The organism is Devosia nitrariae, from assembly GCF_030160115.1.
Classification (GTDB): domain Bacteria; phylum Pseudomonadota; class Alphaproteobacteria; order Rhizobiales; family Devosiaceae; genus Devosia; species Devosia nitrariae.
The window spans coordinates 684,395-739,463 of record NZ_BSNS01000007.1 but is presented as its reverse complement, the minus strand read 5'-3'; the positions used below and the strand labels follow the sequence as shown (position 1 = coordinate 739,463).

The window sequence follows — 55,069 nt, the reverse complement described above, 5'->3', positions numbered from 1 at the left end:
AACTCGGCGAGCGCCGGGTCGGCGTTGACGAGCTCTTCGGTCAGCGGGTGATCGGGCGAGACCGCGATGAACGAAGCGCCGAATATGGTGTCGGGCCTCGTGGTGAACACATCAATGCTGGTTGCGGCGGTCTTCTCGTTCGGCTGCAAGGCAAAGAGCAACCGCAGGCCTTCCGACTTTCCGATCCAGTTGCGCTGCATGGTGCGCACTTTGTCCGGCCATTCGTTGAGATCATCGAGGGCGGTCAGCAGATCCTCGGCAAAATCGGAGATCTTGAAGAACCACTGGGTCAGCTCGCGCTGCTCGACGGTCGAGCCGGAGCGCCAGCCCCTGCCGTCGATCACCTGCTCGTTGGCGAGCACGGTCATGTCGACCGGGTCCCAGTTGACCTTGCTCTGCTTGCGCGTGACGAGGCCGGCCTCGAGCATGTCGAGGAACAGCGCCTGCTGATGCTTGTAGTACTCGGGATCGCAGGTCGCGACCTCGCGCGTCCAGTCGAGCGAGAGGCCCATGGATTTGAGCTGCGCGCGCATCGCCTCGATGTTCTGCCGGGTCCACACGCCCGGATTGAGACCGCGCTCGATGGCGGCGTTCTCGGCGGGCAGGCCAAAAGCGTCCCAGCCCATGGGATGCAGCACGTTCTTGCCCCTGGCGCGCTGGTAGCGCGCGACCACGTCGCCAAGCGCATAGTTGCGCACATGGCCCATATGGATGCGGCCCGACGGATAGGGGAACATCTCGAGGACGTAGTAGCGCTCGCGCGGATCCTCGTGCCGGACGACAAAGGACTGCCGATCCTCCCACACTTTCTGCCAGTGGGGCTCCATTTCGCGCGGGTTGTAGCGTTCGACGCTCACGTCTCGTCCTCGAAGATTATCTGGAAAGGCGCAAAACAGCCGCCATTCCTTGCGTTCTGTGGGGATTTTGGCTAGCGACCATCATCAGAAAACACCCGATTGGTCAACAGCAACAGGGCGAAAGCGTGGAGCAGGCGGCCGCGAGAGCAAATGAACGGCTCGAGACGATCCGGGCGAGGATCACCAAGGCGCAAAAGCGCTTCGGTCCGCCGCCCGCGGCAGTCACGCTCGTTGCCGTCTCCAAGACCTTTCCTGCCGAAGCGATCGCACCCTACCTGGCTGCGGGACAGCTTGTGTTCGGCGAGAACCGGGTGCAGGAGGCAAAGGGCAAATGGCCGGGATTGCGGGCATCCTATGATGGCATAGAATTGCATCTCATCGGTCCGCTGCAGACCAACAAGGCGCGCGAGGCCGTGGCGCTGTTCGACGTCATCGAGACGGTCGATCGTGACAAGCTCGCCGTCGCCCTCAGGGACGAGATGGAGCGGGCCGGCAGGAACCTGCCTTGCTTCGTGCAGGTCAACATCGGCGGAGAACAGCAAAAGGCCGGAATTGCGCCCGATGAAGCGGTGGCGTTCGTCGAGCGCTGCCGGCAGGTACACAGGCTCGATATCGTCGGGCTGATGTGCATCCCGCCCGAGGCGGAGCCACCGGGACCGTATTTCGCCCATATGGCGGAGCTGGCGCGCGCCGCGGGGGTTGAACAGCTCTCCATGGGCATGAGCGGCGATTTCGAGACAGCAATCGCCATGGGCGCAACACATGTAAGGTTGGGCTCGGTCCTGTTCGGGGCGCGGCCCAAAGCAGGTTAGGGGCGCCAGGTGCGATGCTGACTGCGGCGGAAGCGCGGGACCTGTTGGACCGGCGGCTCGGTGGCACCCGCCTCGTGCGCCATTGCCTCTTCGTCGGCGACCTGATGGCGGCACTCGCCAAGCGTTTAGGCGCGCCTGCCGAACTCTGGCGCGCCACCGGCTATTGCCACGACCTCGACTATTTCGCCGTCGACGGCGACTGGAGCCGGCACGGCCTGATCACGGCCGGCGCGCTCGCCGGCCGGCTGCCGGAGGATGCGCTCGAGGCCATCGCTGCGCACGACCACCGCACCGGCTGCACAGCGGCAACGCCGCTCGCTGACGGCCTCAAGCTCGCCGACGCCCTGGCGGTGGCCGAGGAGGCGCTCGGGCGTTCGGTCTTCGTCACGCGGCTCCTCCAATATGTACCAGGAGACACACTGGTCGCGGGAAGGCCCTGGCTCGATACCATCATCGGGCAGACCACGGCGCGCCTCGGCCTCGAATTGATCGAGATCACAACCATGCTGCCCAATTCTGAGGAACCTGAAAGGGATCGGCGATAAGATCGCTCATGCAGCATTCAGGAAAGACCCCTATATTACAGGCACGGGTGCAACTTAGGCTGTTCCTTGCCCGTTGCTTCATCGCGATAACGGCGAAGTGATGTGGCTGTCCCAAACCGGTCGCAATGCTGTGCGGCAAAGGGCGCGGAACGGAATCGTGCGGAGAAAACAATGAACAAGCGGCGCATTCTCTTGGTGGACGACGATGCGGAGCTACGCGAGACGCTGACCGAGCAACTGGCGCAGCAGCGTGAATTGGACGTGGCCGCAGCCGAAACGGCCAACGATGCGCTCAAGGCCGTGCGCGAGAAAAACTATGACCTGATGATCCTCGACGTCGGTCTGCCGGACATGGATGGGCGAGAGGCCGTCAAGGTCCTGCGCCACGAGGGCTTCAAGAGCCCCATCCTGCTGCTCACGGGCCACGATACCGAGGCCGACGAAATCCTCGGGCTCGAATCGGGCGCAAACGATTATCTGACCAAACCCTTCCGCTTCCCGGTGCTCATGGCGCGCATCAACGCGGCGCTGCGCCAGCACGACCAGAGCGAGGACGTGGTCTTTACCATTGGACCCTACAGTTTCCAGCCTGCCGCCAAGCTCCTCGAATCGAGCGACGGAGGCAAGGTCCGGCTGACCGACAAGGAAACCTCGATCCTCAAATTCCTCTACCGGCAGGGCCCCAAGACCATCACCCGCGACGTCCTGTTGAAGGAAGTCTGGGGCTACAACAACCGGGTGACTACACACACGCTCGAAACCCACATCTACCGGCTGCGCCAGAAGATCGAGCGCGACCCTTCGAACGCGCGTCTGCTCGTTACCGAAGAGGGTGGATACCGCCTGGTTCCGTGAGCCCGATTGCGGCTCCTCCTTCGAAGTTGCCCATCTTTTGCCTCGATCTGCGCGCCGAGCGGCAGCAGGTCGTGAGTGCGCTGTTTTGCGAGCCGGAAAAGTGGTGTCTACTTTTCTTCAATACCTTCTATATGGTACCGGCGGAGGGGTGATCGGGCGGACAATCCGCCCGATACTGCGCTGAGTGGGGCAGAATGCGACTGGACGAGGCGGCCGCGGTTCTCTCGCAGGCCGAATTTTTCGACATCTGCGACAATGAGCAGAAGCGGCTACTGGCCTTTGCCAGCGAGCGGCGGCGCTTTGCTCCTGACGACGTCGTCTGCAAGGGGGATGTCGTCCCGGAAGGGGCGCACGTCCTGATCGACGGGACACTCAAGGCCAAGCCCGAGGGGGCGATCGCGGGCAAGCCCTATACGATCTCGAAACCGGGAGCGGTGGTCTCGGCCATGGCGCTGATCCTTACGAGGCCCAGGCTCATCACCGTCACCGCGGTCGTCGAGACAGACATGCTGTTCGTGCCCCGCGCGGCGTTCCGCAAGCTGATCGAGCAGTCGCCGGAACTCGCGGCGCGGGCCGCCGCGCATATCGAGCGCGATCTTTCCACCTATCTCGGAGCCCTGCAGCCGATCGGGCGCAAGATGCGCGGGCACTAGAGCTGGTGTTTCAACTCCCGTTCAGAACGGGAGATGCCTTAGACCGCCGCGAAGCGCACGATCACCGGCACATGGTCGGAGGGCTTCTCGCTCCAGCCGCGAGCCGGGCGGACGATCTCGGCAGCGGCCGAATGCGTGGCGACGTCCGCGGTCGACCAGATGTGGTCGAGGCGACGTCCGCGGTCGGAGAGCTGCCAGTCCCTGGCACGGTAGCTCCACCAGGAATAGAGCTTGATCTCGTGTGGCACGTGCTTCCTGACGAGGTCCGTCCAGCCGTGGCCACCGACGAGGATGGCATCGAGCGCCTCGGTCTCGACGGGCGTGTGGCTGACGACGTTGAGGAGCTGCTTATGGCTCCAGACGTCATTTTCATGCGGAGCGACGTTGAAGTCGCCGGCGATCAGGTGTCCGCGCGCGAAAACCGGCTCGGTGAACCAGTGCTTCAGTTCGTCGAGGAAATCGAGCTTGTGCCTGAACTTGTAGTTGACCGCCGGATCCGGCTCGTCGCCGCCCGAGGGGATATAGAAATTGTGGAAGGTGACCGGGCCGTGTCCGAAGTCGAGGAGGGCTGCGATGTGGCGCGAATGGTCGATACCGCAGAAGGCGCGGCTCGAGATCTCGGTCAGCGGGAACCTGGAGATGGTGGCAACGCCGTGATAGCCCTTCTGCCCGTGCACGGCCTGGTGCGGGTAGCCGGCGGCAATAAGAGCCTCACGCGGAAACTGGTCGTTGGTGCATTTGATTTCCTGGAGCATCAGCACGTCCGGCTTGTATCGGGCGAGGAAATCGAGCACCAGCGGCAGGCGCAGACGGACGGAGTTGATGTTCCAGGTGGCGACGGAAATGGTCATAGGAGGTCAGGACTGATCGAGCGTCTTTCTAAGACGGCAGGGGGCGCCGGTAAAGTCCGACCTGCGAGAACTTACCGGTTCGCCGGATCGATCGGGGTATAGGTGGCGTCGATATAGAAGAAGGAGCGCGGAATCTCGACGTTCTTTTCGACGTCGTAGAGCGAGAAGGTCAACTCGGTGCCGTTGGGCTCGACGAGGCTCCACTGGGCAAGATCCAGGGTTTCGGTATCGAAGACGAGCGAGACCTCGACCGTCCCGGCCACGGTCTCGTCGATAATGGTAACGGTTAGATAACCGTCGGATTGGGCGATCCCAACCATATTGGCCTGGAAGAGATCGATGGTGTCGCCCAGGAACTGGCGCAGCGGAATGGTGTCCTGCGGGTAGGCGTAATAGGTGCGATCCGCCCGGTTGAGGACGTAGAAGCCGCGTCCGACCGAGACGATCTCTTCGCGGCTTGGCGGGTTATAGCGAAAGCGTACTTTGTCCGGGCGCTCGAGGAAGAAGGTCCCTTCGATCCGCCCGCCATTGGAATCGATCTGCAGGAAACGGCCGGCCATGGTGCGGATGGCGGTATTGTGCGCGCTGATATCCCGGATGAGCTGAGCTTCCTCGGCAGTCAGAGGAACGGTTTGCGCTAGGCCGGGTGCGGCGAGGGCAAATAGAGCGGAGACTCCGAGGAGGAGCGCATCACGGCGAATCATGGGCTTGAAACTTCTTCGATTTTCGGTCCGAGGCGAGCCTAACCTAGAAATCAATTGCGGCAACAGGTGGAAGCTGCCGTTCACGTGGCATTCATCGGTGCCTTGCCTGTCCGACCGCCGGCGCGGGTGTGAGAGCGGCCTCAGCCGTCCCCATCGCGCTTTCGGGACCGCTTGCCCCTCGCCACCTCGGTCGCCAGCGCTTCGAGCTTGTGGGTCCAGAAGATGCGGAAGCGGTCGAGCCAGGCATCGACTTCCTGCAGGGGCGCGGTATCGAGGCTATAGAGGCGGCGGGGGCCGTCGATCCTGACGCTGGCAAAGCCCGAGTCGCGCAGCACCTTGAGGTGCTGCGAGACCGCGGCCTGGGAAATGCCGAACTCGGACTGAATGACCTCGACCACAGAACCGGACGCGTGCTCGCCCTCGGTGAGGAGCTCGAGGATACGGCGGCGGACGGGATCGCCGAGGACGTCGAAGGCGTGCATTACATCTCCGGGGGTGGCGCTTCTCCGGTATAGAACTTGCGGGTCGCTTCGGCGGCGGCCGTTGCCTGCTCCTCGGCTTCGCCGGCGGCAATGGCGGCCCGGCCCCAGTCGGCACTTGCCCTGCCGATAAAATCCTTGGCTTCAGGACTTTCGAGCCAGCCGGCCTCGGCCTCCTGCGGCACGTCAGCCGCGGGATCGGCAAGATGGCGGGCAAGGCCCATGAAGCCCAGGTCCCAGCCAACGCCGACGGCGCCCGGGCCGAAACGCTCCCAGTGCGGATCGATGGGAGCGACGTGCTCGAGCTCGAGCCTTGTGCCGGAGCCTTCCGGTGTCAGGGTTACGGTGACCCAGCTCATGCCGCCGGCGAATTCCCAGGTGGCGGCAACACGCCTTTCGGGCACGCATTCGGTGATGGTGCCGCCGGCATTGCCTTCGAACTGATACCTGCCGCCGAGCTTCAGATCGCCCGAAACCGGCAGGAACCAGCGCTTCAGCCGCTCGGGCGTGGTCAGCGCCTCCCAGAGGTCGGCACTGTCGGTGTCGTAGCTGCGCGAGGCGGTGACGGCCTTGGCAGGCTTGCCGTCACGCTCGAGATTTTCGACCGTGCGGGTCATGGTGCCGAAATGGGCGGCGAGATCGAAGGACATGGGGCGGCTCCATCGGTGCTGCACCCGGATATACCGGCTCTGACTTATATAAGTCAAGCCTTAAATTAGTCGAACATCGGCGCCCTGCGTTGACAGGGATAGCGAGTTCATCGATACTTAAGTGTACACTTAATAATTGGAGGATCCCATGTCGCGCAACCATGCCGTTATGCTTCTCGCCGGCCTGATGTTGGCACTCGCCGGTCCGAGCCTTGCCGAGGAGGAAGCGAGGAAACGGGTCCTCGTCTATGGGGATTCTCATACCTACGGGTCCATAGCCACGCTTGAGATGCCAGTCGAGCGGCACAAGCAGGGTGTGCCATGGCCGCAGGTGCTGCAGGAACTAATGGGCGAGGAGGTGGAGATCGTGGCCGAGGGCCTGAGCGGGCGAACGACCGATGTCGATGCCGCCCTGCCGATGGCGGGAATCGAGTTCAACGGAGCCAAGATGCTGCCGGCGGTGCTCGCTAGCCACACGCCGGTCGACGTGGTGGTGATCATGCTCGGCACCAACGATCTGCTCACCGCGCACAACCGTTCGGCGCTGCGCATAGCCCTCGGCGCGGGAATCCTGGTTGACCAGGCACGCTCGGCGCCCCAGGTCGGCTCGGTCTATCCGGCCCCGGAGGTGCTGCTTGTCGCGCCGCAGCCGACGGGCCCCAAGGCCGAGGAGCCGCCATTCGGCGAATTCTTCGCCGGGAGCGTCGCCAAATCGGCGCAGTTCGGCGAACTCTACAAGGCGGTGGCGGAGATGGCTGGCGTCGAGTTCCTCGATGCCGGGTCGGTGGTGTCGGCCAGTACGGTCGATGGCGTGCATCTCGATGAGGACGGGCATTCGATGCTTGCCGAGGCGGTGGCCGGCAAGCTCGAAGCTATGCTCGCCGACTGACGCGAGCCGGATTCGGCTGATGCCGATGAGCAATTGGGAGGGCGAAGACGTGGACTGACGTCCAGCCCCGTCAATACTGGTCGGCGCCGACGAGGATTTCGCGTTTGCCGGCATGGTTGGCCGGTGAAATGACGCCTTCCTGCTCCATGCGCTCGATGAGCGTCGCGGCCTTGTTGTAGCCGATGGCGAGGCGCCGCTGGATATAGGAGGTGGACGCCTTCTTGTCGGAGAGGACGATGGCAACAGCCTTGTCGTAGAGCTCGTCGCCCGAGCCCGCATAGTCGTCGCCGGTCATTTCGGCGGTGATCTCGCCGTCTTCGTCCTCGGTAATGGAATCGAGATATTCGGGCGTGCCCTGGGCCTTGAGATGGCTGACGATCGCCTCGACCTCACCATCGGAGACGAAGGGGCCGTGCAGGCGCTTGATGCGCCCGCCGCCGGCCATATAGAGCATGTCGCCGTTGCCGAGGAGCTGCTCGGCGCCCTGCTCGCCAAGGATGGTGCGCGAATCGATCTTGCTGGTGACCATGAACGAGATGCGGGTGGGGAAGTTGGCCTTGATGGTGCCGGTGATGACATCGACCGAGGGGCGCTGGGTCGCCGTGATCATATGGATGCCGGCGGCGCGGGCCATCTGGGCGAGGCGCTGGATGGCCCCTTCGATGTCCTTGCCGGCGACCATCATCAGGTCGGCCATTTCGTCGACGATGACGACGATATAGGGCAGCGGCTCGAGGTCGAATTCCTCGGATTCGAAGATCGGCTCGCCCGTCTCCCGGTCGAACCCGGTCTGGACGGTGCGGGTCAGCACCTCGCCTTTCTTTCGAGCCTCGGATACGCGCTGGTTGAAGCCGTCGATGTTCCTGACACCGATCTTGCTCATCTTGCGGTAGCGGTCCTCCATCTCGCGCACGGCCCATTTGAGCGCGACCACGGCCTTGGACGGGTCGGTCACCACCGGGGTCAGCAGATGCGGAATGCCGTCATAGATGGAGAGCTCGAGCATCTTGGGATCGATCATGATCAGCCGGCATTGCTCCGGGGTCATCTGATAGAGCAGCGACAGGATCATGGTGTTGATGCCCACCGACTTACCCGAGCCAGTGGTACCAGCGATCAAAAGGTGCGGCATGCGGGCAAGGTCGGCGATCACCGGCTCGCCACCGATGGTCTTGCCGAGGCAGATGGGGAGCTTGCCCTTCATTTTCTCGAAGTCCGACGAGCCCAGCATCTCGCGCAGATAAACGGTCTCGCGCTGCTTGTTGGGCAGCTCGATGCCGATGGCGTTGCGGCCGGGCACAACCGCGACGCGCGCTGAGATCGCGCTCATCGAGCGGGCGATGTCGTCGGCGAGCGAGATGACGCGGCTCGACTTGATGCCGGGTGCGGGCTCGAGCTCGAAGAGGGTGACGACCGGGCCGGGACGCACGTTGATGATGTCGCCCTTGACGCCGAAATCTTCGAGCACGCCTTCGAGCTGGCGCGCCATGGCCTCGAGATGCTCGGGCCGGTGCTCCTCGGGTACCCCGCTGTGGCGCGGCTCGGAGAGAAGGCTCAGTTCCGGCAGTGCAAAGCCGTCCGATTCGTCGAGGGCGAGGGTCCCCTGCGCCTCGCGCAGGACTCGGGCACCCGGAGCGGGCCGTTGGACGGGTGCGGCGACGCGGGCCGACAGGAAGCGCGAATCGCCCTGACGGGTGTCGGCGGGGGCCGGCTCGTGGCGGGCGGCGTGCTGGCGGAGCGGCGTCTCCGGCGCGACCTCGAAGGGCACGTCGTCATAGTCGGGCTCGTCGGGATAGTCGATTGTCGCGTCGTCCGCATAGCTCGCCGGCCGCGGAGCCGGTTCTGGCGCTACGTGAGGGGCAGCGATGCGGCGGTCGCCGGCAAGTTGCGGCTCCCTGCGGTCCTCGGCAGGCGATGGATTGAAGCCGGGGCCGAAGCCGGGCTCGACAACGTGCTCGTCGAACGTTTCCTCGGCGGCGCGGCGCTCCTGCTGGCGGGCACGGGCGCGGCGAAAGGCGGTGCGCACCGAATAGCCCATATGGACGACGGCGCCGATGGCAATGTCGAGGATGGGGTTTGTTTCGGTTTCCTCGTCCGTTCTCTCGGCCGCCCGGGCCCGGTCGGCCGCAGTTGTCGGCTCGGTCTTGCCGAGACCGAGGGCGACCCAGAAGGCGGCAAACGCCGGCGCGGCGATGATGATGGCAAACAGGGTTGCCGTCACCGGCTGCGGGTTGGCGCCAGCGACAAGGGCGGCAAGGCCGGAGAAGGCCGACCCGACGAGGCCGCCGAGGCCGGTCGGCAGCGGCCAGCTGGCCGGGCTTGGCATGAAGGCGAAGACGCCGGTCGCAAGGAGTGCGGAAAGCACCCAGGCGCCCACTCGCAGGCCGAGGCGCGCGACACGCTGCCGGCGCGCCATAGCCCAGCCCCAGAGGGCGAGCGGCAGCAGCATGACGAGGCTGGCGAGCCCGAAGAGCTGGAACATCAAGTCGGCGATGACGGCGCCAGGAAAGCCCAGCCAGTTCTGCGCGGGCTTGGCCGTTGCGTAGGAGAGGCTCGGATCGTCGACGGACCAGGAGGCGAGGGAGACAACCGCCACAGCGACCACGGCCAAAAGCACGAGACCGGCGAGGCGGAGCGGGATGCGGATGGCGATGGACAGGCCAGGCGCCGCACCGCTGCGAGGCGGGGCCGCGCGGCTGCGGCGCGTCGCGGGAGTGCGGATTTCATCGAGGACGGGAGTTGGATGTGTCGGCATTCTCGTACGCAAAACAATCGCCCGGCCGTGCGGGAATCGCTGGCCCAGAGTGCCGCGATCCTAGGCCGGGTGTGGTTAATCACCAGCTAACCATCCTGGACCGCCAAAAGAAAATGGGGCCCGCCGCGGTGATGCGGCGGGCCCGGAGCGTGGGAGGGGCCGGTATTGGTCCCGAACTGACGGGATCAGTTGTAGGCGCGCTCGCCGTGGGTCGCGAGGTCGAGGCCGTCGGTCTCGGCTGCGTCGGGGACACGCAGACCGCTGAACAGCACACGCACGATGGTGAGCGCGACGGCGGTAACGACTGCCGACCAGACGACGGCAATGACGACCGCGATGATCTGGGTGACGAGCTGGCCGCCCATGGTGTAGCCGTCGAGCGGGTAACCGCCGAAGGCCGGGTTGGCGACGATGGCGGTGCCGATGGCTCCAACGATGCCGCCGACGCCATGGATACCGAAGACGTCGAGGCTGTCGTCGTATTTGAGCATCGGCTTGAGCGTCACGACCGACCAGAGACAGACGAACCCGGCAACGGCGCCCAGAACGATGGCACCGCCCGTGCCAGCGAAGCCGGCAGCCGGGGTGATGGCGACGAGCCCAGCAACGGCGCCCGAGACGATGCCGAGGGCCGAGGCATGGCCGCGGGCGACCCGCTCGCCGATCGCCCAGGCGAGGGCGGCGGCGGCCGGAGCAGTGATGGTGTTAAGGAACGCCTGGGCAGTGAGGCCATTGGCCTCGAGGTTGGAGCCGGCGTTAAAGCCGAACCAGCCGACCCAGAGCAGACAGGCACCGATGAAGGTCAATGACAGGTTGTGCGGGGCGATCGGTTCCTTCATGTAGTCGCGCCTCGCCCCGAGCATCAAGGCGGCAACGAGCCCGGCAACACCCGAATTGATGTGGACGACGGTGCCGCCGGCGAAGTCGTAGGCGCCCATGCCGAAAAGGAGGCCGGGGCCGGCCCAGACCATGTGGGCGATCGGCACGTAGGAGAAGGTGAACCAGATCGCCAGGAACGCCATCAGCGCCCCGAACTTCATGCGCTCGGCAATGGCGCCGACGATAAGCGCGCAGGTGATGGCCGCGAAGGTCAACTGGAAGATGACGAAGACGAGTTCGGGCAGCTCGAATCCGGCCGAGAAGGTCGCGGCGCGCGAGTCCGGGGTGACGCCGACCAGGAAGAACTTGGAGAAATCGCCGACGAACGAGGAAAGTCCGCCTTCGGTGGGGCCGGCGAAGGCCAGGGAATAGCCATAGGCCACCCAGAGCAGGGCGATCATGGCGAAGGCGGCGAAAACCTGGGTGAGGACCGACAGCACGTTCTTGGCCCGTACCAGACCGCCATAAAACAGCGCCAGGCCCGGAAGGGTCATCAGAATGACGACCATGGTGGCCACCAGCATCCAGGCTGTGTCGCCTTTGTCGATGACGGCGGTTACAGCCTCGACCACCTCCTCGGCGGGCGCCTCGGCCTCCTGGGCGATGGCGGGCAGATTGGAGAGAGCCGTGGCGGCCAGGCTTATCGGCAGGAGAGAAAGTCTCTTGATGTTCATGGGGTGAGGACTCCGCGGGAAACTGGTCAGAGAGCGTCCGGGCCGGTCTCGCCGGTGCGGATGCGGGTTGCGGCCAGGAGGTCGAGGACGAAGATCTTGCCGTCGCCGATCTTCTCAGTGGTGGCGGCATCGCGCACCGCGGTGACCACCGCGTCGACCCGATCGTCGGCTACGGCGATCTCGAGCTTGAGCTTGGGCAGGAAATTGACGGTGTACTCGGCACCGCGATAGATCTCGGAATGGCCCTTCTGGCGGCCATAGCCCTTGACCTCGGTCACGGTCATACCGTGTACGTCGAGGGACGAAAGCGCCTCACGCACGTTCTCGATGCGCGACGGCTTGATGATCGCTATCACCAGTTTCATGAAGCTCCTCCTGTGTCCGGCGTACTGCCTTCAGATGCTCAAGGAGACTCAAGTGCCGTGCCAGATGCCGTTACCGGCCGAATCCGTTAAAATTTACAGCTAGTTAAGGAAGGGGCCCGCGCGGTCTGCCTTCGGGCGCAGCAATGGTTTGCCTAAAATGTAGGCGCCATGCGCGTCGCTTGGGCAGTAATGTGGCAGTCTTGTGACGGGCTTGGAGCGCGGTCGATTGGACTTGCAGGACCGGACTGTCGGAGGGCACGCGGCCGCAGAAGCGGTCGGTCTTGCAAGGGGTGTGCAGCCCGTGCGGTTTGCGAGTGGGAAGCCTCTGTGGCGGGCCAAGAGGAACACGGGCTGCACGCCGCTTGCAAGCAGCGGGTGGCGGCCCGGCGGAAGCCGGACCGCCTTTGCGAAAAGTCCGCCTAGACGAACTCGGGATAGGCTTCGACGCCGATCTCGGCTTTGTCGAGTCCGATGGACTCTTCCTCGTCGCTGACGCGCAAGCCCATAACCAGCTTGATGACGAACCAGACGACGAGCGACACGACGAAGGTGAAGGCGCCGTAGGCGAGGATGCCGATAATCTGGGTGCCGTAGCTGGTGCCCGAGTTGGAAAGCGGGACGATCAGAGTGCCCCAGATGCCGCAGACGAGGTGGACCGGAATGGCGCCGACCACGTCATCGATCTTGAACCGGTCGAGGAGCGGCACGACGAAGACCACGATGACGCCGCCGACGCCGCCGACGATCAGCGCCACGAACATCGAGGGGGCGAGCGGCTCGGCGGTGATCGAGACGAGGCCCGCCAGGGCGCCGTTGATGACCATGGTCACGTCGATCTTCTTGTAGACGAGCTGGGTGACGATCAATGCTGCAACGGCACCGGCGGCTGCGGCCATGTTGGTGTTGGCGAAGATACGGCTGACGTCGCCGGCATCGGCAATGGTGCCCATGGCGAGTTGAGAGGCGCCGTTAAAGCCGAACCAGCCGAGCCAGAGGATGAACATGCCCAGCGTTGCCAGCGGCACCGAAGAACCGGGCATGGCATGGACCGTGCCATCGGCGCCGTACTTGCCCTTGCGTGCCCCGAGCAGCAGAACGCCCGCAAGCGCGGCCCAGCCGCCCACCGAGTGGACGAGAGTGGAGCCAGCGAAGTCCGAGAAACCCATTTGCGAGAGCCAGCCGCCGCCCCACTGCCAGGAACCGGCGATCGGATAGATGAACCCCGTCAGCACCACGGTGAAGGCGAGGAACGGCCAGATCCTGATGCGCTCGGCGAGTGTGCCCGAGACAATCGAGGCGGTGGTGGCGCAGAAGACCATCTGGAAGAACCAGTCGGAGGCGACGGAATAGCCGGCCTCGCCGGTGTCGGCACCCCGTTCCGGGAAGGGATAGGGGCCGAAGGAGCCGATAAAGCCGCCGTCGACGCCCGAATACATGAGGTTGTAGCCGGTGATCCAGAACATGATGCCCGCGATCGAATAGAGGGCGATGTTCTTGAGGCACTGCATGGAAACGTTCTTGGAGCGCACGAGGCCCGCTTCCAGCATGGCAAAGCCGGCGGCCATCCACATGACTAGGAAGCCGCCGATGAGGAAGAGGAGCGTGTTGAAGATCACCGCCCATTCCGGGGTGGCCATTTCCTCGACGACCTCTTCGGCGGGGGCGGCGTCCTGACCCAAGGCAGGCAGTGCCAGGAGGAGCGAGGCGAGAACTGCCGCCCCGATGAGCTTTGTCGGTTTGATGATTGTCATTGTCGTTGTCTCCCTCGAGAAAAACGTCAGAGCGCTGCCGCGCCGGTCTCGCCGGTGCGGATGCGGGTGACGGCCAGAAGATCGAGCACGAAGATCTTGCCGTCGCCGATGCGGCCGGTCTGGGCGCTCTCACGAATGGCGCTGGCCACGGCGTCGGCCTGGGCGTCGTCGACGGCGATCTCGACCTTGAGCTTGGGCAGGAAATGCACGGCATACTCGGTGCCGCGATAGATTTCGGAATGACCCTTCTGGCGGCCATAACCCTTGACCTCGGTCACGGTCATGCCGTGCACGTCGAGCGAATTCAAAGCCTGACGCACCTCTTCGAGCCGTGATGGTTTTATGATTGCAACCACCAGTTTCATGGATGCTCCTTTCTCAGCAACGCGTACCCTGCGATGGCCGATACCACTCAAGAGCCGTGCCAAACTGCCGCCACAATCTACAAAACTTTGATTTTGTTACGAAAAATTGTGGGCGGATTGCCTAAACGACTCGCGGCCCGACTGACAGAAACCAAGTTGCCGCCAAAATAGTCAGCGATCGACAGAGATTGAACAAATCTTGAGCAGGTGAAGTCGCGACGCTCTGCCGGCTGGACTTTGGCTGCCGTCAGGTGGATTCTGACGGAGTAACGAGAGGCGGACGGCTATGAGTGAAGAGCGCTACGACATCCTCATCGTCGGCGGCGGTCCCGTGGGACTGACGCTGGCGCTGGCCCTGACCCGGTTCGTTGCCGGGGTGCGGATCGGACTCGTCGAACGGCGCGCGCTTAGCGTGCCCAAGGACAGCCGGGCGAGCGCCATCGCCGCAGGTGTCCGGCGCGTCTTCGAGGCGCTGGGAGTCTGGCCGCAGATGGCGGCGGCGGCCGAGCCGATCCGGGCGATGAAGATCACCGATTCGGGTACGGGAGATATCGCACGCCCGCTCTTCCTCAATTTCGAGGGAGAAGTGGCGCCGGGCGAACCGTTCGCCCACATGGTGCCCAACACGGTGATGGCCGAGGCTTTGCTCGCGGCGGCGGACGCGGGTGTGTCGGTCATCGTGCCGGCTGAGGTTACCGGGTTCGCCGCCGAGGCGGCCACGGCCCGGCTGAGGCTGGCCGACGGGCGGCTGCTCACCGCTCCGCTGGTGGTTGCCGCCGACGGCGCTCAATCGGGCCTGCGGAGGATGGCCGGCATCGGCACCATAGGTCATGACTACGGTCAAGCCGCCATCGTCACCACCATCGGCCATGAACTGGCCCATGAAGGGGTCGCCTACGAGCACTTCCGCCCGGCCGGGCCTTTTGCCAGCCTTCCCCTCCCGGGTAACCGCTCTTCGCTGGTGTGGACCGAGCGTCAGGAAGACGCGGCGCGGCTGGTGACGCTGGAGCCGGAGCCGCTCTCTCGCCAGATCGAGGCGGCGATGGGCTCGACGCTTGGCAGCGTGACCATTGAGGAACGGGTACAGTGCTTTCCGCTGCGCCTGCAGCTCGCCCGCAGCTTCGTTGCGTCGCGGCTGGCGCTCATCGGGGATGCCGCGCACGTCATCCATCCGATTGCCGGCCAGGGCCTCAATCTGGGCCTCAAGGACGTGGCGGCGCTGGCCGAGGTCGCGGTCGAGGCGCTGCGGCTTGGCACGAATCCGGGTGCCGAAGACGTGCTTGCCCGCTACCAGCGCTGGCGCCGGTTCGAGACAGCGCAGATGGCTGTCGTCACCGACGGGATGAACAGGCTGTTTTCCAACGACGTGGCGCCGGTCAGAGCCCTGCGTGACCTGGGATTGGGGATCGTCGACCGCGCCGGGCCGGTCAAGGAGGCGATGATCCGGCTGGCCGCCGGCGTCGAGGCCGGCGGTCCGCGCCTGCTGCGTGGTCAGGCGATCTGACTTTTCGTTGTCGCGGGACTATCGCGAAAATCGGTTTCCATCCCGAATCAAGTCCAGGACAGGTTTCTCGCGTCTCTCGCCAGCGTGGTCTCCCCACGGCTTGACATCCGCCGCCAGATACATAACACTATAGTTATAAAATATCCAGGTTATGAAATGACCGAATCCGAACGTCTCGATGCAACCTTCACGGCTCTCGCCGATCCGACCCGCCGGGCCATCCTGGCGCGGCTGATGGAGAGCGACGCGTCGGTCATGGAGCTGGCCGAGCCGTTCGCAATGAGCCAGCCCGCCATTTCCAAGCACCTGAAGATGCTCGAGCGCGCCGGCCTCATCTCGCGCGGGCGCGATGCGCAACGCCGCCCCTGCCACATCGAGGGCGAGGCGTTGAAGGAAGCGACGGGGTGGCTCGAGCAGTACCGGAACGTCTGGGAGGGCAATTTTCGTCGCCTTGATGCTCTTCTGGAGGATCTACAGTCAACGCGCGGCAGGCCAAAACGCGACAACTGACCGCGACAGCAAGGAGGAACGGTGATGACCAGCAAGCTGGAAGTGCGCGCTGAAGGGGAGAACGCCGTGGTCATCGCGCGCAGTTTCGCAGCGCCGCGTGACCTGGTTTTCGACTGCTGGACAAAGCCGCATTTCGTCAAGCAATGGCTGACGGGGCCGGAGGGCTGGAGCTTTCTCGTCTGCGAAATCGATCTCAAGGTCGGCGGCCAGTACCGCTACGTCTGGCAGAACACCGAAGGCGTCACCATGGGCATGACCGGAACGCTCAAGGAGATCGTCAAGCCGGAAAAGCTCGTCTCCAGCGAGATCTTCGACGAGGACTGGACAGGCGGGGAAGCGCTGGTCACGGCGCTCTTCACCTCCGATGACGGCGGTACTCGGGTGACGCAGACGGTTGTCTACTCTTCGGCCCAGGCGCGCGAGGGGGCGCTGGCGAGCGGCATGACCGAGGGCATGGAGGCTGGCTATCAGCGGCTCGAGCGGGTGCTGGACGAGATGACGGGGCGCAAGGCCTCGTAAACTTCGTAATTGCATCGGATTTCGTCGCATCGCAGGAGGATGCCATGGATCGACTTGTACTGAAGAACGGATGTGCGGTGGCGCTGGCGCTTTGCCTGACCGCCGGCGCCGGTGCGGAAGGAACCCACGATCTTAAGGTCACGCGTGAATTCACGGCGCCGGTCGAGGCGGTGTGGGCCGCGTGGGCGGAAAGCGAAGCGGTCAAAGCCTGGTGGGGGCCGACCGGGTTCACCGCGCCGATTGCCGAAATGGACTTTCGCGAGGGTGGCACCTCGCTCGTCTGCATGCGCCCGCCCCAGGGGCCGAACCTCTGTAACAGCTGGACCTACAGGCGGATCGTGCCCCATGAGCGGATCGAGTTCGACGTCGATTTCGTCGATGTCGAAGGAACGCCGATCGATCCTGCCGCAATCGGCCTGCCGCCCGGTATTCCCGATCTCGTGCCGCATGTCATCACCTTCGAGCCGGGAGCGGACGGAGGCACGCGGATGACGGTGCTCGAACAAGGCTATGCATCGCCGGAGACCGTCGAGATGTCGCGCATGGGCCTCGAACAGGTGCTCGACAAGCTGGCGACGTTCGTCAAGCAGTAGCAAACGTGTGCTTCGGGCAGAGCTTCAGAGCACGGTCTTGATCTCGTTCGGGTCGAAATCGCGTGCTTCGTCGAGGCTCAGCATGGGTACGCCCTGGCGGATCGGAAAGGCGAGGCGGGCGGCGACCGAGATGAGCTCGGTGCCGTCGGACGAGAGTGTCAGCCGCGTCTTGGTCAGCGGGCAGACCAGCATTTCGAGGGTCTTGACGTCGACGACATGGCGCGGCTCTGTCATCGGCCGGTCCCGTCAGTTGAGCGGCACGTTGCCACCGCCGCCGCGGTGCATCTCGTATTCGGTCATGGCGATCAGCGTCTCGGCGCGTTCGGCGAGCGTACCGGCTTCGAGCAGCACCTGCTTTTCGGCCGCACCATAAGGCGAGACCATGCAGCAGAAATTGACGAGGTCAGCGGTGCCGGTACGCTCGATCTCCTCCCAATTGAGGTCGATGTTGGCGAACTCGGCATAGTCGCGCATCATCTTGACGAAGCTATCGCGGTCGACCTCCTCCTCGCCATGTTCGCGCACGAAATCGGCAGCGAAGGGCTCGGTATCGATCACGCATTGCCGGTAGGGGGTTCTCACTGTCAGTTCCGAGACGAGCCGGAAGCGGGTGATGCCCTCGAGGATGATGAAGTAACGTCCCTCCCCGTTCTCCTCGAAATGCGTCAGGCGCCCGAGGCACCCGATCTCCTGGAGCGGGGCGCGGCCCGGCGGGCTCTCGAGCGAAGTATCCTCGGGCTGGATGAGACCGATCAGGCGGTCGCCGCGCAATGCCGCGTCCACCATCTCGACATAGCGCGGCTCGAAGATGTTGAGCGGACGGTGGGAAAAGGGCAGCAGCAGGGCGCCCGAAAGCGGGAACACCGGAACGGCGTTCGGGATGTCGAGGGGAGAAACAGGACGCTTGAGCATGGGCCTTCGATGTGGTCGGGACCGCGCCGCCGGTGGGCGCGGTCCTTGGTGATTAGGAAAAGAGCGCAGCCGAGAGCAGCCGACGGCCTTTGATGGTCGCAGGATCCTTGGGGCCCCAGGCCTCGAAGAGCTCGAGGAGCTTCTTGCGGGCGCCGTCCTCGTTCCAGGACCGATCGCGCTTCATCAACCCCACAAGCGCCTCGGCAGCGCCCACCCGATCACCTTGGGAATTGAGGACCACGGCGAGGTCGAAGCGCGCCTGGTGGTCATCGGGATTGGCGGCGATGCGGGCCTCGAGGCTTTCAGCGCCGGAGAGTCCCGCCGCCTCGGTCAGCAGCTTCAATGATGCGGCAAGGGCGGCGTAGTCGTCGCCGCTGCGGGCGTCTTCCGGGATCATGTCGAAGGTCGCCTGGGCCTGGTCGGTCTCGCCGGCAGCGAGATAAACGCGGGAAAGGCCGATGAGGGCAGGGGCGTGCGTCGGATCCTGCTGGAGCACCATGCCGAAGATCTGAGCGGCACGACCGAGGTCGTTCTCACTGAGAGCTTCATCGGCCGCAGCGAGCGCGGCGGCGATCTGTTCTTCGAGCGATCCCGCGGAGGGCTGGGGCGCGGGTGCGGCGGCGATGACGCGATCGGCAAAGCGCCTCACCTCGCTTTCGGGCAAGGCGCCCATGAACCCGTCGACCGGCCGGCCGCCGGCAAAGGCAAAGACGGCCGGGATCGACTGGATTCCGAGCTGGCCGGCGACCGCCGGATTCTCGTCGATGTTGATCTTGACCAAGCGGATCTTGCCGGCCTTCTCAGCCACGACCTTCTCGAGCGCCGGTGTCAGTTGGCGGCAAGGGCCACACCAAGGCGCCCAGAAATCGACCAGCACGGGCGCTTCGACCGAGGCGTCGATCACGTCGGCCTTGAAGGCCCTGTCGGAAGAGTCCTTGACGAGATCGCCGGGAGGCTGCGTAGCCTGCGAAGGGGAGCCGTTGAGGGTGATGGTCATCGAAAGAGCCTTGGCTTTAGCGTCGTTGGGTTCCTTATAGCCCTTCATGCGCCGCAAATCAGGCGCCTTGCAACCCCCTGGGCGGGGAACGCAGGATAGCGCCAAAATATGGGTTGCAATCGAGCCGTCGATTGGGCATATAGGCGCGCGTCGTGGCGCCAGCAAGGCGTCGGCGGCTCGGAGTGCGGGTGTAGCTCAGGGGTAGAGCACAACCTTGCCAAGGTTGGGGTCGTGGGTTCGAATCCCATCGCCCGCTCCAAATATCAAGGCTTGGCAGAGCCTTGAGACAAAGGGACCGCAAGGTCCTTTTTTGTTGTCCGCGACATCGCAGGTGCTTTCCCACTTCTGCTGGAAGCCCTAAAAGGCCAGCGCAACGCCGTCCTTGCGCGGGTCCGAGCCGGCGTACAGCACGCCGCCCATGGGCATGATCGCCTGTCCGCCGCCCCAGGCCATGTCGGCCATGCGCACGGGATGCCCGCGTTCGAGAAGGCCGGCGAGGGTGGCGTTGGGCAGGGAGCGCTCGGCTTCGAAGCCGACGGACGTGCGCAAGCCGCGTCCCATGTCGAGGGCTTCCTGCACGTTCATGCCGAAATCAACAATGTTCTGCAGCACCTGCACCTGGCCGACGGGCTGGTAGAAGCCGTGCATGACGCCAAAGCTCAGGAACGGCGCGCCGTCTTTGCTGGCAAAGCCCGGGATGATGGTGTGCAGCGAGCGCTTGCGCGGCGCGAGCTGGTTGGGATGCCCGTCGGCGAGGGTGAAGTTGCCACCGCGATTCTGGAACAGCACGCCGGTGCGCGGGCAGGCGATAAAGGCGCCGAAGGCGCCTGCAATGGAGTTGATGAAGGAGCAGAAATTGCCCTCGCTATCCGCGGTGGTCAGATAGATTGTATCGGTCGGGCCGATCGGCTCAGGGACGGGGTCGCTCATGGCGCGGTTGCGGTCGATGCGGGCGCGCATGGCATCGGCATAGACGTCGGAGAGCAGCTCAGCCGTCGGCACGCTGGCGAAATCGGGATCGGCGACATAGGCGTCGCGGGCGGCGGCCGCGAGCCGGTAGGCTTCGATCTGCAGGTGGAAGCGCTCGGTCCCGACCGGATCGAGCGAGGAGTGCTCGAACCCCTTGAGGATATTGAGCATCATGGCGGCGGTGACGCCCTGCCCGTTGGGCGGGATCTGGTGGACGTCAATACCTCGGTAGTCGACTTTGATGGGCTCGACCAGGGCCGGCTGCCAGTCGGCGAAATCGGCGAGCTCATGGCGGCCCCCGAGCTCGTTGAGCGAGGCGACCATGTCAGTGGCAAGCGCACCGCCGTAGAAAGCGCCAGCGCCGTCGGCAGCGATGGTTTGCAGCGTACGGGCCAAAAGGGGGGAGCGCAGAACCATGCCGGTGCCCGGCGCTTTTCCCTCGACCAGATACTGCTCGCGCGTCGCCGGATGTGTGCTGAGCTTGTCGGTGAACCTGTGCCAATCCCAGGCGATGCGTTCGGCGACCGGAAAGCCGTGCTCGGCCGCTTCGATGGCCGGCTCCAGCACTTTCGCCAGTGTGCGCGTGCCGAAGCGTTCGAGGAGCATATCCCAGGCGCGCACCGCGCCCGGTACCGTCACCGAGTGAACTCTGTCGCCGGGAACCTTGCTGAACCCCTGGGCCTTGAGCCAGGCGGGTGAAAGGCCGGCCGGCGCATGGCCCGAACCATTGACTCCATGGAGACGCTTGTCTTTGGCGGTCCAGACGAGGGCGAAGCAGTCGCCGCCGATGCCGGTGCAGTGCGGTTCGATCACGCCGAGCAAAGCCGAGGCTGCAACGGCCGCGTCGACGGCATTGCCGCCATCGCGCAGGACCTCGATAGCGGTCAGCGTTGCTTGCTGATGCGAGGTCGCGGCGGCGCCGCACGTCCCCAGGGCCACGGATCGTCCGGGCAAGTGGAAGTCACGCACTGATAGCTCCGTTCAGTAGCACCTGCGTCAAGGGTCGACGGCAGAGAGCTGCGCCGACAGCAGCTTGATGGCGCGCTTGCGGGTATTGGAAACGCCCGGACCTGGCGAGATGGCCTCGGGAAAATCGAGAGCGATATCGAGGATGCCGGTCCCTCCGAGCGCCTCAACGGGTATCGGGAAAGTGGCGCGGCGGGGTTCGCCAGGTGTCAGGCCGGCCTCTCCGACGAAGATACCATTGGCCGAGACGCGTACGCGCTGGCGCGGCGGTCCGGGCATGTCGACCGCCACCATCTCCAGAGCGAGCTCGAGGGGTGCGTCAGCCGTCCCCACGGCAAAGCGCAGCCGGGAGGTTTCGCCGACCGAATGCGTGCCGTCGCCGACCGGTCCTTCCCATCCGCAGGGCTTGAGCTCACGGGTGAGCGCGGCGCCATCCGAACGGAACGAGACCCGCCGGCCGAGCTCGTAGGCTCCGGTCATCGGCTGCGCCAGGCAGGTGGTTGTTTTGTCGATATAGTAGGCGCGATAGTCGCCTTCAGCGCTCGGGTTGAGGGCGCGCCAGAAGACGACGAGTTCGACGGCAAGGATGATGGCGACGGCGCCGTAGGCCGCCAGGGTCACCGGCGATGGGCGCGGCGCCTCAGACAAGGGCAACGTACTCAGTTATCCAGCCGAAGGCGCCGAAATAGCCGCCGACGAGCAGCACCAGAAGGGCGAGGGCAAAGAGCCACCAGCGGGCGGCAAGCAGCGTCATGGCCATGAGGCAGACGGGGGCGAGGCCTGCGACGAACCGGGGCATGGACGCCATGCCGGCGGACAAGGGGACAAGGATGCACACGAGGCTGAAGAGCGCCTCGGGCAGGCGCCGGCGCCAGGCGAGGACGCCGGTCATGCCTAGCCCGGCAAGGGCGGCGAAGCCTTGCTGCTGGACAATGCTGGGGAAGAAGCCGGAACGGGCAGAGGTCGTCAGCGCCTGGGCGAGATAGCCGAGCGGATTGCCGAGCTCCCGGCCCCAGGCGCGCTGCACGTGCTGGAAGGCGAGCCCGTCGCCGACGAGCCCGTCGAGAAAAGCGATATAGGCAAAGGCGCCGAGGGGCGAGATGACGATGGCCAGCAGCCAGACAGGACGCCTCAACAGCGCCGGCACGAAGCCGGCGAGCGTGCCGCCCTGCCGGCGGTGGTCGAGGAACATCGCCAGCACAATGGCGAAGACGATGAAGACACCGACGATGCGGGTGGCCGAGAGCAGGGCCGCGAGGGCGCCCGCGACGAGATGGTTGGACTGGCGCAGTGCCAGGAAGACGCCAATTGTTAACAGCGTAAACATCACCTCGGTCATGAAGGTGGTGAAATAGACCGAGAAGGGGCCGGCGAGCAGAAAGGCGGCATAGAGCACATAGGCGCGCCGATTGCCGGCGAGCAGCGGCCAGGCGGCCACAGCTGCCGCATAGGCGCAGGCCAGCGACACCAGCGTCGCCGTGACCATCGTCGGAAACGGCAGAAGCTGGCGAACGAGCCCGACGAGACCGGGATAGAGCGGGAAGAACGCCCAATTGCCTGCAACGATCCGGCCGGGTACCGGGAAAGGATCGTAGCCCTCCTCGGCGATGCGCACATACCAGTGGCAGTCCCAGCGGCACAGCGCCTGGGCAAAATTGGTAACAGGTGCCTCCGGCAGGGCGGCGCGAAAGGCAAGAAAGCGCAGAACAAGGCCAACGAGGAGAAAAGTGAGGGGCACCAACGCAACGAAGGCCCAGCTCAACGGCGCGACAACAGCGCGGTCCTGCACAATCTCGTCGGTCGGCACGGCCACGGCAAACTCCGCCGGACGGGCGCGAAATCGCGCTCTATATTCTATAGTCGCACGATTTTGGCGAAAAACCGGTTCCCCATCTGGATCAAGTCCGGACAGGCTCTTTTTCGCATTCCCCTCCAGCATGCCTTGCCGGTGGCCCGGCGGGCAAACGGTGCGGACGTCATTCCATTGTCTCATTTCTGGTGTGCAACCAATGCACGCACTTGGCGTTAGGGGCTGGGGCTCATCACCGTGCCGGCACTCCGCTGGCCCCAGACCACCGAGGTGCGGATGTCGGACATTGTGGGACGCCACCAGAAAACTGCGGCCGCGATCGAGGGGAGCGGCACGGCCGTACCGGATCTGGCGGTGATCGTGCCGAGCTTCAATGAGCGCGGCAATATCGAGTTGCTTTATGAAAAGCTGGCGGTGGCACTCAAGGACATCCCTTTTGAGATGATCGTCGTCGACGACGACAGCCCCGACGGCACCGCTGCACTGACGCGCGAGCTGGCGCAGGTCTATCCCAACATCCGCTGCATCCGACGCTATGGCAGGCGAGGGCTTGCCTCGGCCTGCGTCGAGGGGATGGCCGCAACAGCGGCACCCTTCCTTGCGGTGATCGACGCGGACCTGCAGCACGACGAGCGGATCTTACCGCAGATGCTCGAGCAAGCTAAAGACGGGGCGGATCTCGTCGTCGGCTCGCGCTTTGCCGGCAAGGGCTCGGCGGCGGGAGGCCTTTCACGCACGCGCCAGCGCGGCAGTGAACTGGCGACGCGCCTTGCCGGCCTTGTCGTCGGCCAATCGGTCTGCGACCCCATGAGCGGCTTCTTCCTGATGCCGCGCCGCACATTCGATGCTGTGGCCAGTCAGCTCAACAAGGACGGCTTCAAGATCCTGCTCGACCTCGTCGCCACCTCGCGCCGGCAGGGCCGCAAGCTCTCGATCGCCGAGGTGCCGTATACCTTCCGCCCGCGTCATGCCGGCGAGAGCAAGATGAGCCCGCTGATCGTCGTGCAGTATCTGGGGTTGTGGCTCTCACAGATGACGGGCGGGGTGCTGCCAACGACCTTCCTGCTGTTCGCCATGGTCGGGGCAACCGGCATTTTCGTCCACATGGCGATGCTGGGGTTGGCGACGGGCCCGCTCGGCCTGCCGTTCGTGCCAGCCCAGGTCATCGCGACGCTTGTCGCCATGACGTCCAACTTCTTCCTCAACAACGTCCTGACCTATGCCGACCGGCGCCTGCACGGCGCGAAGTTCTGGCTCGGGCTCATGGGCTTTTACGTCATCTGCTCGCTTGGCGGCATCGCCAATATTTCGGTGGCGAGCATGGTCTACGACCTGCGACACCAGACGTTCGTCAGCGGGCTTGCCGGCGCTGTAATGAGCTCGGTGTTCAACTACGCAGTGACGAGGGTCTTTACCTGGCGTTAGACGGTGTTGCGCAGGCTTCCCTTTCTTCTCAGTGCGTCTGCTTGGTGAGGGCAATCAGCGCGTACCAGGCGAACCGGTTGACATAGGGCAGGCTCAGCACGAATCGCAAAAGCGGTGCCCATCCCGGATCAGGTCGGGGACAGGCTTTCGCTGAAAGCGCTCTCTATGCGACGTTCCCGTCGGCGCCGAACACGTGGCACTTGGCCGGATCGATGTGGGCGGTGACCGTGGAGCCGAGCGCGATGTCGCGCTGGCCTTCGAGAACGATGGTGAGGCCCGAGCCGTCGGGGGCGGTGGTATAGAGCAGGGTCTGGCCACCGAGGTTCTCGACGAGGTCGACCTTGACATTTGCCATGGGTACGCCCGAACCCTCGGTGATGCCGATGTGTTCGGGGCGGACGCCAAAGGTCAGCTTGTCGCCCTTGCCGGCGGAAACGGACCGGTTGAACGCCAGAGTACCGCCGGCGATGCCGAGCTTTGCCCCGGCCGGATCGACAGCGTCGACGGATGCGTCGAAGAAATTCATCTTTGGGCTGCCGATGAAGCCGGCAACGAAGAGGTTGGCCGGCTTGTTGTAGAGGTCGAGCGGTGCGCCGGCCTGCTCGATGTTGCCGGCCGAGAGCACGACGATCTTGTCGGCCATGGTCATGGCCTCCACCTGGTCGTGGGTGACGTAGATCATGGTGTTGCCGAGGTCGTTGTGGAGCTTGGCGATCTCGACGCGCATCTGCACGCGCAGTTCCGCATCGAGGTTGGACAAAGGCTCGTCGAAGAGGAAGATGCGCGGCTCGCGGGTGATGGCGCGCCCGATGGCGACGCGCTGGCGCTGGCCACCCGAGAGTTGCTTGGGCTTGCGGTCGAGCAGCGGCTCGATCCTCAGGATCTGAGCGGCCTTCTGCACCTTGGCCCGGATTTCGGGCTTGGGCATCTTGGCGGTCTCGAGCCCGAAAGCGAGGTTCTGGTAGACGCTCATGTGCGGATAGAGCGCATATGACTGGAAGACCATGGCAATGCCGCGTTTGGCCGCCGGCACCTCATTTATACGCTCGCCTTCGATCAGCAGCTCGCCGCCGGTGATCGGTTCGAGGCCGGCGATCATGCGCAGGAGCGTCGACTTTCCGCAGCCCGAGGGGCCGACGAACACCACGAACTCGCCCGGCTCGATGGTCAGATCGACGCCGTGGACGACCTCGAGATCGCCGTAGCTCTTGACGATCTTCCTCAGTTCCACGCTTGCGGCCATATGGTCTTCTCCCTCAGGGCGCCGTCCTCGCGGCGGCGCCAGTCCTTGTCGTTATACTGCGTGTTCAGAGCGCGAAGCGACTTGATTGCAGCAAATCGCGCGCTCCGTCTTTTGCCGTCGCGGGACTCTTCGCGAAAAACCGGTTCCCACTTTTCGCATCCCGCTCTAAATCGCTGCGAACTCGGCCGGCACCCAGCTCCTGTAGCGCGGATGCTCGGGTCCGATCGGCAGTTGCACATCCTCATGGGTCACCGAGGAGTGGTAGAATGCGGTCACCAGCTCCAGGGCGCGGCGCGAATCGGCGCTGGTGACCGGCAGCGGCGCCCTGCCGGTCAGGGCATTGTGGAACCGGGCCATCTGGGTGGTGAAGCGTGACGGCACGTGCTGCCAGTTCTCGAGGAGCGCGGCGATCTTCTCGGCCGTCTCGGGCGAGCGCGGCAGGATCTTCCACGGCTTGGCGCCGGGATTGTAGGGGGCGTGGTCGCTTTCGAACGAGACGTTCTCGAAGGCAAGGCGGATGCGGGTGATCTCGTCGGCCGAGCCCAGCGTTGCCGTGAAGCTGCCGAGTGCGCCGTTCTCGAGCTCAAGGCTCGCGGTCACGCAGTCCTCGACCTCGATGGCGTTGACGCGGGTCGCCACGCGCCCGAAGAGGCGTTTGATGTCCCCCATGAGGTAGGTGAAGAGGTCGTGCTGGTGGATGGCATGCGTCATCAGCACGCCGCCGAGTTCGGTCTTCCATTTGCCACGCCAAGGCACGGCGTAGTAGTCCGGCCCGCGCGTCCACAGCGTCTCGACCGTGCCGACATAGGGCTTGCCGGCAATTCCGGCGTCAATGATCGCCTTGGCCTGCTCAACACCGTCGCCGAAGCGGTACTGGAAGACGGGCATCAGCATGCCCCTGGAGACCTTCTCCTCTTGCCTGACGGCATCAACCTCGGCCAGCGAGCCCACAAGTGGTTTCTCGCAGACGACGTGCTTGCCGGCCTTGAGAGCTGCCATCACCATCGCGTAGTGCAGGCCCGGCGGGGTGCAGATGTCGATGATGTCGATGTCGTCCATCGTCAAAAGGTCGTCGAAATTGGTTATCCGCCGCTCGACGCCGAACTCGTCGGCAACGGCGGTCATGCGCTCGACATTGAGATCGCAGAGGGCCTTGACCTCGAACTTGTCGGCGTTGGGCTGGTAGCCCTCGACGATGTGGCTGCGCCCGATGCCGCAGCCGACGATGGCGACGGCAAAGCGCCGGCTGGAGGATACCGCGTTCATTGCTGCCACTCCGTGCCGGTCTCGGCCATCTGCTGGGCGGTCAGCGCCAGCTCCATTGCCTTGTAGCAGCGCGCCTGCGGCATTGCCGTCTGCGTGCGGTCGCGCACGTCGGCCAGGAACTGCCGGCCGAAGGGCAGCTCGACGCCGGAGCAATCGATATGGCGGGGCGCGTCCTTGTTGACGAGGAAGAGATGGTCGGTGCCCGGCCGGCCGGCGATGTCGATATATTTGCGCAATTCGATATAGCCCTCGGTGCCGAGGATGAGGAGGCGGCCGTCGCCCCAGGTCGGCAGTCCTTCGGGGGTGAACCAGTCGACACGGATGTAGCCGGTCGTCCTGTCGGTCTTCAGATGCACATCGCCGACATCCTGCAGGCCGGGCCGGTCGGGATTGGCGCGATTGGCAACGCTGGCCGAGAGGATCTCGCCATCGAGCGCGTCGGAAAAGAACAGGAACTGCTCGAACTGGTGGCTGGCGATGTCGCAGAGGATGCCGCCATAGCGGTTGCGGTCGAAGAACCAGTCCGGCCGCTGGTTGTTGCGGATGGCGTGGGGGCCGAGGCCGACGGTCTGGATCACCTCGCCGATGGCACCCTGGGCGATGAGATTGCCGGCCTCGACGGTCGCGGGCACTTCGAAGTGCTCGGAATAAAGCACAGAATAGATGCGGCTCGTCTCGGCCTGTACGCGCTTGATTTCTGCGAGCTCGGCAAGGTTCACCATGCCGGGCTTGTCGGAAAGCACGTCCTTGCCGTGGCGCATGGCGGCCACCGAAATTTCGGCGCGATCGCCGGGGATGGCAGCAGTGGCGACGATGGCGATGGACTCGTCCTCGAGGATCTCGCGCCGATCGGCGACGCGCCGCGCTTCGGGGAATTTGGCCGAGAAAGCGCTGGCCAGGTCGTCCTCAGGCGCGAAGAAGGCTACAAAATCTGCCCCCGCGCGCTTCAGGCACTCCACCTGCCCATAGATATGGCTGTGGTTGATGCCGATGGCGGCGAATTTCAAGTCGGACATATCAGCGTTTCATACCCGTGGTTGCGATGCCTTCGATCAGCAATCGCTGGAAGAAGAGGAAGAAGAGGAAGACCGGGACGATGGTCAACACCGACATGGCCAGCATGCCGCCGAAGTCGGATTCGCCGGTCGAATCGACGAACGTGCGCAGTCCCAGCTGCACGGTATATTGACGCATTTCATTGAGGTAGATGAGGGGTCCGAGAAAATCGTCCCAAGTCCAGATGAAGGTGAAGATCGCCGCCGTCGCCAGCACCGGCAGGGACAGCGGCATCATCACCTTCCAGTAGATGCGCCAGGCTGAGCAGCCGTCCATCATGGCCGCCTCGTCGAGCTCGCGCGGGATGCCGCGGAAGAATTGCACCATCAGGAAGATGAAGAAGGCGTCGGAGGCCAGGAACTTCGGCACGATCAGCGGCAGGAAGGTGTTGACCCATCCAAGGTTGAGGAACAGCACGTATTGGGGGATGAGGGTGACGTGATAGGGCAGCATCAGCGTCATCAGCATCAGCGCGAACCAGAAATTGCGGCCGCGGAACTTGAGTCGTGCGAAGGCGAAGGCGGTCATCGAGCAGGCAAGGACGTTGCCGGCAACGCAAAGGATGGCAATGACGAAGGAATTGAGGAAGAAGGTACCGAAGGAGACGCGCAGACCGTTCCAGCCACGGATATAGGAGTCGATGCTGAACGAGGATGGCCAGAGGCTCGAGGAGGAGAAGATCTCGTTCTCGGGCCGGAAGGTCGAGGCCAGCATCCACAGCAGGGGGTAGAGCATCAGGATCGATGCTCCAACCAGCAGCACGTGCGAGACGACGGAAATGATGTGCCGGCGGGTGCGGGACGTCTCGGTGCCAACGACCGTCAGGGTCTGGACGTCAGTCGTCATAGTGCACCCAGTATTTCGAGGTCAGGAACGAGAAGGCGGTGAAGGCGGCGATCATGACCAGGAGGAACCAGGCCAACGCCGAGGCATAGCCCATGCGGAAGAAGCCGAAGGCCTCTTGGTAGAGATAGAGCGTATAAAAGAGCGTCGAGTTGATCGGTTGGCCGGTACCGCCGGAAATGACGAAGGCCGGGGTGAAGCTCTTGAAGGCCTCGATGGTCTGGACGATGGCGTTGAAGAAGACCACAGGCGTCAGCAACGGCAGGGTGATCTTCCAGAACTGGCGCCATTTGCTGGCGCCGTCGAGAGAGGCAGCCTCGTACATGTCCTGCGGGATCTGACGAAGCCCGGCGAGGAAGATGATCATGGGTGAGCCGAACTGCCAGATCGACAGGATGATCAGCGTCCAGAGCGAGTAGCGCGGATTTGAGATCCAGCTTGGGCCGTCGATGCCGAAATTGGCGAGGAACTGGTTGACGAGGCCGTCGCCGGAAAACAGCTGGCGCCAGAGAATGGCGATGGCGACGCTCGCCCCGATCAGCGAGGGCAGGTAGAAGATCGCGCGATAGAGCGGCAGGCCCTTCAAGCCCCGGTTGAGCAGCATGGCGACGCCCAGCGCGAAGGCGAGCTTCAAGGGCACCGAGAAGAGCACGAAGAAGAAGGTGACGCGCATGGCGGCGGCGAATTTGGGATCGGCCGTGAACATGCGCACATAGTTCGACGCACCGATCCAATCGGGTGTGGTCAAGAGGTCGAAATTGGTGAACGAGAGATAGAGCGAGGTCAGCATCGGCCCGACGGTCAGGCCAAAAAAGCCGATGAACCAGGGCAGAAGAAAGAGGTAGCCGGGCCCATCCTGCTGCCAGATACGGGCCCAGACTCCCTGTGTGCCAACCGCGCGCCCCGCGGCCGAAACTCCGGTCTCCATGGAGCGCGCGGTCATCTTATCAGGCCCCGGTCAGAAGGGCGGTTGCCTCGGTAACGAACGCCTTGCCGCCGTCTTCGGGCGAACGGGCACCGAACGCGACTTCCTGGCCGATGACGCGCAGGACCGAGGCGTCGATCTCGCCGGCCTTCGGGGGCGGGGGCGGGGGCAACGGGCCGAGCAGGTCGCCGAGATTGGCCACGAAATTGAGGGCGATCTGGCTCTTCTCGTCGAGCGTGGGGGCAAGCCCCTCACGCACAGCCGCCGAGCAGGGGATACCGCGCTCGACGCCGAGGACCTGGGCTGCGTCCGGATCGTTGACGAAGAACGAGATGAACTCGGCCGCTGCCTGGGCGTTGGCCTCGTCGCCGCCGACCGAGAAGAACATCGACGGCTTGCGATAATGGCCGCCGCCGGCACCGGGCTCAATGCGCGGATAGTTGGTGATGGTCAGCGAATCCTGGCTCAGCGACTGGTAGGCGACGAGCTGATTGGAGTTCGAGGGCATGGTGGCCGACTTGCCCATGATCACCATGGTCGATTCCATGGCGCCGGTGTCGAGCGCCTGGTCCTCGGCGGAAACGCACACGCCCGCCTCGCGCAGCCCCTGCCACATGCGGAACCATTCGACCATCTCCTCTTCGCCAAAGCCGAGCTGACCGTCGGCGGTATAGAGGGAAAGGCCTTGCTGGCGCAGCCAGTTGTCGAGCATGGGTTCGGTATAGGAGCCGTCGGAAATAGCCTTGATACCGCCGCGGATATTGGCGGAATTGAAGGCCTCGCCCATGGCCATGTAGTCGTCATAGGTCGAGTCGCGATTAGGCGGCGCGACACCGACTTCCTCGAAGGCGGTCTCGTTGACCAACACTGCAACGGAGTTGGCGCCGAGGCTGATGCCGAAGAGCTGACCGCCGACCTTGCCGCCTTCGAGTTGGTCCTGATCGAAGTCACCCAGCTGAAGGGGCCCACCCACGAACTGGTCGAGCGGCCGGATGGCGCCGCGCGTCGCGTATTCGACGATGTAGCGGTAGTCCATCTGGATGATGTTGGGTGCGTTGCCGCCCGCCACCTGGGTGGCAAGCTTCGTCCAGTAGTCGTTCCAAGCGAGGAACTCGCCGTCGATCTGGGCGCCGCCGCCCTCGGCATAGAGGTCGGCGACCTTGTAGGTGCGGTCGGCGCGGTCCTGCCCGCCCCAGAAGATCAGGCGCAGGTTGTTGCCCTGCGCGAAGGCCGGGCGCAGGCCTGCGGCGCCTGCCGCGATGAGGGCCGAAGAGCCCATGAGAAAATGACGTCGGTCGAGACGAATGGTCATGTGTATCCTCCCAATGTCAGGTCCTGCGGGCACATGCCGGCCCGGGGAACCGTGTCGGCGACCTCCCTGTCGCCAAAATAACCAACCAGTTACTCAGTAGGCCTAGTGCGGCACGCCGCTCTGCCCAGCCTAAATAACCAGCTGGTTACAAATCTGTTGCAGCGGTGGGTTGCTGTCAAGCCTTTCTTGTATGGAAGACTGCAGGAGCCGGACGCTGCTTCCACATTCTTGTCAACCTATCCCTTGCAGCGCAACAGGCCTTGGCCAACGAGGTCGTGAATGCTGTGCTCGGGATTTCACCGTGCACGGTCGAGGGTATCAACTACCTCCTCAAATGGCGACCGCGTGTGCGGCGCTCGGAACGCGGCCACGGCGGAGCGCGACGCAATGATCATGCACAATCTTCCATACATGACAAAATACGAAATTGCGCCGATACTATAGATGTCATCTATAGGAGGTACGGCGATGGACAAGCTGCTGCAGCAATTCCTGGCGATCGCGGAGGCGGGCAGCATCAGCGCGGCGACGGGGGCGCTGCACGTCACGCAGCCGACGCTGACCTTCAACATGCGCAAGCTGGAGGAGAATCTGGGCGTGCCGCTGTTTGCGCGCTCCTCTCGCGGCATGCGGCTGACGCCCTATGGTGAAACGCTCTACGAGAATGCACGACTGATGCAGCGCCTCTACGACAACACGCTGACGGCCATCGAGGACCAAAGGCTGCGCAATGAGCGCGGCATCAGCCTCGGCTGCGGATACTCGTGGTGGACGCTGTTCATCCGCGACCTGGTGATCGACTATCAGAAAGAGTACCCGAACGCGCCGATACAGGTCAGCCTCGGCAACCAGCTGCGGTGCATGGACCAGCTGCTGTCCGGCGACATTTCGCTATTCATCGCCCATGAGATCGAGGGGCTGAGTAGCGGAGTTGGTACGGATTTCATTCCTCTCAGCCAGGTGCACAACGCCTATTTCGTGCGCGCGGAGCATCCACTGCTCGGAAGACCCTGCACGCTCAAGGAGATCGAGGCCTATCCGGCGGTGACCAGCTCTCCGCCCGAAAGTCGGCACCAGCGCTTCTTCGACGTGTCGCGGCGAAGGCAGCGGGTGGAGACGGTGTTCGACAGGGTGGGCTTCGGCTTCGGCTCGAATTCGATGGCTGCTTGCATCGATTATGTATGCGCGACCGACGCGGTGCTGCGGCATACGCATCTGATGGGCCCGGCCTTTACCGAACATGGTCTGCGCGAGGTCGAGCAGAGGGAGACTCCGCGCAATGTGACCATGGGCGTTTATGTTCTGGCCGAACGGCGGCGGGAGGAGCGTGTCGCCGATCTTCTCGCGCGTGTGGTCGAGGCAGGCCGCGCAGCGTTGCCGCCACTCGCCTAGAGCACGTCCCGTTCCGATTGAATCGGAACGGGAGCTCTAACTTATTGAATTGGTGCGTTTTCGAACCGCAAAAGTGGTATCCATCCCGGATCAAGTCCGGGACAGGCTTTTTGGTGAAAACGCTCTAGCGCGGCTTAGTGCGTAGATAGTCGAGAACCATGGCGACAGCCTGGGCCTCCCGCTCCTGGACCATTGAGACGCTGGCGAGGTCCTTCTCGAAGATGACCGAGAGGGTCGCCATGTTGGAGACGTAGAAATAGCCGAGGCCCGCGATGGAGATGTAGAGCTGGATGGGATCGACATCACGGCGGAAGACGCCGGCCTCGTGCCCGCGCTCGAGGATGGTGCGGATCTGGCCGACGAGCGGGGAATGCAGCGCCGGGATGTCGGGCAGCATCTTGAGGAAGCGGGCGTTCTCGACATTCTCGGTCGACAACAGCTTGGTGAACCAGGGGTTGGCGAGGAAATGCCGGAAGGTGAAGCGCACCAGCCGGTCCATGGCCTCGATAGGGTCGAACTGATCCAAACTCAGTGCCCGCTCGCCGCGGCGGATTTCCTGATAGGCGTCGAGGAGCACGGCGGAGTAGAGCTCCTCCTTGTTGCCGAAATAGTGGTAGAGCAGGCGCTTGTTGGCACCGGCCCGCTCGGCGATGGCGTCGACCCGCGCCCCCTCGAATCCGCGATCGGCAAACTCAACCCGCCCGGCCGCGAGGATCGCCGCCTTGGTTTTCGCCGAGTTACGCGCGCGCTTGGGCGCCGCCTGAGCGGCGCTACGCGGGGCTGCCGCCCGCTCTATCGCGGGTGAAGAGGGCTCTGACACGCTTTGATACCGCCGGAATGGACATGAGGATGGTCGAAACGATGATCAGGCAGATAACAGCGCTGATCGGACGGGTAAAGAACGGGGTCGGATCGCCGTTGGTCAGCAGCAGGCCGCGCCGCAGGTTGAGATCGAGCAGGTCGCCGAGGATGATACCGAGGACCAGGGGCGCCATGGGATACTTCATCTCGCGCAGGATGAAGCCAACCATGCCGAAGGTGAGCATCACATAGACGTCGAACATGCGCTGGGTAATGGCGAAGGATCCAACGACGCAGAGCACATAGACCACGGCCATCAGCCGTTCGCGCGGCACCGCCAGCACGGTCAGGAGCGGGCGCGTCAGCGACAGGCCGAAGACCAGGATGGCGAGCGTCGAAAAGAGCAGGATGGCGACGATCTGGTAGAGGAACTGAGGGTTCTCGACCATGAGCAAGGGCCCCGGCCGGATGCCGTGAATGAACATGGCGGCGATCAGCACCGCGGCGGCGGCGGAACCGGGCAGGGCCAGGGTCAGGGTTGGTATCATGGCGCCAGGCACCACCGCCGAATTGCCTGTTTCGGCAGCGATCAGGCCTTCCTGGCTGCCCTTGCCGAACTGGTCGGCCTCTTTGCTCGAGCGCTTGGCGGCGGCATAGGAGGCCCAGGCGCCGACGTCTTCCCCGACGCCCGGTACGATGCCGACGAAGGTGCCGATGATGCCGGAGCGCAGGGTCGTCCGCCAGTATTTGACCACTTCTCCGAGACGCGGGACGACGCGGTCCGCCGAGGAAACGATGCGGGCGTGGACGGTGCGCTTCATGACGCCGAGGATCTCGGCAAGCCCGAAGGCGCCGACCATGGCCGGGATGAGGTCGACGCCGCCGCCGAGGGCCGAAATGCCGAAGGTGAAGCGTTGGTAGGCGTGGAGCGTTTCCATACCCACCATGGCCACGAGCAGCCCAACGATACCGGCAATGTAGCCCTTGAGCGGATCGTCCATGGCGGTCAACTGCCCGGAGATGACGACACCGAAGAGCGCCAGCCAGAAGAACTCGTAAGAGCCGAACTTGAGCGCGGCTTCGGCAAGCAGCGGGGCGATGAGCGCCAGCGCGACGATGCCGACGATGGTGCCGAGCGTCGATGAGGTGGTGGCGAGGCCCATGGCAAGTCCGGCCTTGCCCTGGAGCGCAAGGGGGTGGCCATCGAGAGTGGTTGCCGCGCTCGCGGGCGTGCCGGGAATGGCCAGAAGGATTGCCGTGCGGCTACCGCCATAGATGGCGCCGGAATAGAGGCACATCAGGCAGAGGATCGCCTGGTCGGGCGGCATCTTATAGGTGAGGGTGACGAGGAGCGCCACGCCCATGGTGGCGGTCAACCCCGGCAGAGCTCCGATCACGATGCCCAGAAGTGTCGCCCAGGCAATGTTGAAGAGCGAGACCGGGGTGAGGAAGTGGGCGATGCCGCCGGCGAGGAGGCCGAGACCTTCGAACATAGGATAGGCTCTCCGATCAGGGCAGGCGCACGAGGAAGGCGCGCTCGAACACGAGGGTGACGGCAGCAGCCGTGACAACCGCCAGGCCCATGGCCCAAGGCAGGCTCGTGCGCCACGATTTCCTCGGCTCGGCGAGCCAGACCTCGAAGACGAGGACGAACGCGAAGACGAAAACTGCGGTCGCTGCCCAGAAGGGCAGGGTCCCAACGAGACCGAGGGTATACACAAGGGCAAGTGCCGCAACGACCAGCGCACGCACGGCCTCGCGCGAGAGGACCGCCTCGCGCAGGCTCTGCCAGCCGCCGGGTGCGGGGGCGCGGACCGACCGCCAGGCGAGGATGCCGCCGCAGACCACGAGCGCAAAACTCAACAGTCCCGGCACCAGTCCGGGCACGGTCATCGGGTGGATGCGCCGCACCTCGAGCCGCGGCATCGTCCAGGACGCGTAGAGGATGGCGGCGCCGAGGACGATGAAGACGATGGCGGCAACGAGGTCGGCGCGCACCATGGCGCCTGCCGCCCGGTCGTCGCCGGGTTGCGGCAACGCAGCATCGGCTCCGCCGGTCTCTTGGCTCATGGAAGTTTCCGATATCCTGGTCGGGCGCTGCCGAGGCGAATGCGCCGGCAGCGTCCGAAATGTTAGTTGCCGCCGGTTTCGGTGCGGGTCTCGCAGTCGATGCCGATGGTCGATGGATCGTTGACCGCCTCGCCGCGCTCGAGAGCCGAGCAGGCTTCGAGGATCACGACGGGCATGGCAAGTGCGCGGGCCTCCTCGCCATAGGACGGGGCGAAGACCGCGCCGAAGTTCTCGGCGTAAGCCTTGAGCTCGGGGGCGTTCATCACCTTCTCTTCCCAAATCCTGTCGACGGTTGCCAGCACTTCGGGCGGCGCGTCGGCCGGAATGAAGATGCCGAAATAGTCGGGCGCCAGCGGCATGTCGGGCAGCCATTGCGTGATCGGTGGGATCGGGTCGACGCCTTCGAGCACCAGCGGCTCGTCGGAGAGAACTGCCAACGGCCGCAGCCGCCCGCCACGGATCAGTTCCGTCTGCTCCACGGCCAGCTGGGTGGTGACCATCGCCTCGCCCGAGGCCGTGGCGATGGCGGCAGGCCCACCGCCGTCATAGGTGACCATGTTGTATTCAAAGCCCCCACCCGCGTCGCTCAGCGCCGCGATGGCCGTGCCGCCCGAGGAGGTGATGCCGGCCGTCGCCACAGCGATGCCGCGCCCGCCTTCGGACTGGAAGGCTTCGAGAAGCTGGCCGAAATCGGTGAACTGGCTATCGGCCGGCACGCTCACCACAGGCACGTTGGCGACGGACAGGTAGATATGCCAGTCGTCGATGTCGGTGCCCTCAAGCAGGCCCGTTACCGAATAAGTGGCGTTGTTGGCGATGGCGTTGGCCGTCCAGGTGTAGCCATCATGTGGGGCATTGAGCACTTCCTGGGTGCCGATGGCGCCCGAGGCGCCGGGCTGGTTGACGACGACGATCTCGACACCGAGCTCCTCGGCGATGAGCGGCGCGGTGACGCGGGTCACCTGATCGGTCGAGCCGCCCGCGCCCCAGGGCACGATGAGGTTGATCGGCCGGTCGGGCTGCCACTCCTGGGCGGTGGCGCCCAAAGTTGCGACCAACAGCGCCGGCGCGGCAGCGGACAGCATCCATCGCGATGAACGGAACATTGTTTCCTCCCAAGCATCTTTATTCGGGCCGATCCTAGCCAGGCCCTTGCCGGCAGACTGATCCGCAAGGGCAACGCTGTCAACAGGCAAGTAACCAGATGGTGCAGAGCTGAGGGTGGGAAATTGCGAGCAGTTGCAGCGGAGGGGACGGTCGCGCGACGCGTAAAGAACCGCTCGGGTAACCGGCCGGCGCAGTATATAAGCTTGCCGGCACTGGCTTCGGAGCGATCGCGCGAATGGATATTTCGAGCTATTTCATCATGGGTTTGGCGCTGGCGGCGGGCGCTGTGGTCAAAGGCGCGACGGGTATGGGGCTGCCGCTGGTCGCGCTCCCCGTACTGACGGCGGTATTCGGGCTGACGCATGCGGTGGGGCTGATGGTCATTCCGCTCATTGTCACCAATGCCTGGCAGACGTGGCGTTTCCGCAGCGAGGCCCGCTCGGATCGGATGACGTTCCTGCCGCTGTTTCTCGTTGCGGGCGTCGGCGGCATCCTCGTCGGGGTGTGGCTGCTGACGACCCTGCCCGAGCGCGTGCTGGTCACGAGCCTCGGCGGCATCCTCATCGCCTACGTGATGCTGCGGCTGTTCAAACCGCACCTGTCGCTGTCATTGGCGACGGCGAGGCGCTTCGGGCCGCTAGCGGGGGCCGGCGGCGGCGTATTGCAAGGCGCGACAGGCATTTCGGCGCCCATCGGCGTCACCTTCATCCATTCGATGAGCCTCGAGCGCGATGCCCATGTGTTCGCGGTCTCGGCGATGTTCCTCACCTATTCAGCCGCACAGTTGCCGTCCATGTGGCTGGCCGGCGCCATGCGGCCGGAATGGCTGCTGCAGGGCGTGCTGGCGCTGGTGCCGATCCTCATCTTCATGCCCATCGGCCAGGCGATCGCAGGTAAGCTCAGCCGGAAAGCCTTTGACCGGCTTATCCTCACCTTCCTCGGCGTGATCGGTCTCAAGATGGTAGTGGGGCTTTAAGCGGGGAAATCGGGCTGGCTTTCGGGCGCGGCGCGACGAAAGGGCACGAGATCCCGGCATTGGCCATCCAGCTCCCGCAGCAGCGGATAAGGCGAGAGGTCGCAGTCGAAGCGGCGGGCGTTGCGCATGGCGGGCACGAGGCAGGCTTCCGCCAAACCCGGGGTGTCGGAATAGGCGAACCGCGTTGCGTGGTCGCGCCGTTTCAGCAGCGCTTCGAGCGTCTCCAAAGCCAACTTCGCCCAATGCCGATACCATTCGGCAAGAACCGCATCGCCTGCCCCCAGCTCCTCAGCAAGGTAACGCCGCACGCGATTGACCGTAACCGGGTGCAGGTCGGCCGCGATGACAGCGGCAAAGGCGCGGGCGCCGGCGCGTGCGAAGGGCGCGGCGGGGAGGATTGACGGATCGGGATAGAGCTCCTCGAGGAGCTCGATGATCGCGAGCGATTGGGTCACGACGTGCCCGTCGATCTCGAGCGCCGGCATCAGAAGCTGCGGATTGATGCACCGATAGTCGGCGCCCGAGAGGGAAGGAATGGCGACGTAGTCGTAGGCGAGACTCTTGAGTTCAAGGACGATGCGCACGCGCTCGCCGGCTGAGTTCTGGTAGCGGGTGTGCAGGCGCATGGCACTTCTCCTCGTAGATGCTGCCAACATCGGCGGTCTGAAGCCAAATATGCAAGTGAGACCACGCCAGCCCGCTTGACGCCGCCCGCCGCCTTCGGCTACGTAAGTAACCAATCAGTTACACCGCAAGCGGCTTGGGAGGATTTGTCTGATGGCGGAACAACGGCTCGGCCTCATCATGCACGGGGTCACCGGGCGTATGGGTTACAACCAGCACCTGGTGCGCTCGATCCTGGCGATCCGCGACCAGGGCGGTATCGCGCTTGCCAATGGCGACAGGCTGGTGGTCGATCCGATCATCGTCGGGCGGGACGCCGACAAGATCGAGCGTCTGGCCAAGAAGCACGACATCAAGCGCTGGACGACCGATCTCGACAAGGCGCTCGCCAATGCGGACGACACGGTGTTCTTCGATGCCGGCACCACCCTGATGCGCGCTTCGCTCATCGAGAAGGCGATCGACGCCGGCAAGGCCGTCTACTGCGAAAAGCCGATCTCGGACGATCTCGACGTCGCCGTCGCGCTCGCAAGGAAGGCCAAGGCTTCGGGCGTCAAGCACGGTGTGGTGCAGGACAAGTTGTTCCTGCCCGGGCTCATGAAGCTCAAGATGCTGCGGGACTCAGGCTTCTTCGGCAAGATGCTTTCGGTCAGGGGCGAGTTCGGCTACTGGGTGTTCGAGGGCGACTGGCAGAAGGCGCAGCGTCCCTCCTGGAACTACCGCAAGGGCGACGGCGGCGGCATCATCCTCGACATGCTCTGTCACTGGCGCTACGTGCTCGACAACCTTTTCGGCGAGGTCAAGGCGGTCTCCTGCCTCGGGGCGACGCATATTCCCGAGCGTGTCGATGAACAGGGCAACCGCTTCACGGCCGACACGGACGATGCGGCCTATGCCACCTTCGAGCTCGAAGGCGGGGTGGTCGCCCAGATCAATTCGAGCTGGACGACGCGGGTGCGCCGTGACGATCTCGTCACCTTCCATGTCGACGGCACGCATGGCTCGGCTGTCGCGGGCCTGCACAAATGCTTCACCCAGCATCGGGTCAACACGCCCAAGCCCGTGTGGAACCCCGACCAGCCGCAGACGATGAACTTCTTTGCCGATTGGGAAGAGGTTCCGGATAACTGGCCGGCCGAGAACGGCTTCAAGGCGCAGTGGGAAATGTTCCTTCGCCACGTCGCCGAGGACGCGCCGTGGAACTATGGTCTCGACGCCGGGGCCAAGGGTGTGCAGCTCGCCGAACTCGGCCTCAAGAGCTGGGCCGAGCGGCGCTGGCTCGACGTGCCCAAACTGGAGATCTGAGCGGGGGCCGGAAGGCCCCTCACCTAGGCCTATTGGGGCCGACCGCTCCCCACAGGGAGAGGTGACCAAGACAAGTCATTGTGCCCACTTCACCTCTCCCGTGGGGGAGAGGTCGGCGCGCAGCGCCGGGTGAGGGGGCCTTCTGGAGGCGCACCATGCCGACCATCAACCTGCCCAATCCCGACCGCACCGTGACGCCCTATGCCCTGGCCGGTGAGCCGATCCCCTTCGTCCGGTTCAAGGCGAGCGATTTTCCGCGCATCGCCTATGCGGCGGCCCATGTCGTTGCCGATCCGCTGGCCAACAACGATCCGTGGCTGACCCCGGCCATCGACTGGGACAAGACCCTGGCCTTCCGCCACCGGCTCTGGGACCTCGGGCTCGGCGTTGCCGAAGCCATGGACACCGCACAGCGGGGTATGGGGCTGACCTGGCTCGAGGCCAAGGAGCTGATCCGCCAAGCGCAGGCGGAGGCGAAGACCCGTGACGACGCCCTCATCGCCTATGGTGCGGGCACCGACCACCTGATGCCTGGGCCGGACGTCACGCTCGAGGCGATCATCAAGGCCTATGAGGAGCAGGTTGGCTTCGTCGAGGGCGAGGGCGGGCGCGTCATCCTGATGGCGAGCCGGGCGCTGGCGGCCGCCGCCAACAGCCCCGACGATTACGCGACGGTCTATCACCGCATCCTTTCCCAGGTCAGGGAGCCGGTCATCATCCACTGGCTTGGCGAGATGTTCGATCCGGCGCTCGCGGGCTATTGGGGTCGCGAAACGCACGAGGCGGCCATGGATGTCTGCCTCGACGTCATCGAAGCACATGCCGACAAGGTCGACGGCATCAAGATTTCGCTCTTGTCCAAGGAGAAGGAGATCTCGATGCGCCGGCGGCTGCCGCAGAGCGTCAAGATGTATACCGGCGACGACTTCAACTATGCCGAGCTCATCGCCGGCGACGAGGCCGGCTACTCGCATGCGCTGCTCGGCATCTTCGATGCCATCGCGCCGGCCGCTTCGGCCGGGCTCGCGGCGCTCGGAAAGGGCAACAACAACGAGTTCTTCGATCTTCTCGAGCCGACCGTGCCCTTGAGTCGCCATATCTTTGCGGCGCCGACCCGGTTCTACAAGACAGGGGTGGTATTCCTTGCCTATCTCAATGGGCTGCAGGACCACTTCGCCATGATCGGTGGGCAGCAGTCGACCCGGTCGCTCCAGCACCTCAGCGAACTTTTCCGGCTGGCCGACAAGGCGCGGGTGCTGGCCGACCCGGAGCTGGCGGTTACGCGGATGAGGGATGTCCTCGCTGTACACGGGGTTGCCGCATGAGCGCCGACACCGTGATCTCGCTCAACCTTGCCACCACCCGCGAAGTCTGGGGGTTTGCCGAAGCGGTCGACGGGTGCCTCAAGGCCGGCATCACCGCCATCTCGCCCTGGCGAGACCAGATCGCCGCCATCGGCCTCGATGAGGCGGCGCGGATCGTCAAGGAGAACAAGCTGCAGGTCACGGGCGTGTGCCGCGGTGGCATGTTCCCGGCCGAAACGGCCGAGGGTCGGCAGAAAGCCATCGACGACAACCACCGCGCCATCGACGAAGCAGCGGCACTCAATGCCGATTGCTTGGTGCTGGTCGTCGGCGGCCTGCCGGGGTCATCGAAAGACATCGCCGGTGCGCGCCAGATGGTCACCGAAGGCATCGCCGCAATGCTGCCGCACGCCAAGGCCTCGGGCGTCAAAATCGCCATCGAGCCGCTGCACCCGATGTACGCGGCGGACCGGGCGTGTGTGAACACCATCGACCAGGCGCTCGACATCTGCGAAACGCTGGGCGAAACGGTTGGCGTTGCCATCGACGTCTATCACGTCTGGTGGGACCCTTACCTTGCCCGCGCCATCGCCCGCGCCGGCCGCATGAAGCGGATCTTTGCCCACCACATCTGCGACTGGCTGGTGCCGACCACCGACATGCTGCTCGACCGCGGCATGATGGGCGACGGGGTCATCGACCTCAAGGGCATCCGCGCCATGATCGAGGCCGCCGGCTTCGATGGGCCGCAGGAAGTCGAGATCTTCTCCAAGGACAATTGGTGGAAGCGGCCGGGCGACGAGGTGCTGGCCGTCATCAAAGAGCGGGTGGCAACCGTCTGCTAGGTGCGCCGATATTCAGGTGATGCCGGTCTGCAAATGGTCATTTCCTGCGCTTCCGATGCTCACGTACCCAAGATACGCTGCGCTTCGGTTCTCGGAAACGACCATTTTCGCCTCGGCCTGACCTGAATCTCGACACACCTAGACTAGTCCACGCGCCCGCGGGCAGCGACTGGCACCGTCTCCACCACGTCCTCGCCCTGCGTCAGGTTCACCACGTCGAAGAGGTTGGAGACCACGCAGCAGTGGTTGGGGACTATCCGCAGCTTCTCGCCGATCGCGGGCTTCCTGGTCGAAACCGAGAGGTCGATGGTGCCGTGCTCTTCACTCAGTGAAGTGATGACTGCTTCCGGATAGCCGAGGACGCGGCCGTAGCCGGTCAGCCCCAGCGTGTCGCTGGTCAGGGCCTTGGAGCCGGCATCAATGATGGCGCGATTTTCGGTTGGACGTGAAACGACGGTCGTGACGACCGTCAGCGCGCAATCGTCGAACGTCGCGACGCCCTTCTCCACCTGGTAGCGGTCCATATAGATATAGGTGCCGGGCCGGTGCTCGGTAGCCACCACGGCCTCATGGGCGTGCCAGAGGTCGGGCGTTCCGCCGTTGGAAATGATGCGTGGCGATAGGCCCGCTGCAGTCAGCAGCGCCTTGCCCTGCGCCAGCCATCGCGCCGCTTCGGCGTATTGGCCGGCTGCCGGATAGGTCATCAGGCCGGCGAATGACAGGCCTGGCGAGCCGTCGATGAGCTTTGCCAGCTCCAGCGCCGCCTGCGGGCTCTGCACCCCGCAGCGGCCCATGCCGGTGTCGCATTCGACCATCACCTCGAGAGGCTTTTGCGCACCGGCAAAAGTCGCCGAAAGGCCGGCAACCGTCTCGGGGCTGTCAGCGGTCGCGCGGATGGTGACGCGTCGGTGGAGCGCCGCGAGGCGCTTGAGCTTGGCTTCGCCGAGGATGTTGTAAGGCAGGAAGATGTCGGTGATACCGGCATCGGCCATCACCTCGGCCTCGCCCAGCTTTTGCACGGTGATGCCGACCGCGCCGAGTTCGATCTGGCGCCTGGCAAAGCGCGGGAGCTTGTGGGTCTTGATATGGGGCCTCAGCTTCACCCCGTGCGCATCCGCATAGTCCTGCGTCCGCTTGAGATTGGCCTCGACCTTGTCGAGATCGATGAGCACGGCCGGTGTCTCGATGTCGGAAATGTTCACAGCGTTAACATCCATAGCGTTCAGTTCTCTTGCGTCAGCAAGTCGCTGACGAACCGCATATATCCGGCGGTCAAGCCGGCATCGACCGCAAGCGTCGTGCCGGTGATGCCCGAGGAGGCGTCCGAAGCAAAGAAGATCACGGCGTTGGCCACTTCCTGCGGGCTGACCAGGCGTCCGAGCGGATAGTGCGGCAGGACCTTGTCGAGGAGCGTCGGGTTCTTTTCGAGGCGGTGGTCCCACGCTGGGGTTCTGACCGAGCCCGGGCAGACGACATTGGCGCGCACCCCACGGTGGCCGCGCTCGAGGGCGATGGCCCGGGCATAGGCGATGAGCCCGGCTTTGGCGGCCGAATAGGCCGGATTGCCGAAGTGAGCGAGGCCGTTGACCGAGGCGATGAAGACGACGCTTCCCGCCCCGCGCGCGGCCATGGCCTCGATGATCGGGGCGGCGACCGCATAGGCCCCGTTGAGGTTGATGGCGAGTTCGGACTCCCAGACCGCCATATCGACCTGTTCAATAGTCTCGGCGCGAGTGAAGCCGGCGTTGGAAACGAGGATGTCGGGAGCGCCGTGGGCGGCGAGGTGGTCGCGGACGGCCATCTGGGTCGCGGCGGTATCGGACAGGTCGCAGACGACCCGGCTGGCAAGATCGAGCCCATCGAGCATCGCCGCTTCCCGATCGGCGCCGACGACCGCTGCGCCCGCCTCCCGGCAGGCCGAGACGAGGGCCCGCCCGATGCCGCCGCCCGCGCCGGTGATCAGCGCCGTCTTGCCCTCTAGGCTGAACGGGGCCGCGGTCATTGGCCGTCCGGGGCCTTATAGGCGACGCACTCGATCTCGACCTTGCAGTCCACCATCATGTGGCTCTGCACGCAGGCGCGCGCCGGTGGATGCTCGCCGAAATAGCTCTTGTAGACGCCGTTGAAGCTCCAGAAGTCGCGTGGATCGTCGAGCCAGACGCCGCAGCGCACCACATGCTCGAGCCCGTAGCCGGCTTCCTCGAGGATGGCGATGACGTTCTTTATAGTGAGGTGCGTCTCCTCGACGATCGAGCCCTTGACGATCTCGCCGTCCTTCATCGCCACCTGTCCCGAGACATAAAGCCAGCCGTCGGCCTGAACGGCGCGGGCGAAGGGTAGGGACTGGCCACCGGCACCGGCCTTCTCGGCGCCATAGCGAATGATCGACATCTCGCGACTCCCGATTGAAAATGTAAGCGAATTTCTTGCACGTAGCAGTTTAGGGGATTTTGACGGCGTGACCTCGGCGAAAATGCCCATTTTCTGTAAATTTCTTACGTGAAAGCGCCGGTGCGACCATGCTAGGTTGCCCGGACGCCGTGTGCTGTCCTCTCCCACGCCGCGGCCCGGCCACCTCTTAGGGATTGCCTGCCTTGCGTCTTTTTACCGCCGCCCTTGCCACCGAGACCAATACCTTTTCGCCCATCTGCATCGACCGCAAGGCATTCGAGGCGTCCCTCTATGCCCCGCCCGGCATGCATCCGGCAACGCCGACTCTTTGTTCGGCGCCGATCACCGTAGGGCGGAAAGTGGCAGCCGAGAAGGGCTGGACGCTGATCGAGGGTACGGCGGCCTGGGCCGATCCCGCCGGCCTCGTGAACCGGCAGACTTATGAGGAGCTGCGCGACGAGATCCTCGGCCAGCTGAGGCAAGCGCTGCCGGTCGACGGCGTGGTGCTCGGTCTCCATGGCGCGATGGTTGCTGCCGGCTACGACGATGCAGAAGGCGACTTTCTTTCGCGCGTACGCGAGATGGTGGGGCCCGACGTGCTCGTCTGCGCCGAGCTCGATCCGCACAGCCACATGACGGCCAAACGCGCGGCAGCGGCAGACTTTTTCACCGTCTTCAAGGAATTCCCCCATACCGACTTCGTCGAGCGCGCCGAGGACCTCTGGCGCATCGCCGCCATGCATCTCGAGGGGCGGGCAAGGCCGGTAATGAGCATCTTCGATTGCCGCATGATCGATGTCTTCCCGACCTCGCGCGATCCAATGCGCGCCTTCGTCGACCGGCTCTATGCCCTCGAGAAATCGGAGCCCGGCGTACTGTCGATCTCGGTCATCCACGGCTTCATGGCCGGCGACGTGCCGGAAATGGGGACCAAGGTGGTGGTGGTCACCGACAACGACGCGCACAAGGGCGAGGCTCTCGCCGAGACGTTGGGGCGCGAGCTGTTTTCTTTGCGCGGCACCTTCATGATGCCGCAACTCGACGAGAAGCAGGCCGTGGCCAGGGCGCTCTCGGCCGAGAAGGGGCCGGTGGTCATCACCGACATGTGGGATAATCCGGGGGGCGGCACGGCGGGCGATGCGACAGTCGTCCTCGGCGAGCTCATCGCCCAAGGCGCTGAAGGCGTCGCCGTCGGTACCATCTGGGATCCGGTGGCCGTGCAGATCTGCTTTTCGGCCGGTGAGGGCGCTGAGATCCCCTTGCGCTTCGGCGCCAAGTCAGCCCCGTTCACCGGCGACCCGATCGACAAGCAGGTGCGGGTTGAAAAGCTTGAACGCAACGCCGAGCAGCGCTTCGGGGACGCGCGGGTGCCGATGGGCGATTGCGCGCTCATCAGCTTCGACGGGATCGAAGTGATCCTCAACTCGACCCGTGCGCAGACCTGGGACCATTCGGTGTTCGGCGCGATGGGGATCGATCCGCGAGACAAGAAGATCCTGCTCATCAAGTCGACCAACCACTTCTACGATTCCTTTATCAGGATCGCCTCCGAGATCGTCTACTGCTCGGCCGGCCGGCCCTATCCCAACGATCCCAAGACCACGCCCTATCGCAAGGCGCGGCGCGATATCTGGCCGATGGTCGAGGATCCGTGGAAGGGTAGTGAATAGCGAATAGGGAGTAGCGAATAGAGGAAGTTCGAGACAGGACGTGCTATTGGGGCCTTCCCCTATTCGCTATTCGCTTCTTCCCCATGCCCCTGACCACCACCATCACCGGCCTTGGCCACAAGGGCGAAGGCATTGCCGAGATCGACGGCCGGCGCGTGTTCGTGCCGTTTGCGCTCGCGGGCGAGAGGGTCGCCATCGCCATCGAGGGCGAGCGGGCAGTGCTTGTCGAGGTGGTCGAAGCAAGTACCGACCGGGGTGAACCGTTCTGTGCGCATTTCGGCACATGCGGCGGCTGCCAGCTTCAGCACCTCGCCCGGCCAGCTTATGAGGCGTTCAAGATCGGTCTCATCGAGACGCCCCTTCGCCATCAGGGCCTCGATGCGGTAGTTCATCGTTTCATCGATGCAGTGGGAGCGGGCCGCCGCCGGGCGACGCTGCATGCGCGGCGCGAGGGCGCCGGGTACATGCGCATGCGCAGCCACGAGGTCGCCGACATCGAACGCTGTCCGATCCTGGTGCCGGCCCTCGCCCGGGCGCCGGAGATCGCGCGGGCCGTCGAGGCAGGGGTGGGGGAGGCGGATGTGGCGTTCACTGCGACGCTGGCCGGGATCGACGTTGGCGTGCGCACCGAGCGGCGACGAGCCGCTGGCGACAAGCTCATCCCGCTGCTGGGTCGGTTCGGCCTAGCCCGGCTTTCGCTCAACAGCGAGCTCGTGGTGCAGGCCGCGCCGCCGCGCGTTGCGATGGGCCGCGCCGATGTCGAGCTGCCGATCGGCAGCTTCCTGCAGGCGACGGAGGCGGCCGAGAGGGCGCTCGCCGATTACGTTTGCGCGGCGGTCGGCAAGGCGAAAATCGTCGCCGATCTCTTCTGCGGCGTCGGCCCCTTCACACTGCGGCTTGCCGAAACGGCGCGGGTTCTGGCCCACGACAGCGACCGGGCGGGCATCGCTGCGCTCGACAAGTCCGCCCGCCATGCCTCAGGCCTCAAGCAGGTCACGGCCAAGGCGCGCGACCTCTTCCGCGATCCGCTGACCCGCTTCGAGCTCGCCGGCTTCGACTGTGTCGTCCTAGATCCGCCGCGGGCCGGCGCCGAGGCGCAGGTGCGCGAGATTGCAGCCTCGAAGCTCAGGAATGTGGTGATGGTCTCGTGCGATCCGCGCACCTTCGCCCGGGATGCGAGGCTTCTCGCCGATTCTGGCTTTGCGCTGGAAGACCTCGTGGCCGTCGATCAGTTCGCCTGGTCGACCCATGTCGAGATCGCCGCCACGTTCCGGCGCTAGGGCGCAGTGCGATTCGATAGAATCAAAATTGCGCTCTAGCTTCTCGTTGTCGCGGGATTGTCGCGAAAGACCGGTTCCCACTATTTCGCATCCCGCTTAGCGGTCGCGTAAGCCTCTGGACACCCCGCACCCCTTACGGCAGGTTCGGCGGAATTTTTCCGACTGACCAGGAGCGCCCATGACCCCGCACAACCAAGCCCAGCCGGGCGACTATGCCGAAGCCGTGCTGCTGCCGGGTGATCCCCTACGCGCCAAATGGATCGCCGAGACATTCCTCGCCGACGCAAGACAGGTCAATGGCGTGCGCAACTGCCTCGGCTTTACCGGCAGCTACAAGGGCAAGCGGGTTTCGGTGCAGGCGACCGGCATGGGCCAGCCCTCGCTCTCGATCTATGTGCACGAGCTCATCAACAGTTATGGGGTCAAGACCCTGCTCCGCGTCGGTACCTGCGGAGGCCTCAACGCCAAGGTCAAGGTGCGCGATGTGATCCTCGCCCAGGCGGCGTCCACGGACAGCGCCATCGTCAAGGATAGGTTCGGACCCTACAACTTCGCGCCGATTGCCGATTTCGGCCTGCTGCGCAAGGCGGCCGAGAAGGCCGAAGCGGCCGGGCTCAAGGTGCATGCGGGCAACATGCTCTCGTCCGACATCTTCTATCACCGCGAGCCCGGTCTTGAAGGCTACGGTCTGTTGCCCGACCATGGCGTCATCGGGGTCGAGATGGAAGCGGCCGCACTCTATACGCTGGCGGCCCGCTTCGGCGTTCGGGCGCTCGCCGTCTGCACCATGACCGACTGCCTCATCACCGGCGAACAGATCGATGCCGATGCCCGGCAGACATCCCTGAAGGACATGGTGACGCTGGCGCTCGAGGTTGCCATCGAAGGGTAGGACGCCTATCTCAGCCGCACCCGCAGCCTTCCAGCAGGACCAGTTTGCCATGACCGTTCTCGACCGTCTTGCCGGTGCCCTCGAGCGACGCGATGAGGGTCCGAACCTGGCGCTTGCCGAAGAGGTGGCGGCCAAGGAGGACAAGGCGGCGATCACGGAACTGGTGGGTGTGCTGCGCACCGGCGACAAGCGACAGCGTAGCGATGCCCTCAAGGTCCTCTACGAGGTCGGCGAGAGAAAGCCCAACCTCATCGCGCCCTATACGCAGGTCTTCCTCGACCTCCTTGCCAGCCACACCAACCGCCAGGTGTGGGGGGCCATGCAGGCGCTTGAGGCAATCACCGAGCAGCGGCCTGAGACGATCCTCAAGGAACTGCCCAGGATCATCGCGGCAGCCGATAAGGGCTCGGTCATCGCCAACGACAGCTGCACGGCTATCCTTGTCAAGCTGGCGGCCAAGGGCCATGCCGACGAGACAGTGCCGATCCTGGTCGAACGACTGAAGAAGGCAGCGCCCAACCAGTTCCCCACCTATGCCGAGGAAACGGCAAGCGTGCTCACCGAGGAGGCCAAGCCAGGATTCCTCGCCGTTCTCAAGTCGCGGATCGGCGCGGTTACGCAGCGCGCCAAACGCGAGCGCATTGAACGGTTGATGCGCAAGATGGGCGGGTAAAGCGCGTGTTGGTCTGACGGAATCGGAGCGACGGTCGTTCCAGTTTCTGGATCTGTTGGGTTTTCGAACCGCAAAAGTGGTGTCCAACTTTTGCTAAAGACGCTGCAGCTGCTTCACGCAAACGTCAGAACGGCCCTGCCTGCCCGGCTTTGCTCCGCCTATTTCTTGCCGGCTTCGCCATGTTAACCTCCCGGCAAGGTCCAATCCGGGGGCAGATCTCGCCATGAACCTGCGCAACAATGCCGTTCGTCTTGCCGATACCATGAGGGGCGTCGAGACGATGTCCCGCTTTGCGCTCGCCGTGCTGGCGCTCGCCTCCGGCGTCTACACCTATCTCGGGGTCAGGGGGCTGCTCGACGGATCGGCATCCTTCGTCTTCTTTGCCGCCATCATCTATTCGGCTGCGGTGTCGGTCGCCATCTACGCCTTCTGGACGTTCATGCTGCGCTTCGTGCCGCTGGTCGTCTCCGGCTTCCAGCGCATCGCGCTCTTCGCCATCATGGCGGTCGGGTGCGCCATGATCATCGCCATGAGCTCCTGGCTCAATGCAGCCGCGCTCGCAGGCTCGGCTGCGCTCGAGCAGCATATGGCGGTGACCCTCGAGGGCTACGCCGAGGACCTCGACCGGGCTCATGCCAATGCGCTGTCGGCCCAAAGCCTGTTGCCGGACGTGCTGCGCGCCTCGGACCGGTTCGAGCGGCTGGCGCTCAACGAGCGCGAGAGCGGGGCGCTGACCGGCACGCAGGGCTCCGGCAGTGTCGTGCAGCTGCTGACGCAAATGAGCGCACAGATGGACGAACTCGCCGCCAGCATCACCGGATCGCGGGGTGAGGTGCAGGAACTCTTCGATCAAGGCAGCGCCCGGCTCGCCACCATGCGCGAACTTGTCTCGACGCCCGGCAATATCGGGCCGCGCTCGGACCAGTTCTCGGCGGAAGCCGTGCAGTTGACGGCTGTGGTCGCGGCGCTGGAGCAGACAGGCGTTGCCCCCTCGGTCAAGCGCGCGGCGGCCGATCTTTCGGCCGGCTTCATCGCGCCGGTCGCCGACGGCGGGACGGCCGACCTCGTCTCGCGCCAGGACCAGGTGATGGAGACCGTGCGCGCCTCGGTTGCCGCGCAATCGGCGGCACTCACCGCGGCGGCCGACGAAATCCTCGCCCAGGCGCCGGCCGAGCAGCGGCGGTTCGTGCCGCTCTCGAACGCCGAAGCGGTCATCCACTATTGGTCCGACTTCATCCCCTCCTGGGCAGGCGCTATCTCCATCGACCTGTTGCCGGTGGTGTTGGTCCTCGTACTGATGGTGGTCAACGACGCGATGCGCAGGGACGCAGAGGCCATGGACGAGGCGGAATCGGTCACGGCCGCCGAGATGATCCGCGCGCTCGCGCTCTATCGCCAGATCAATGCGGAGGAAGCATCTCCGGCGCCGACAACGAGCACCGAACCGATCGTGGTGGAGGACCCTCCGGCTGTGGACACCCCGGCGGTTCCCGCCAGTTCGAGTGCCGATGCGGTGGACGGGACTGTCACCCCGATCGATGCGGCTCAGCGCAAGCGCAATGACGGGCCGGTGCGGCCATGACCACCAGGGGCGTCGGCGGCCGGACGTCCGCGTGGCTTGCAGGCCTTGATGACGGCACCATCATGCGGGCGGCCTTCTTCTCACTTCTGGCCGGAACGCTTGGTGTTCTCTATGTCGATTACAGCGAGCTGACGGCGGGAGACGCGGCCGCATTCGCCGCGCCGCTTGAGCCCATCCTGCCGCCGGCAAATCCCGAGGCCGCCGGCGGCGGAGCGATGCCGGCGATCGTGTCGGACCGGGACGCGCTGGACGCGCCGCTTTCCATCGAGCTCTCGACCGGCGGCGAATTGCGGCTGACCGGCACGTTCGATCCGGGCTCGGCCGAACGCTTTGCCGCCGAGGTCGCGGCACGCGGCGAATATGTCGAGACGGTGGTACTCGAATCCCCCGGCGGATCCGTCGTAGATGCGCTCGCCATCGGCTCGCTGATCCATGAGAAACGCTTTGCCACTCGTGTCGATGCCGGACGGCTGTGCGCCTCGTCTTGCCCCATCGTCTTTGCCTCCGGTGCCGAGCGGATCGCAGGGCCAGACGCGGCGGTGGGTGTGCACCAGGTCTATGCCAGCGCGGTTGCCGGTGACGTACGCGCCATGCCCCAGGCGGGCGAAGCAATGTCGCGGGCGCAGACGATGACCGCCGAGATCACGCGGCACCTGACCAGAACCGGGGTCGACCCGGCGCTGTGGCTGCATGCATTGGAGACGACACCCGATCGGCTCTATTATTTCAGCAGCCAAGAGATGGAAGCGTTCAACCTCGTCACACGGTTGCCGTCATGAGGCCATAAGTTCGGCCAGCTTGGAACCGTAAGAGGGCCGGTTCGTTGAGCACAAAACATTGCGGAAGGGAGGCCACAATGCACGATACCCACACACTGATCCGACATCGCGACATCCAGACCTGGGTGAGCGAGCGCCGTGGCATTCCGGCCATTGCGCGCGTGCGCAATAATTTCGGCGACCTGCGGGCCAGACTATGCCTCAGTTTCGAGCGGCAGCGGCGCTCGAACGAGAACAGGGCCAAGGCTGACGACGGCATGAGCCCGGTCTCGTGGACGGCATGGCTCGCCGAGCTCGACCGGCAGAACCTCGCCCTCAAGGTCTCGGGCAGCGATAAGCCGGAGTTCGAGTTCGTCGCCCGGCATCAGAGGTCCTGACGGGAACCTCCATGCCGGCGCCGTTGTGGCGGAGTCCTCCAACCTCTTGTTGTGGCGGGATTTTTCGTGAGCCCGTTCACGCGTTTTTGCGTGTGCTCTAGCGGGAGGCGAGACGTTCCATCGGGTGCTCGGGCATGACGTCGTCACTATAAGACGCGACCTGCACCCGATTGCGGCCTTCGCGCTTGGCCTGGTAGAGGGCACCGTCCGCCCTCCGCAGCGCGTCCGAGTGGCTGTCGCCGGGCTCGATCTGCGAGACGCCCATGCTGACAGTCGTGCGCAGGCTGGCTGAAAACGGAAAGACGAGAGCAGCAAAGCGCGTGCGGACGTTTTCGGCAAGCAGACGGGCGCCCGAGGCCTCGACGCCGGGCATGAACACGCCGAACTCCTCGCCGCCCAGGCGCCCGACGATAAAGTGCTCTCCGGCCGATTCTTTCAAAAGCCGCGCAAAGGCGACGATCACAGCGTCGCCACATTCGTGGCCGTGGGTGTCGTTGATGGCCTTGAAGTTGTCGAGGTCGGCGATGATCATGGTGCCGGGCATGCCCGTGCGGCGCAGCGTTGCGATGCCTGGTCCGACCCGGTCGTCGAATCCGCGCCGGTTGAAGAGGCCCGAGAGCTTGTCGGTCTCGGAGCGGGCTGTCATCTCCTCCATCAGGTTGCGCACGAGGATGAGGAGGATGAGCAGGCCGTTGGCGATAAGGAGGAACGCGCCGGCGGTCTGCGAGATCGCTGCGTAGGTCGAGTTGATATAGTCCTGCGGGCTGGCGCCCGAGCCGATGGCGGCCGCGAGCAGGGGCTTGGCCAAGAACTGCAGGGCACTCAATATGAAGAGCCCGCCAAGGATCAGGTCGAGGGCGCGCTTGGCCTTGTGGCGCAGGATCACCCAGGCGCCGACCGTCATGACCGCCGCATAGGGCGCCTGATAGAGCACCATGCGCGCAAAGCTCCCGCGCGGCCAGTCGATGATAACGAGGATAGTCACAGTCGAGACGGCGAGGATGCCGCCGAGCACGCGCCAGGGTACCGGCTGGCGATAGTGGCGGGCGAGCCCGACGACGATGAGGAGGGTTGCCAGCAGGAAATCGAGGAAGATGGCGATGCCGACGAGCCGGGGATCCTCCTGGAAGGGCAGGATGAATTCGAGGACGACGTTGAAAACGCCCAGCCCGTAGGCGGCGCTTTGCCAGCGCGCCGCGTCCGAAGTCTTCTGATAGGCGGCCACAACGCCGAACGAGACCGCGAAGATGGCGGCGATGAAGAGGTTGATGGTGAGAACGAAGGTGGCGGCGCTCATGACGGTCTCGAAGTCTTACCCATGCTAGCCACTGGCGGCCAATAAGCCGTTAACGGTTTCCGCTGTCCGATTCGGGCAACAGTACAATGACGTCATGAAAGGACTCGAGGAGCGGTGACGGCAGCTCGAGAACATAGCTGTCGCCGTCGGGGCTGACCTTGTAGAGGCAGCCGACCTGGTCGCGCTCGCTCGCGCCGTCATAGGCGAAAGGACCTTCGTCGGCATAATGGAGTGCGCCGCGATAGAAATAGCCGTCGCCGGATGCGGTCAGGTTGCCGGCAAAGCGCTGCGAGCCGGTTCCCTTCACGATGGCGTAACCGCCTTCGGTTGCCTCGAGCGTGCAGTCGAAGAACTGATAGACGACGAGGGGCGAGATGTCGCCGAGCTTGATCGTGCGGCAGTGGTAGTCGCCCTCGGGCAGATCGCCGGCGGGCGCGAGGCCGTTGGCATAGAGCCCGGCCACGGTTTGCCGCGCCTCGCCGTCGGCTTCGGTAAGAGCCGCAGCCAGGCCACGCAGGCGCGACCATTCAAGACCGGCAAGCCTTGACGCGTCGCGCTCGGAAAGGGTGCCTTCAGGCGCCGTGCAGGGCGCCACACCCTGAGCCAGGGCCGGCGCCGGCAGGGCGAGCGCAAGGATGAGACCCAGGCGGGCGAGGGCGGGCATGAGGCGTCTCCGGGGGTTGAATGCGGAGCGGCACGGGCGCAGCATGGATGCAGGCGGGCGACGACGAAACTCTTCGCACGGTCAACAGTTGAGTCAATAAGCAAAATCCCGGGAGGTGCCTATGGCCAAGATCCTGACGAATCGCGACGACATCCGCCAGTGGGCGATCGCGCGCGGCGGTAATCCGGTGCTGATGGAAGTGCCGGCGGGCTCGTCGAGCCGCACCATCCTGCAGATCACCTTCGGTCAGGACGCACTCAACGCCTCGAGCAACCAGGGACCGGACCGGGTCGGTGGCTTTCAGCTGGTGAGCTGGGAGGAGTGGTTCTCGGCGCTCGACGAAAACGGACTGGCGCTGCGGGTTTCGGACGATCCGTCGGGCGGCAACGAGATCGAGTACGAATTCGTGGCGCGGGACGAGGCCCAGCGCGAGTCCACCGATGCTGCCCAGAAGCCTGCGGCGGTCACCGTGCAGCCGCCGGGACGGCCGTTGCCGGACGAGTAGGTCGAGACGGGTGACATTCTGCCGAGGTTCCGCACCCGCGCCCACGCAGGTGAATTGTCGCGTTTTCGAACCGCAAAAATGGTGCCACTTTGCTAAGAACGCGCTATTCCCCTCGCTCAGCCGCTTCCTCCAGGGCTTCCATGTCTTCGTCGGAAAAGCCGAAATGGTGGCCGATCTCGTGGATGAGGACGTGGGTGACGATCTCGCCGAGCGTATCCTCGTTCTCGGACCAATAGTCGAGGATGGGGCGGCGGTAGAGCCAGACGCGGTTGGGCATCTGACCGGACTGCGGCACGTCACCGTCATGGGCCCGCCCTACCCCCTCGAAAAGCCCCAGCAGGTCGAAGGGGCTTTCCAGTCCCATCTCCTCGACAACGTCCTCGTCGGGGAAGTCGGCCACGCGGCAGGTCACGTCCGCGGCCAACCCGCGGAACTCGGCAGGCAGGCCTTCGAGAGCGGCCAGGGCCAATTGCTCGAAATCATCGAGCGAGGGCGCCAGGCGCTCCGCCCATTCGTTCACCTTCACCGCCACTGGCGGATGTCGACGAAATGGCCGGCGATGGCCGCGGCGGCGGCCATCGTGGGCGAGACGAGGTGCGTGCGGCCCTTGAAGCCCTGACGGCCTTCGAAATTACGGTTCGAGGTCGAGGCGCAGCGCTCCTGCGGCCTCAGCTTGTCGGCGTTCATGGCCAGGCACATGGAGCAGCCGGGCTCGCGCCAGTCAAAGCCGGCTTCCTTGAAGACCTTGTCGAGACCCTCGGCTTCGGCCTGCGCCTTCACCAGCCCGGAGCCGGGCACGACCATGGCCGAGACGCCCTCCTTGACCTTGTGGCCGGCCAGCACCTTGGCGGCTGCGCGCAGGTCCTCGATGCGCCCGTTGGTGCACGAGCCAAGGAACACCCGATCGATGGCAATGTCGGTAATTTTGGTGCCCGGCTTCAGGCCCATGTAATCGAGCGCTCGCCGCTTGGAGGCCCGCTTGTTCTCGTCGGCAATGTCGTCGGGGTTGGGCACGACGCCCGTGACCGACACCACGTCCTCGGGCGAGGAGCCCCAGGAGACGATGGGCGGCAGGTTTGCCGCATCGAGAACCACAGTGCGGTCGAAATGCGCGCCCTCGTCGGAATAGAGGCTCTTCCAATAGTCGAGCGCCATGTCGAAAGCCGTGCCCTTGGGTGCGCGCGGCTTGTCCTTGACATAGGCGAAGGTCGTCTCGTCCGGTGCGATGAGGCCGGCACGCGCGCCGCCCTCGATGGACATATTGCAGATGGTCATGCGGCCTTCCATCGAAAGCGAGCGGATCGCCTCACCCGCATATTCGATGACATGGCCGGTGCCGCCAGCGGTGCCGATCTCGCCGATGATGGCAAGGATGATGTCCTTGGCGGTCACGCCCGGAGGCAGTTGCCCGTCGACGCGCACCAGCATGTTCCTGGCCTTCTGCTGGATCAGCGTCTGCGTTGCCAGCACGTGCTCGACCTCCGAGGTGCCGATGCCGTGGGCGAGCGCGCCGAAGGCGCCGTGAGTCGAGGTGTGGCTGTCGCCGCAAACGATGGTCATGCCGGGCAGGGTGAAGCCCTGCTCGGGGCCGACGATGTGGA

At 64.7% G+C, this 55,069-nt stretch carries 56 protein-coding genes, 1 tRNA gene and 1 pseudogene (2 of these 58 cut by a window edge); 24 read left to right on the top strand and 34 right to left on the bottom strand.

Annotated features, from left to right (window positions below; translation table 11 throughout):
• A protein-coding gene (gene leuS / locus QQK18_RS08940; RefSeq protein WP_284339963.1) for a leucine--tRNA ligase crosses the window boundary here: on the bottom strand, positions 1-857 show its start. It extends 1,765 nt beyond the left edge of the window; 857 of the gene's 2,622 nt are visible here — the first part of the coding sequence; its start codon is at positions 855-857; its stop codon lies beyond the left edge, outside the window.
• Between the two features lie 125 nt (positions 858-982).
• On the opposite strand from leuS, the gene QQK18_RS08935 reads away from it, so the two are divergent.
• The 4 genes from QQK18_RS08935 to QQK18_RS08920 all read left to right on the top strand — a co-directional run bounded on the left by QQK18_RS08935 (position 983) and on the right by QQK18_RS08920 (position 3,722).
• Positions 983-1,669, top strand: coding sequence for a YggS family pyridoxal phosphate-dependent enzyme (locus QQK18_RS08935; RefSeq protein ID WP_284339962.1), 687 nt, complete (start codon positions 983-985; stop codon positions 1,667-1,669).
• A 14-nt stretch (positions 1,670-1,683) separates the two neighbouring features.
• Complete coding sequence (locus QQK18_RS08930) at positions 1,684-2,214, top strand: HD domain-containing protein (protein WP_284339961.1); 531 nt, start codon at positions 1,684-1,686, stop codon at positions 2,212-2,214.
• A 171-nt stretch (positions 2,215-2,385) separates the two neighbouring features.
• Entirely contained in the window at positions 2,386-3,069 is a 684-nt protein-coding gene (locus QQK18_RS08925) for a response regulator transcription factor (protein WP_284339960.1), read from the top strand.
• Between the two features lie 194 nt (positions 3,070-3,263).
• Positions 3,264-3,722, top strand: a complete 459-nt coding sequence (locus QQK18_RS08920; protein ID WP_284339959.1) for a cyclic nucleotide-binding domain-containing protein — start codon at positions 3,264-3,266, stop codon at positions 3,720-3,722.
• Positions 3,723-3,760: 38 nt separating this feature from the next.
• On the opposite strand, the gene QQK18_RS08915 is transcribed toward QQK18_RS08920, so the two are convergent.
• The 4 genes from QQK18_RS08915 to QQK18_RS08900 all read right to left on the bottom strand — a co-directional run bounded on the left by QQK18_RS08915 (position 3,761) and on the right by QQK18_RS08900 (position 6,406).
• On the bottom strand, positions 3,761-4,573 hold the full coding sequence (locus tag QQK18_RS08915) for an exodeoxyribonuclease III (protein ID WP_284339958.1): 813 nt from the start codon (positions 4,571-4,573) through the stop codon (positions 3,761-3,763).
• A 71-nt stretch (positions 4,574-4,644) separates the two neighbouring features.
• Complete coding sequence (locus QQK18_RS08910; RefSeq protein WP_284339957.1) at positions 4,645-5,277, bottom strand: LolA family protein; 633 nt, start codon at positions 5,275-5,277, stop codon at positions 4,645-4,647.
• A 140-nt stretch (positions 5,278-5,417) separates the two neighbouring features.
• The gene (locus tag QQK18_RS08905; RefSeq protein WP_284339956.1) at positions 5,418-5,759 is read right to left on the bottom strand and encodes an ArsR/SmtB family transcription factor; all 342 of its coding nucleotides are present in this window, start codon (positions 5,757-5,759) and stop codon (positions 5,418-5,420) included.
• Positions 5,759-6,406, bottom strand: a complete 648-nt coding sequence (locus tag QQK18_RS08900) for an SRPBCC family protein (RefSeq protein WP_284339955.1) — start codon at positions 6,404-6,406, stop codon at positions 5,759-5,761. The genes QQK18_RS08905 and QQK18_RS08900 overlap by 1 nt, the downstream gene beginning before the upstream one ends.
• A 148-nt stretch (positions 6,407-6,554) precedes the next feature.
• Here QQK18_RS08900 and QQK18_RS08895 point away from each other — a divergent pair, with 148 nt between their 5' ends.
• Positions 6,555-7,295 (top strand): SGNH/GDSL hydrolase family protein, encoded by a 741-nt coding sequence (locus tag QQK18_RS08895; RefSeq protein WP_284339954.1) that lies wholly within the window; start codon positions 6,555-6,557, stop codon positions 7,293-7,295.
• Between the two features lie 70 nt (positions 7,296-7,365).
• Here the strand turns inward: QQK18_RS08895 and QQK18_RS08890 are convergent, their stop codons facing one another.
• The 5 genes from QQK18_RS08890 to QQK18_RS08870 form a co-directional block, all read right to left on the bottom strand.
• Positions 7,366-10,050 carry a DNA translocase FtsK gene (locus QQK18_RS08890; protein WP_284339953.1) on the bottom strand — a complete coding sequence of 895 codons (2,685 nt, stop codon included), beginning with the start codon at positions 10,048-10,050 and terminating at the stop codon, positions 7,366-7,368.
• 185 nt (positions 10,051-10,235) lie between these two features.
• Positions 10,236-11,603 carry an ammonium transporter gene (locus QQK18_RS08885; RefSeq protein WP_284339952.1) on the bottom strand — a complete coding sequence of 456 codons (1,368 nt, stop codon included), beginning with the start codon at positions 11,601-11,603 and terminating at the stop codon, positions 10,236-10,238.
• 26 nt (positions 11,604-11,629) lie between these two features.
• Positions 11,630-11,968 carry a P-II family nitrogen regulator gene (locus QQK18_RS08880; RefSeq protein ID WP_284339951.1) on the bottom strand — a complete coding sequence of 113 codons (339 nt, stop codon included), beginning with the start codon at positions 11,966-11,968 and terminating at the stop codon, positions 11,630-11,632.
• 419 nt (positions 11,969-12,387) lie between these two features.
• Positions 12,388-13,719: an ammonium transporter gene (locus tag QQK18_RS08875; protein WP_284339950.1), complete on the bottom strand. Its 1,332-nt coding sequence runs from the start codon at positions 13,717-13,719 to the stop codon at positions 12,388-12,390.
• 26 nt (positions 13,720-13,745) lie between these two features.
• Positions 13,746-14,084, bottom strand: a complete 339-nt coding sequence (locus QQK18_RS08870) for a P-II family nitrogen regulator (protein WP_284339949.1) — start codon at positions 14,082-14,084, stop codon at positions 13,746-13,748.
• A gap of 286 nt (positions 14,085-14,370) precedes the next feature.
• Between QQK18_RS08870 and QQK18_RS08865 the strand changes: the two genes are divergently transcribed.
• The 4 genes from QQK18_RS08865 to QQK18_RS08850 all read left to right on the top strand — a co-directional run bounded on the left by QQK18_RS08865 (position 14,371) and on the right by QQK18_RS08850 (position 17,210).
• Positions 14,371-15,588: an FAD-dependent monooxygenase gene (locus tag QQK18_RS08865; protein ID WP_284339948.1), complete on the top strand. Its 1,218-nt coding sequence runs from the start codon at positions 14,371-14,373 to the stop codon at positions 15,586-15,588.
• A gap of 156 nt (positions 15,589-15,744) precedes the next feature.
• Positions 15,745-16,098, top strand: a complete 354-nt coding sequence (locus QQK18_RS08860) for an ArsR/SmtB family transcription factor (protein ID WP_284339947.1) — start codon at positions 15,745-15,747, stop codon at positions 16,096-16,098.
• A 24-nt stretch (positions 16,099-16,122) separates the two neighbouring features.
• Positions 16,123-16,617 carry an SRPBCC family protein gene (locus QQK18_RS08855; RefSeq protein WP_284339946.1) on the top strand — a complete coding sequence of 165 codons (495 nt, stop codon included), beginning with the start codon at positions 16,123-16,125 and terminating at the stop codon, positions 16,615-16,617.
• Positions 16,618-16,661: 44 nt separating this feature from the next.
• The gene (locus QQK18_RS08850) at positions 16,662-17,210 is read left to right on the top strand and encodes an SRPBCC family protein (protein WP_284339945.1); all 549 of its coding nucleotides are present in this window, start codon (positions 16,662-16,664) and stop codon (positions 17,208-17,210) included.
• Positions 17,211-17,234: 24 nt separating this feature from the next.
• Here the strand turns inward: QQK18_RS08850 and QQK18_RS08845 are convergent, their stop codons facing one another.
• From QQK18_RS08845 to QQK18_RS08835, 3 genes are read right to left on the bottom strand one after another with little or no spacing between them, the layout of a single operon-like run.
• Positions 17,235-17,444: a Trm112 family protein gene (locus QQK18_RS08845; protein WP_284339944.1), complete on the bottom strand. Its 210-nt coding sequence runs from the start codon at positions 17,442-17,444 to the stop codon at positions 17,235-17,237.
• A 12-nt stretch (positions 17,445-17,456) separates the two neighbouring features.
• A complete protein-coding gene (locus QQK18_RS08840) occupies positions 17,457-18,122 on the bottom strand; it encodes an LON peptidase substrate-binding domain-containing protein (RefSeq protein WP_284339943.1) in 666 nt (221 codons plus the stop codon).
• Positions 18,123-18,174: 52 nt separating this feature from the next.
• Entirely contained in the window at positions 18,175-19,167 is a 993-nt protein-coding gene (locus tag QQK18_RS08835; protein ID WP_284339942.1) for a thioredoxin family protein, read from the bottom strand.
• 136 nt (positions 19,168-19,303) lie between these two features.
• Here QQK18_RS08835 and QQK18_RS08830 point away from each other — a divergent pair.
• A tRNA-Gly gene (locus tag QQK18_RS08830) sits at positions 19,304-19,378 on the top strand.
• Positions 19,379-19,476: 98 nt separating this feature from the next.
• Here QQK18_RS08830 and QQK18_RS08825 read toward each other — a convergent pair.
• The 3 genes from QQK18_RS08825 to QQK18_RS08815 are packed head-to-tail and all read right to left on the bottom strand — an operon-like array spanning position 19,477 to position 22,867.
• Entirely contained in the window at positions 19,477-21,057 is a 1,581-nt protein-coding gene (locus QQK18_RS08825) for a gamma-glutamyltransferase family protein (protein ID WP_284339941.1), read from the bottom strand.
• 27 nt (positions 21,058-21,084) lie between these two features.
• Positions 21,085-21,702 carry a hypothetical protein gene (locus QQK18_RS08820; RefSeq protein ID WP_284339940.1) on the bottom strand — a complete coding sequence of 206 codons (618 nt, stop codon included), beginning with the start codon at positions 21,700-21,702 and terminating at the stop codon, positions 21,085-21,087.
• Positions 21,695-22,867, bottom strand: coding sequence for a hypothetical protein (locus QQK18_RS08815; RefSeq protein ID WP_284339939.1), 1,173 nt, complete (start codon positions 22,865-22,867; stop codon positions 21,695-21,697). Before QQK18_RS08815 ends, QQK18_RS08820 begins: the two co-directional genes overlap by 8 nt.
• A 273-nt stretch (positions 22,868-23,140) precedes the next feature.
• Here QQK18_RS08815 and QQK18_RS08810 point away from each other — a divergent pair, with 273 nt between their 5' ends.
• Positions 23,141-24,289, top strand: a complete 1,149-nt coding sequence (locus tag QQK18_RS08810) for a glycosyltransferase (protein WP_284339938.1) — start codon at positions 23,141-23,143, stop codon at positions 24,287-24,289.
• A gap of 163 nt (positions 24,290-24,452) precedes the next feature.
• Here QQK18_RS08810 and QQK18_RS08805 read toward each other — a convergent pair whose 3' ends face one another.
• The 6 genes and pseudogenes from QQK18_RS08805 to QQK18_RS08780 form a co-directional block, all read right to left on the bottom strand.
• Positions 24,453-25,532, bottom strand: coding sequence for an ABC transporter ATP-binding protein (locus QQK18_RS08805; RefSeq protein WP_284339937.1), 1,080 nt, complete (start codon positions 25,530-25,532; stop codon positions 24,453-24,455).
• Positions 25,533-25,697: 165 nt separating this feature from the next.
• Entirely contained in the window at positions 25,698-26,798 is a 1,101-nt protein-coding gene (locus QQK18_RS08800; protein ID WP_284339936.1) for a Gfo/Idh/MocA family protein, read from the bottom strand.
• Positions 26,795-27,814 carry a Gfo/Idh/MocA family protein gene (locus tag QQK18_RS08795; protein WP_284339935.1) on the bottom strand — a complete coding sequence of 340 codons (1,020 nt, stop codon included), beginning with the start codon at positions 27,812-27,814 and terminating at the stop codon, positions 26,795-26,797. The genes QQK18_RS08800 and QQK18_RS08795 overlap by 4 nt, the downstream gene beginning before the upstream one ends.
• 1 nt (position 27,815) lies before the next feature.
• Positions 27,816-28,589, bottom strand: a complete 774-nt coding sequence (locus QQK18_RS08790) for a carbohydrate ABC transporter permease (protein ID WP_284340005.1) — start codon at positions 28,587-28,589, stop codon at positions 27,816-27,818.
• Between the two features lie 100 nt (positions 28,590-28,689).
• Positions 28,690-29,553 (bottom strand): annotated as a pseudogene (locus QQK18_RS08785) (carbohydrate ABC transporter permease); the annotation flags it as partial.
• Positions 29,554-29,644: 91 nt separating this feature from the next.
• Entirely contained in the window at positions 29,645-30,934 is a 1,290-nt protein-coding gene (locus tag QQK18_RS08780; protein ID WP_284339934.1) for an ABC transporter substrate-binding protein, read from the bottom strand.
• Between the two features lie 468 nt (positions 30,935-31,402).
• On the opposite strand from QQK18_RS08780, the gene QQK18_RS08775 reads away from it, so the two are divergent.
• Entirely contained in the window at positions 31,403-32,326 is a 924-nt protein-coding gene (locus tag QQK18_RS08775) for a LysR family transcriptional regulator (RefSeq protein WP_284339933.1), read from the top strand.
• Between the two features lie 124 nt (positions 32,327-32,450).
• Here the strand turns inward: QQK18_RS08775 and QQK18_RS08770 are convergent, their stop codons facing one another.
• From QQK18_RS08770 to QQK18_RS08755, 4 genes are all read right to left on the bottom strand, one after another.
• Entirely contained in the window at positions 32,451-33,146 is a 696-nt protein-coding gene (locus QQK18_RS08770; protein ID WP_284339932.1) for a TetR/AcrR family transcriptional regulator, read from the bottom strand.
• Positions 33,097-34,620, bottom strand: a complete 1,524-nt coding sequence (locus QQK18_RS08765; protein WP_284339931.1) for a tripartite tricarboxylate transporter permease — start codon at positions 34,618-34,620, stop codon at positions 33,097-33,099. Before QQK18_RS08765 ends, QQK18_RS08770 begins: the two co-directional genes overlap by 50 nt.
• Before the next feature lie 16 nt (positions 34,621-34,636).
• A complete protein-coding gene (locus QQK18_RS08760; RefSeq protein ID WP_284339930.1) occupies positions 34,637-35,197 on the bottom strand; it encodes a tripartite tricarboxylate transporter TctB family protein in 561 nt (186 codons plus the stop codon).
• A 62-nt stretch (positions 35,198-35,259) separates the two neighbouring features.
• Positions 35,260-36,303: a Bug family tripartite tricarboxylate transporter substrate binding protein gene (locus tag QQK18_RS08755; protein ID WP_284339929.1), complete on the bottom strand. Its 1,044-nt coding sequence runs from the start codon at positions 36,301-36,303 to the stop codon at positions 35,260-35,262.
• 236 nt (positions 36,304-36,539) lie between these two features.
• Here QQK18_RS08755 and QQK18_RS08750 point away from each other — a divergent pair, with 236 nt between their 5' ends.
• On the top strand, positions 36,540-37,280 hold the full coding sequence (locus tag QQK18_RS08750; RefSeq protein ID WP_284339928.1) for a sulfite exporter TauE/SafE family protein: 741 nt from the start codon (positions 36,540-36,542) through the stop codon (positions 37,278-37,280).
• Here the strand turns inward: QQK18_RS08750 and maiA are convergent.
• Positions 37,277-37,906 (bottom strand): maleylacetoacetate isomerase, encoded by a 630-nt coding sequence (maiA, locus tag QQK18_RS08745; RefSeq protein ID WP_284339927.1) that lies wholly within the window; start codon positions 37,904-37,906, stop codon positions 37,277-37,279. The genes QQK18_RS08750 and maiA overlap by 4 nt on opposite strands.
• Positions 37,907-38,057: 151 nt before the next feature.
• On the opposite strand from maiA, the gene QQK18_RS08740 reads away from it, so the two are divergent.
• From QQK18_RS08740 to QQK18_RS08730, 3 genes are all read left to right on the top strand, one after another.
• A complete protein-coding gene (locus QQK18_RS08740) occupies positions 38,058-39,209 on the top strand; it encodes a Gfo/Idh/MocA family protein (protein WP_284339926.1) in 1,152 nt (383 codons plus the stop codon).
• Positions 39,210-39,364: 155 nt separating this feature from the next.
• Positions 39,365-40,534, top strand: coding sequence for a dihydrodipicolinate synthase family protein (locus tag QQK18_RS08735; protein WP_284339925.1), 1,170 nt, complete (start codon positions 39,365-39,367; stop codon positions 40,532-40,534).
• Entirely contained in the window at positions 40,531-41,358 is an 828-nt protein-coding gene (locus tag QQK18_RS08730) for a sugar phosphate isomerase/epimerase family protein (protein ID WP_284339924.1), read from the top strand. Before QQK18_RS08735 ends, QQK18_RS08730 begins: the two co-directional genes overlap by 4 nt.
• 143 nt (positions 41,359-41,501) lie before the next feature.
• On the opposite strand, the gene QQK18_RS08725 is transcribed toward QQK18_RS08730, so the two are convergent.
• From QQK18_RS08725 to QQK18_RS08715, 3 genes are read right to left on the bottom strand one after another with little or no spacing between them, the layout of a single operon-like run.
• Positions 41,502-42,575 carry a D-TA family PLP-dependent enzyme gene (locus QQK18_RS08725; RefSeq protein ID WP_284339922.1) on the bottom strand — a complete coding sequence of 358 codons (1,074 nt, stop codon included), beginning with the start codon at positions 42,573-42,575 and terminating at the stop codon, positions 41,502-41,504.
• Between the two features lie 5 nt (positions 42,576-42,580).
• Positions 42,581-43,360 carry an SDR family oxidoreductase gene (locus QQK18_RS08720; protein ID WP_284339921.1) on the bottom strand — a complete coding sequence of 260 codons (780 nt, stop codon included), beginning with the start codon at positions 43,358-43,360 and terminating at the stop codon, positions 42,581-42,583.
• Positions 43,357-43,749: a RidA family protein gene (locus QQK18_RS08715; protein ID WP_284339920.1), complete on the bottom strand. Its 393-nt coding sequence runs from the start codon at positions 43,747-43,749 to the stop codon at positions 43,357-43,359. Before QQK18_RS08715 ends, QQK18_RS08720 begins: the two co-directional genes overlap by 4 nt.
• Before the next feature lie 203 nt (positions 43,750-43,952).
• On the opposite strand from QQK18_RS08715, the gene QQK18_RS08710 reads away from it, so the two are divergent.
• The 7 genes from QQK18_RS08710 to QQK18_RS08680 all read left to right on the top strand — a co-directional run bounded on the left by QQK18_RS08710 (position 43,953) and on the right by QQK18_RS08680 (position 51,002).
• Positions 43,953-45,419, top strand: coding sequence for a M81 family metallopeptidase (locus tag QQK18_RS08710; protein WP_284339919.1), 1,467 nt, complete (start codon positions 43,953-43,955; stop codon positions 45,417-45,419).
• 83 nt (positions 45,420-45,502) lie between these two features.
• Positions 45,503-46,699, top strand: coding sequence for a class I SAM-dependent RNA methyltransferase (locus tag QQK18_RS08705; RefSeq protein WP_284339918.1), 1,197 nt, complete (start codon positions 45,503-45,505; stop codon positions 46,697-46,699).
• A gap of 178 nt (positions 46,700-46,877) precedes the next feature.
• On the top strand, positions 46,878-47,591 hold the full coding sequence (deoD, locus tag QQK18_RS08700; RefSeq protein WP_284339917.1) for a purine-nucleoside phosphorylase: 714 nt from the start codon (positions 46,878-46,880) through the stop codon (positions 47,589-47,591).
• Between the two features lie 49 nt (positions 47,592-47,640).
• On the top strand, positions 47,641-48,264 hold the full coding sequence (locus QQK18_RS08695; protein WP_284339916.1) for a hypothetical protein: 624 nt from the start codon (positions 47,641-47,643) through the stop codon (positions 48,262-48,264).
• A gap of 223 nt (positions 48,265-48,487) precedes the next feature.
• Complete coding sequence (locus QQK18_RS08690; RefSeq protein WP_284339915.1) at positions 48,488-49,846, top strand: hypothetical protein; 1,359 nt, start codon at positions 48,488-48,490, stop codon at positions 49,844-49,846.
• Entirely contained in the window at positions 49,843-50,625 is a 783-nt protein-coding gene (locus QQK18_RS08685; RefSeq protein ID WP_284339914.1) for a COG3904 family protein, read from the top strand. Before QQK18_RS08690 ends, QQK18_RS08685 begins: the two co-directional genes overlap by 4 nt.
• A 77-nt stretch (positions 50,626-50,702) precedes the next feature.
• A complete protein-coding gene (locus tag QQK18_RS08680) occupies positions 50,703-51,002 on the top strand; it encodes a hypothetical protein (protein ID WP_284339913.1) in 300 nt (99 codons plus the stop codon).
• 97 nt (positions 51,003-51,099) lie between these two features.
• On the opposite strand, the gene QQK18_RS08675 is transcribed toward QQK18_RS08680, so the two are convergent.
• Both QQK18_RS08675 and QQK18_RS08670 read right to left on the bottom strand, forming a co-directional pair.
• Entirely contained in the window at positions 51,100-52,299 is a 1,200-nt protein-coding gene (locus tag QQK18_RS08675; RefSeq protein WP_284339912.1) for a GGDEF domain-containing protein, read from the bottom strand.
• A gap of 49 nt (positions 52,300-52,348) precedes the next feature.
• Positions 52,349-52,963 (bottom strand): DUF4893 domain-containing protein, encoded by a 615-nt coding sequence (locus tag QQK18_RS08670; protein WP_284339911.1) that lies wholly within the window; start codon positions 52,961-52,963, stop codon positions 52,349-52,351.
• Between the two features lie 121 nt (positions 52,964-53,084).
• On the opposite strand from QQK18_RS08670, the gene QQK18_RS08665 reads away from it, so the two are divergent.
• Positions 53,085-53,468 carry a hypothetical protein gene (locus tag QQK18_RS08665; protein WP_284339910.1) on the top strand — a complete coding sequence of 128 codons (384 nt, stop codon included), beginning with the start codon at positions 53,085-53,087 and terminating at the stop codon, positions 53,466-53,468.
• Positions 53,469-53,571: 103 nt separating this feature from the next.
• Here the strand turns inward: QQK18_RS08665 and QQK18_RS08660 are convergent, their stop codons facing one another.
• On the bottom strand, positions 53,572-53,988 hold the full coding sequence (locus QQK18_RS08660) for a metallopeptidase family protein (protein ID WP_284339909.1): 417 nt from the start codon (positions 53,986-53,988) through the stop codon (positions 53,572-53,574).
• 2 nt (positions 53,989-53,990) lie between these two features.
• On the bottom strand, positions 53,991-55,069 hold the 3' portion of the coding sequence (leuC, locus tag QQK18_RS08655) for a 3-isopropylmalate dehydratase large subunit (RefSeq protein ID WP_284339908.1). It continues 328 nt past the right edge of the window; 1,079 of the gene's 1,407 nt are visible here — the last part of the coding sequence; its start codon lies beyond the right edge, outside the window — the gene reads right to left on this strand; it ends in the stop codon at positions 53,991-53,993.

Bases quoted from the DNA above. Each gene is read 5' to 3' on its own strand.
- QQK18_RS08860 (WP_284339947.1), top strand. From the start codon at position 15,745: ATGACCGAATCCGAACGTCTCGATGCAACCTTCACGGCTCTCGCCGAT.
- QQK18_RS08705 (WP_284339918.1), top strand. From the start codon at position 45,503: ATGCCCCTGACCACCACCATCACCGGCCTTGGCCACAAGGGCGAAGGC.
- QQK18_RS08880 (WP_284339951.1), bottom strand. From the start codon at position 11,968: ATGAAACTGGTGATAGCGATCATCAAGCCGTCGCGCATCGAGAACGTG.
- QQK18_RS08735 (WP_284339925.1), top strand. From the start codon at position 39,365: ATGCCGACCATCAACCTGCCCAATCCCGACCGCACCGTGACGCCCTAT.
- QQK18_RS08760 (WP_284339930.1), bottom strand. From the start codon at position 35,197: ATGAGCCAAGAGACCGGCGGAGCCGATGCTGCGTTGCCGCAACCCGGC.
- QQK18_RS08720 (WP_284339921.1), bottom strand. From the start codon at position 43,360: ATGACCGCGGCCCCGTTCAGCCTAGAGGGCAAGACGGCGCTGATCACC.
- QQK18_RS08930 (WP_284339961.1), top strand. From the start codon at position 1,684: ATGCTGACTGCGGCGGAAGCGCGGGACCTGTTGGACCGGCGGCTCGGT.
- QQK18_RS08750 (WP_284339928.1), top strand. From the start codon at position 36,540: ATGGATATTTCGAGCTATTTCATCATGGGTTTGGCGCTGGCGGCGGGC.
- QQK18_RS08665 (WP_284339910.1), top strand. From the start codon at position 53,085: ATGGCCAAGATCCTGACGAATCGCGACGACATCCGCCAGTGGGCGATC.
- QQK18_RS08715 (WP_284339920.1), bottom strand. From the start codon at position 43,749: ATGTCGATCATTCGCTATGGCGCCGAGAAGGCCGGTGCCGGTGGCCAG.
- QQK18_RS08885 (WP_284339952.1), bottom strand. From the start codon at position 11,603: ATGAACATCAAGAGACTTTCTCTCCTGCCGATAAGCCTGGCCGCCACG.
- QQK18_RS08865 (WP_284339948.1), top strand. From the start codon at position 14,371: ATGAGTGAAGAGCGCTACGACATCCTCATCGTCGGCGGCGGTCCCGTG.
- QQK18_RS08765 (WP_284339931.1), bottom strand. From the start codon at position 34,620: ATGTTCGAAGGTCTCGGCCTCCTCGCCGGCGGCATCGCCCACTTCCTC.
- QQK18_RS08870 (WP_284339949.1), bottom strand. From the start codon at position 14,084: ATGAAACTGGTGGTTGCAATCATAAAACCATCACGGCTCGAAGAGGTG.
- QQK18_RS08685 (WP_284339914.1), top strand. From the start codon at position 49,843: ATGACCACCAGGGGCGTCGGCGGCCGGACGTCCGCGTGGCTTGCAGGC.
- maiA (WP_284339927.1), bottom strand. From the start codon at position 37,906: ATGCGCCTGCACACCCGCTACCAGAACTCAGCCGGCGAGCGCGTGCGC.
- QQK18_RS08690 (WP_284339915.1), top strand. From the start codon at position 48,488: ATGAACCTGCGCAACAATGCCGTTCGTCTTGCCGATACCATGAGGGGC.
- QQK18_RS08795 (WP_284339935.1), bottom strand. From the start codon at position 27,814: ATGTCCGACTTGAAATTCGCCGCCATCGGCATCAACCACAGCCATATC.
- QQK18_RS08900 (WP_284339955.1), bottom strand. From the start codon at position 6,406: ATGTCCTTCGATCTCGCCGCCCATTTCGGCACCATGACCCGCACGGTC.
- QQK18_RS08845 (WP_284339944.1), bottom strand. From the start codon at position 17,444: ATGACAGAGCCGCGCCATGTCGTCGACGTCAAGACCCTCGAAATGCTG.
- QQK18_RS08905 (WP_284339956.1), bottom strand. From the start codon at position 5,759: ATGCACGCCTTCGACGTCCTCGGCGATCCCGTCCGCCGCCGTATCCTC.
- QQK18_RS08855 (WP_284339946.1), top strand. From the start codon at position 16,123: ATGACCAGCAAGCTGGAAGTGCGCGCTGAAGGGGAGAACGCCGTGGTC.
- QQK18_RS08910 (WP_284339957.1), bottom strand. From the start codon at position 5,277: ATGATTCGCCGTGATGCGCTCCTCCTCGGAGTCTCCGCTCTATTTGCC.
- QQK18_RS08775 (WP_284339933.1), top strand. From the start codon at position 31,403: ATGGACAAGCTGCTGCAGCAATTCCTGGCGATCGCGGAGGCGGGCAGC.
- QQK18_RS08810 (WP_284339938.1), top strand. From the start codon at position 23,141: ATGTCGGACATTGTGGGACGCCACCAGAAAACTGCGGCCGCGATCGAG.
- QQK18_RS08780 (WP_284339934.1), bottom strand. From the start codon at position 30,934: ATGACCATTCGTCTCGACCGACGTCATTTTCTCATGGGCTCTTCGGCC.
- QQK18_RS08755 (WP_284339929.1), bottom strand. From the start codon at position 36,303: ATGTTCCGTTCATCGCGATGGATGCTGTCCGCTGCCGCGCCGGCGCTG.
- QQK18_RS08740 (WP_284339926.1), top strand. From the start codon at position 38,058: ATGGCGGAACAACGGCTCGGCCTCATCATGCACGGGGTCACCGGGCGT.
- QQK18_RS08835 (WP_284339942.1), bottom strand. From the start codon at position 19,167: ATGAAGGGCTATAAGGAACCCAACGACGCTAAAGCCAAGGCTCTTTCG.
- QQK18_RS08805 (WP_284339937.1), bottom strand. From the start codon at position 25,532: ATGGCCGCAAGCGTGGAACTGAGGAAGATCGTCAAGAGCTACGGCGAT.
- QQK18_RS08800 (WP_284339936.1), bottom strand. From the start codon at position 26,798: ATGAACGCGGTATCCTCCAGCCGGCGCTTTGCCGTCGCCATCGTCGGC.
- QQK18_RS08895 (WP_284339954.1), top strand. From the start codon at position 6,555: ATGTCGCGCAACCATGCCGTTATGCTTCTCGCCGGCCTGATGTTGGCA.
- QQK18_RS08695 (WP_284339916.1), top strand. From the start codon at position 47,641: ATGACCGTTCTCGACCGTCTTGCCGGTGCCCTCGAGCGACGCGATGAG.
- QQK18_RS08725 (WP_284339922.1), bottom strand. From the start codon at position 42,575: ATGGATGTTAACGCTGTGAACATTTCCGACATCGAGACACCGGCCGTG.
- QQK18_RS08890 (WP_284339953.1), bottom strand. From the start codon at position 10,050: ATGCCGACACATCCAACTCCCGTCCTCGATGAAATCCGCACTCCCGCG.
- QQK18_RS08680 (WP_284339913.1), top strand. From the start codon at position 50,703: ATGCACGATACCCACACACTGATCCGACATCGCGACATCCAGACCTGG.
- QQK18_RS08915 (WP_284339958.1), bottom strand. From the start codon at position 4,573: ATGACCATTTCCGTCGCCACCTGGAACATCAACTCCGTCCGTCTGCGC.
- QQK18_RS08875 (WP_284339950.1), bottom strand. From the start codon at position 13,719: ATGACAATCATCAAACCGACAAAGCTCATCGGGGCGGCAGTTCTCGCC.
- QQK18_RS08920 (WP_284339959.1), top strand. From the start codon at position 3,264: ATGCGACTGGACGAGGCGGCCGCGGTTCTCTCGCAGGCCGAATTTTTC.
- QQK18_RS08730 (WP_284339924.1), top strand. From the start codon at position 40,531: ATGAGCGCCGACACCGTGATCTCGCTCAACCTTGCCACCACCCGCGAA.
- QQK18_RS08670 (WP_284339911.1), bottom strand. From the start codon at position 52,963: ATGCCCGCCCTCGCCCGCCTGGGTCTCATCCTTGCGCTCGCCCTGCCG.
- QQK18_RS08840 (WP_284339943.1), bottom strand. From the start codon at position 18,122: ATGCTCAAGCGTCCTGTTTCTCCCCTCGACATCCCGAACGCCGTTCCG.
- QQK18_RS08790 (WP_284340005.1), bottom strand. From the start codon at position 28,589: ATGCTCTACCCCCTGCTGTGGATGCTGGCCTCGACCTTCCGGCCCGAG.
- QQK18_RS08675 (WP_284339912.1), bottom strand. From the start codon at position 52,299: ATGAGCGCCGCCACCTTCGTTCTCACCATCAACCTCTTCATCGCCGCC.
- QQK18_RS08925 (WP_284339960.1), top strand. From the start codon at position 2,386: ATGAACAAGCGGCGCATTCTCTTGGTGGACGACGATGCGGAGCTACGC.
- deoD (WP_284339917.1), top strand. From the start codon at position 46,878: ATGACCCCGCACAACCAAGCCCAGCCGGGCGACTATGCCGAAGCCGTG.
- QQK18_RS08850 (WP_284339945.1), top strand. From the start codon at position 16,662: ATGGATCGACTTGTACTGAAGAACGGATGTGCGGTGGCGCTGGCGCTT.